Raw genomic sequence first — 57,531 nt, 5'->3', positions numbered from 1 at the left:
GGAGGCGGACAGGCCGTATTCCGTGTCGTTGGCGACCGCGATCGCCTCGTCCTCGTCCTTTACCCTGATCACCGGTTTCACCGGGCCGAAGCTTTCCTCGTCATAGACGCGCATGCCGGGCCTGACGTCGTCGAGCACGGTGGCGGCAACGACGCTGCCGGCCCTGGTTCCCCCCGCGGACACTTTCGCACCCTTGTCCCGGGCGTCGCGAATGATGCCTTCCATCTTCTCCGCAGCCTCGGGGCTGACGAGGGAGCCGAGGACGACGTGGCCGCGCGGGTCGCCGGCGGGAAGCCTGTCGGCACGAGCGGCAAGCTTTGCGACGAACTCGTCCGCGACCTTCTCATGCACGATCAGCCGTTCGGTCGACATGCAGATCTGGCCCATATTGGCAAAGGCACCGAAGATCGCGCCATTGACGGCGGCATCGATATCGGCGTCGTCGAGCACGATCATCGGCGCTTTCCCGCCGAGTTCCAGCAGTGCCGGCTTCAGGTGCCGGCCGGCAAGTTCGCCGATGATCCGGCCGACCTTGGTCGAGCCGGTAAAGTTCACGCGCCGGACCTCAGGCGCAGAAATCAAGGCCTCGACCACGCCTGCGGCGTCTTCCGGCGCGTTGGTGATGACGTTGACGACGCCGTCCGGGAAGCCGGCTTCGACAAACACCTTGCCGATGGTGACGTGGATGCCCGGGCAGGCCTCCGAAGCCTTGAGGATGACGGTGTTGCCGCAGGCAAGCGCCATGGCGATCGCCCGCACCCCGAGGATGACGGGTGCGTTCCAGGGCGCGATCCCAAGGCAGACGCCGGCGGGCTGGCGAATGCCCATGGACAGCGTTCCGGGTTTGTCGGAGGGAATGATCTCACCCTGGATCTGGGTCGTCATGCTGGCCGCTTCGCGCAGGATGTTTGCCGAAAGCATGGTGTTGAAGCCGGCCCATGGGGCGGTGCCGCCCGTCTCCGTCATCATCAGTTCCGTGAACTCGCCGGCCCTTGCGGCAAGCACGTCGGCGGCCTTGTTCAACAGCGCCCGACGTTCGCCGGGGCCGGTCTTCGACCAAGCGGGAAAAGCGCCGTGCGCGGCAGCAATTGCGGCGGCCACGTCGTCGAGGCCTGAGGCCGGCGACCGGGTCGCTACCTGTCCGGTAAAGGGATCGCGCCGGTCGAAAGTCCTGCCGGATCTCGCGCCGACGAACCTGCCGCCGATGATCTGTTGAATATCCAAGGTCATTGCTTTCTCCTAGAATTCGAGCACGTCGGCATTGATCGACGCTTCGAGGCCGCCATCGGCGGCAAGGTTCGTGCCGTTGATCCAGCGTGCCGCGTCTGAGGCTGCAAACAGGATCACCGGGGCAATATCGGAGGCGGTTGCCGCCCGTCCGGTTCTGTTGATGTCGGAATCGACCTTGGCGTCGCCGAGCACCGCACGGAACTGCGTGAGGATCGGCGTTTCGACGGGTCCCGGGCTGACGGCGTTGACCCGGATCCCGCGCGCCTTGAACAGGGGTTGATGCGCGGCCATCTGGGTCCAGAGCAACAACAGTTCCTTCGACAGCGGATAGCCGATCTCGTTCGGTACGTCGTTGTCGGCGAGGACCTTGGCGATATCGGGGAACCCGGCCATGCCGACCAGCGCCTTGGCGCGTGCCAGGTTGGCGCGCCATCCGTAGCCGGCGACGGAAGCCACATTGACGACAGCGCCACCTTCGCGGATGCGCGGCGCAAGGCTCTCGCTCAAGAGCCGCAGCCCATAGAAATTGATCGCCAGCGTGATCGATGCACCCCCCGTGCCGGACACACCGGCGACGTTCAGCAGTGCGTCGAGACGCTGCGGCAGCTGCCGGACGATGGCCGCGATGCCATCGGGGTTGGAGATGTCGCCCTTGAGGAAGGCTCCACGGACAGCCGGAGGCTCGCTGACGTCGATGCCGATGACATCGGCCCCTTGAGCGATGGCCAGTTCCGCGGTGCGGGCGCCGATGCCGGATGATACGCCTGTGATGACGATGGTCTTGCCGTCGAGCATGCCTATTCCTTTCTGGACGGGGAAGGGAGTTCCAGCCGGTAGCCGACCGGCATCAGGGAAATCCCGAAACGGGTTTCGATCGCGCCCCACAGGCCAAGCGGCATGAAGAGCGAGAAGAGAAGCGCGACGGCGCCGAGACCGATCAGATACCAGACACCGAGCGCGCCGAACCAGGTCTCGATGACGAAGAAGATCACCGCGCCGAGGATCGCACCCTCGAAGCGGCCGATGCCGCCGACCAGCACCATGAAGATCATGTAGGCGGTCCATTGCACCGAGAAGTAGGTCTTGGGCTGGAAGGTGGTGGCGCTGGCGAGCCACAGTGCACCCGCCACGCCGATGCCGAAGGCGGCGAGCACGAAGAGGAGCCGCTTGGTACGGGTGACGTCGATACCGAGCGAACTTGCCGCCTCCTCGTTGTCGCGGATCGCCTGGATCGATGCGCCGGTGCGGCTGCGCAAGAGGGCGAACAGCCCGCCGAGAAGGCCGGCCATGGCGAGAAGCGCTAGCCAGTAGATGATGTCGCGACGGGCATCCGCCGCATAGGCATTGAGCGAAATCAGCGAGCGTCCGGTCTCGCCCTGGATCAGTCCGTCGAGGTTGACCAGGAGATGGGTGAGCGCCGAGACGACCCACATGCCGATGGCGAATTCGCCCCCTTTCAGCCGCAGCATCACGAGCGACAGGGGGAAGGAGACCGCGGCGACGAGCAGGCTCGCGATGCCCATCGCCAGAAAGGGATCGAACCCCGTCTCGGCAAGGCGCACGGTAAAATAGGCGCCGAGGCCGAAGAACACTTGCTGGCCAACGGAAACCAGGCCGCCGTAACCGGCGAGCGCATTCCACATCGCCGCCATGATCACATAGATGAACAGCGCGGTCAGCCGATCGATCGCTCCGGCGCCAAGGACGGCCGGCAGGGCGGCAAGGCCGAGAAGCACGATCACCGACGCTGCGGCGGCATGCCGGGAAGAACGGGTCCAGCGGTGGACCATATCAGGAGAGACGACGGTGCTCATGCGACACTTCCCCGGCCGATCAATCGGGCCGGCATCGATGCCAGATCCGGAACCATCAGCCGCGCAAACAGGATGATGAGGAAAACGGCGTGCCCCGCAATGAGGAAGCCGAGCGGATGAATGGCTGCTCCGAAGGTCTGGGCAAGGCCGAGGATGATGCCGCCGGCAAGCGTGCCCCAGAGCGAGCCCGCGCCGCCGATGACGGACGCCTCGAAGGCGAAGAGCAGCTGCGGTGCGCCGGAATAGGGCTCAAAGGTGGCGCGCATGCCAAGAACCATGCCGGCGACCGTCACGGTGACAAGGGCAATCGCCGCGGCTGCCGCATTGACCCGGCGCGCATCGATGCCGACGAGCCCCGCGGTATCGGGATCTTCGGCCGTTGCGCGGATGGCCCTTCCGATGCGGGTGTAGCTGAGCATCAGCTGCAGGCCGGCGAGCATCACGACAGCGGTGACGAAGATCAGCACCGGCAGCTTGCCGACATAGAGCCCGCTGATCGGCTCCCAGCTGTCCCAGGACAGATCTCCGATCGCATTGGCCAGAGACCGCGTATCGGCGCCGAACTGCTCGAACAGCGCGTTTTCGATGACCATAGACAGCCCGAAGGTGGAGAGAATCGGCAGCAAGTGTCCGCCGCGCGCGGCGCGGACAAGGATCAGCCGCTGGATCAGCCAGCCGGCTGCGGCCATGACCGCCATCGCGATCAGGAAACAGGCCCAAAGCGGCAACTGCGCCCGCTCGGAAAGCACGAAGATGAGATAGGCGGCCGACACCGCCAGGCTGCCATGCGCGAGATTGATGATGCGCATGACCGAAAACATGAAGGAGAGGCCGCACGCGATCAGCGCGTAATAGCCGCCGAGCAGGATCCCCTGAATGATCTGGTTCGTCATGCCGGCACCTTTTCGGTTCTGGTTCGATTGAGGCCGAAATAGGCTTCCGTCACCTGTTCGCGCGTCAGTTCGTCGACCCGGCCTTCGAGCACCGCCTTGCCCTCGAGCATGCAGATGACCCGGTCGGCAACGGCCATGGCGCGTGAGAGGTCCTGCTCGACCAGGATGATGGTGGTGCCGGATGTCATCAGTCCGTCGAGCGAGGCGTAGACCCGGTCGATGATCAGCGGCGAGAGGCCGAGCGAGACCTCGTCGAGGAGCAGGATTTCGGGGTTGCTCATCAGCGCGCGGCCGATGGCCGTCGCCTGCTGCTCGCCGCCGGAGAGGTGCCCCGTCTTGTGGTGGAGCCGCTTTTCGAGATTGGGAAAGATGCCGATGATGCGCTCGATCGACCATTCTCCCTTTCGCCCCGCCATCGCGCCGAGCTTCAGGTTTTCAGCGACCGTCATCGTGGCGAACATCTTGCGCCCCTCCGGCACCAGCGCGATGCCGCGCCGGACACGCTGATGGGAGGCAAGGCGCGTCACGTCCTCGCCATTGACGGCGATCGAGCCGCCATGGACGGGATGAGCGCCGGCGAGCGTGCGCAAAAGCGTCGTCTTGCCGGCGCCGTTGGCGCCGACCAAAGCCAGCGTCTCGCCTTTCGCAACGCTGAAGGTCAGGCCGCGAACCGCCTCGAGCAGGCCATGGCGCGCCGTCAGGGTTTCGATTGAAAGCGCGGTCATTGCACACTTCCTCCGAGGTAGGCACGAACCACGTCGGGGTCGGACATGACCGCCTGCGGCTCGCCATCGGCGATGATGCGACCGGAATCCATGCAGATCAGCCTTTCCACCACCTGCAAGAGCACGTGGACGATGTGCTCGATCCAGACGATGCCGATGCCGCGCCGACGCAGTTCCTGGATCGTGAGCACCAAGTCCTGGGCTTCGGAATCCGTCAGGCCGCCCCCGATTTCGTCGAGCAGGATGACTTTCGGTCCGGTCGCAAGGGCACGGGCAAGCTCGAGACGCTTGCGATCGAGAAGCCCGAGCGTTTCGGCGCGCCGGTTGGCAACCGCAAGCATGCCGCAGAGTTCAAGGGAATCGATCACCCGTTCATAGGCCTCGTCGCGGCTGCCAACGTCGCTATGGGCGGCCGCAACGTAGACGTTTTCAAACGTGGTCATGCCCGAGAACGGCTTCGGCACCTGGTGCGTGCGCACCAGGCCGAGGCGGCAGCGTGACGCGGCGGGAAGCCGCGTCACGTCCTGCCCGCCGAAGGACACCGTGCCGGCAGTTGGGGTATAGGCGCCCGAAAGCGTCGCCATCAGCGTGGTCTTGCCGGCGCCGTTCGGCCCGACGATGCCCACCGCCTCGCCCATGCCCATGGAGAAATCGACATTCTCCAGAACGGCAAGGGTGCCGAACCGCTTGGTGAGGCCGTTTCCGGAGAACCGGCCTGCACCCACTGCTGGATTCATCAACATCGAGCTCATCCGCCGTAAGGCTGCAGCCGTGCGCCGACCGGAACGTTCGGATCGGTCGCGTTTTCCGTAACCACGTAATCGAGCGGGAATTTCGAGCCGTCCTGGGCCTTCACCCATTGCGTGCCGATGATCGGGCCGGGGGAAACGTTCGGGACCGGACCGGAGGTGAAATCGACCTTCCCGGCGATGGTCACGGTGTTGAGCGTTGAAAGGGACTTTGCGACGGCATCCTTGCTCTTCGGATCGGACGCCTTCTTCAGGGCATCGAAGCCGGCGTCGAACAGCGACAGCGTCGCGCCGAGCTGCTGCGTCCACTGCTTGCCGGACGCCGCCTCATAGCCGTCGGCCAGTTCCGGGCCGCTGACGCCTGCCACCGAGGACTTGTAGGGAAACGCCTTGTGCCAATAGGCGGCGCTGCCGAGATTGACGCCGAGATTGCCGAGCGCTTCGACGCCCGACGGGAAGAGGCCGGTCTTGGCGACCTGGATGATCTTGACCTGCCGGTGCAACCCCTGCTGCGCCGCCTGGCGCCAGAAGGTGGCGAAGTCCGGGGGGATCGGGAAGGTGTTGATGATCTCGACGCCTTGCTCTTTGAAGAACGCGATCTGGCTGGAAAAATCCGTGGTGCCGGTCTCGTAGGCGCCGGGGTCGACGATCGTGAAGCCATCCTTTTCCAGGAGCGGCGCGAGATTGGCGCGGATGGCGTTGCCGTCGGCATCGTTCGGATACATGACGCCGACCTTGCGGTTGGTCTCGATCAGCTTCCATTGCGACACATAGGTCTTGTGGAATTCGCCGACGCCGAAGCCGAAATGATAGGTCCATTTGAAGGGCGACGGCTCCCCGGGCTTTGCGCCGCGGCCGAAGTACCAGGCCTCCCACGGCATGACGGTCGAAAGGCAGGGAACGCCGGCGGCTTCGCACGCGTCGGCGACTGGATTGATCGTCTCCGGCGTCGATATCGCCAGCATCAGGTCGATCGCCTGATTGTTGATCAGATCCTTGGCAAGCTGTCCGGCGCGCGAGGGGTCGGATTGCGTGTCCTGGTCGAAGATTTCGACCGCGTAGGCCTTGCCGCCGATTTCGATGCCGCTGGCGAGCGCCTTGCGCACCACCTCCAGAACATAGCCGTCGGTTTCGCCGAAGCCGGCGAGCGGACCGGTTCGCGGGCTGATGAAACCCACCTTGAGCGTGTCGGCCGCGGTGGCCGGCCTGATGCCGATCGTGACCGCTGCTGCCGTCGCACCTGCCGCCGCCAGCAGTTCGCGCCGGGTCAATCCGGCAGGCTTTTGTTTCGTCGTCATTGTTATCCTCCCTTGGTGAACGCCTCCGATCCGTCTCTCCCTGACTAGATCGGATACTCCTCTTGGCCGCCGGATATCGTGATCCAGCGCAGTTCCGTGAATTCGTCGAGTGCGGCCGGGCCGCCGAACTTGCCGTAGCCGCTCGCCTTGACGCCGCCGAACGGGATCTGCGGCTCGTCGCACACGGTCGCCGAATTGATGTGGCAGATGCCGGATTCGATCTGCCGGGCGACGTCGAGCGCCCGGCCGATGTCGCGGCTGAAGACTGCGGCCGAAAGTCCGTATTCGCAGTCGTTGGCGACGGTTATGGCCTCCTCGAGCGAGCCGACCCGGATGATCGCCGCGACCGGCCCGAAGCTTTCCTCGTGATAAAGGCGCATTGCGCGCGTGACATGGTCGATCACGGTCGCATCCATGAAGGCGTCGTGGTTGTCGCCGCCCGAAAGCACGACCGCTCCCTTGGCAACGGCATCGTCGACGAGGCCGCGGACGCGGCGCGCCGATTCCGCCGTCACCAGGCCCCCGAGCGGCAAGTCACCCAGCGCCGGATCGCCGGCGCGCAACGACCTGGCCTTGGCGAGGAACCTTTCGACGAAAGCGTCCGCGATCCCGTCGAGCACGATGATGCGCTCGGTCGACATGCAGATCTGGCCCTGGTTGAAAAAGGCGCCGAAGGCGGCAGCAGCGACGGCCTCGTCAAGGTCGGCATCATCAAGGACGATGAACGCTGCCTTGCCGCCGAGTTCCAGCAGGCAGCGCTTGAGGTGTCTGGCGGCGCTCTGGGCGATGATCCGGCCGACACGGGTCGATCCGGTAAAGTTGATACGACGCACGACAGGATGGGCGATCAATGTCTCGACGATCGCGGAGGCATCGGCCGGCGCGTTCGAAACGATGTTGAGGACGCCCGCTGGAAGCCCGGCCTCGGCGAGCACGTCGCCGATCAGCCTGTGGGTCGCGGGGCAAAGCTCCGACGATTTGAGCACCACGGTGTTGCCGCAGGCAAGCGCCATCGCGATCGAACGCACGCCGAGCAGGACGGGCGCATTCCAGGGAGCGATTGCAAAGCAGACGCCCGCCGGCTGGCGAAAGGCCATCGATGTCCTGCCGGCGCAATCAGTCGGGATGACCTGTCCGCCGATCTGCGTCGTCATCGCCGCAGTCTCCAGGAAGATCTTTGCCGAAATCGCCACGTTGAAGGCACACCACTCGCGGGTCGCGCCGGTCTCGGCCGTCATTGCTGCCGCGAGTTCCTCCTCGCGGGCAAGGACGAGCTGTGCTGCCCGTTCCAGAAGCGTGCGGCGAACACCGGGGTTCGTTTTTGACCATTCGGGAAAGGCTGCAGCGGCCGCATCGGCGGCCGCCGCGGCATCGGCAACGGTTGCGGCGGCCGCCACCGTCACGAGCATGCCGCTGACCGGGCTATGGCGTTCGAAGGTCGCCGCGTTCGCGGCCTCGACATCGCGTCCGCCGACGAGCATCGGCACACGGCGAACCGGCGCGGGCGCGCCACTGTCCGGCCTGTCGAAAACGCGGTCGCTTCCAACGTGAGGATTGCTCAAAGCCGTCATATTTGCCTCCTCCCAAAGGCTCATTGGAAAATGCTACGCGTTGCACCGGAAATGAGAATGTGATTTTCTGGCCAATACTTGTTGTTTTTTGGTGTCTACGTCCATGGTTGCCGATCCAGCCATCCACCATGATGCACACGGCGAAGCGATCGAGCCCGCCATCCAATCCCGTGTTCTGCGCATCGGGCGGCCGGCGCAGCGCTGGTTCCATCACGCACTGCTGCTCACGGGTGGCAATCTCCACCTTGCGCGCAGCGAAGGCCCCGCGACGGTGACCGCTCCGGCCGTCGCCTTTTTTCCGCCGAGCGCGGAAGACACGATCACGGTTGCGGCCGGCAGCCGAGGTTACCTCATCGGCGTATCGCCCGAGATCATCGGCGAGGCGATCGGCGAGCATGCGGAGTCGACCGCACTCAGGGTGTTTTCCGCCGGTTTCTCAGTGACGGAGGCGCTGGAACCCACAAGCCTGCGCGAGATGATCCCGCTGTTTGAAGGGGCGCTCGCTGAATTGGCGATGGAAACGCGCACCTCGCGCATGGTCGTTTCTGCCTATATGCGGCTGATCCTGATGACGGTCTGGCGGCTGCAGCGCTCGCCAGCCGCCGAGGAGCGCCAGGCGAGCGCCGGCGCCATCCTGCAGCGGTTCCGACAGTCCGTGGAGATCGGCTTTAGGCGCCACCGCAGCATCGCCGACTATGCAGCCGAACTCGGCATAACCACCGATCGGCTGCACGCGATCTGCCAGCGCACGCTGTCGCGCTCGCCGATTGAACTCGTGCACGACCGGCTTGTTCAGGAGGCCAAGCAAAGGCTGGAGCGATCTGCGCGCGACGTGCAGGAGATATCCTACAGCCTCGGCTTTCGCGACCCCGGCAATTTCAGCCATTTCTTCAAGCGCAAGACCGGCCTATCGCCAGCGCGATACCGGGCGCTCGCCATCAAGAGGACGAGCGATGCGGCGATCCAGACGTCGTCTGACTATCACGATTGGCCCTGACGGCGTGGCAATTACTGTGTGCGGCTTTGCCGCTTGATCTCGTCGGCGACGGCCGCCGCTTCCCGGCCGATCTCCCTGAGCAGGCCGGTGACCGGGTTGTGGAAGCCGACGAGATAAAGGCCGAGCCTGGATGCCTCGCGGGTGAGGCCGCTCTTGCCGGGGCTAAGTTCAGCCGGCAGGAATGTCTCGAAATCGGGCCGGTAGCCGGTGGCGAGGATGATGCTGTCGAACTCCGCCTGCCTGCCGGAAACGAAGATTGCACCGCGCTCGGTAAAGCGCCTGATGTCAGGGGCCACCGTGATGCCGCCGGACTTGATCGCGTCCAGCGTGCCGACGTCGATGACCGGGATCCGTCCCGTATCGATCTGCTCGAGAATACCCTCTTTCGGCCTGACGATGCCGTAGTCTTCGGTCTTGCCGAGCGCAAGGTTGAGGATAGCGGGGAACACCCTGTCGTTCAGCGCGCGCGGCAGCGGCCGGGTGACTATGCCGACGACCTGGATCGGCACGCCGAACAACTGGCGCGGCACGATGTGGACGCCCTTGCGCACCGAAAGGGTCGGGCGGGCGCCGTGCTCGGCAAGGTCGAGAGCGATCTCCGCGCCGGTGTTGCCCATGCCGACAACCAGCACCGACTGGCCGGCAAACGGCGTCGCTTCTCGGTAGTCGGCGCTGTGCAATCGCCTGCCCGTGAAGGTCTCGATCTCCGGCAGATCGGGAACGACGGGCTCGGCATTGTTGCCGCTGGCGATCACGACATGACGCGCGCGGAACGTGCTGGTCGCGGTCGAAACCTGGTAGCCGCTCGCGTCGCGGCGGATCGCGCTGACCGCCTCGCCGAAGTGCGGTCGAAGCCCGAACCGCTCGGCATAGGCGTCAAGATAGGCGACCATCATTTCGCGTGGCACGTAACGTGGGTAGTCCTTCGGGAAGGGCATGTAAGGCAGCGATGAGAGCGTGTTGACCGTATGCAGATGCAGCCGACGGTAATGGCGTCGCCAAGCCGGCGCGATCTCGTGCGCCTTTTCAAGGATGACGAAGTCGAGCCCCGCCTGTCTGAGGCAGGCGCCAACCGCGAGGCCCGCCGGTCCGGCGCCGACAATGACGACATTGGTATCCACGTGGATGGTCGCTCCCTGCCATGGAGGGTATTTCGAGCTTGGCGGAAGGACAAGTGGGCACCACACGTCACCGCCTCCCGACCCGCCTGCGGCCCCTCGATCATTTCCTTGCGTCAAAATGAACCGCGGGGTGCGAGGGACGAGCGGATCCGTGGGCGGCAAACTTGACGAACATAACATGAACATATACCCTGCTGACCATGACGAAACTGACACTTCGCGAGAAGCTGGCGATCCTGTCGGACGCGGCCAAGTATGACGCTTCATGTGCCTCGAGCGGCGGCGAAAAACGCGATTCTCGACAGGGCGGGATTGGATCTTCGGGTGGTAGCGGCATTTGCCACGCCTACACGCCGGACGGACGATGCATTTCGCTCCTGAAGATCCTGATGACCAATTTCTGCATCTTCGACTGCGCCTATTGCATCAATCGCGTCAGCTCGAATGTGGAGCGCGCGCGGTTCAGCGTCGAGGAGGTGGTGACGCTGACGCTGGAGTTCTATCGCCGCAACTATATCGAGGGATTGTTCCTGTCGTCCGGCATCATCCGCTCGCCCGATCAGACCATGGCCGACATGGTCCGCATCGCCCGCACGCTCCGTCAAGTCCACGGCTTCAAAGGCTACATCCACCTCAAGACCATTCCCGACGCTCAGGCCGAACTGATCCGCGAAGCAGGTCTCTGGGCCGACCGGCTGTCGATCAATGTCGAGCTTCCCAAGGATGCGAGCGTGCGCAAGCTGGCGCCGGAAAAGCGCCCGGAAACCATTCGCGCGGCCATGGCGCAGGTCCGGCTCGAGGGTGAGGCTGCGCAGGACCGGACCCATACGGGGCGAAAGCCTCGACGCTTCGCGCCCGCCGGGCAGAGCACGCAGATGATCGTTGGCGCCGACGGCGCCGACGACACGGCCATACTGGCTTGCGCAACCCGTCTTTACAGCGGCTACAATCTGCGTCGCGTCTACTACTCGGCCTTCTCGCCGATCCCGGATACGTCGGCGGCCCTACCGCTGATCCGGCCGCCGCTTCTGCGCGAGCATCGCCTCTACCAGGCGGACTGGCTGTTGCGACATTACGGTTTCACCGCCGAGGAAATCGCGACAGGGACGGAAGACGGCTTTCTCGACCTGGAGGTGGATCCCAAAACAGCCTGGGCGTTGAAAAACCGCGGTCTGTTCCCGGTCGACGTGAATGTCGCTCCCCGCGACATGCTGTTGCGCGTGCCCGGTTTCGGCGTGCGCGTGGTCGATCGCATCGTCGCCGCGCGCAGACATCGAGCCTTGCGGGTGGAGGATCTCGCCCGCATCGGCGCGTTGACGCGCAAGGCGCGCCCCTTCGTGGCGCTTCCGGGCTGGAGCCCCGGAGGCTTGACGGATAGCCGGGATCTGCGTGCGCGCTTTGCGCCGCCGGCACAGCAGCTGCAACTGCTGTGAGCTATGCCGTCTCCCTTCCTGAAAGCGGGATCTTCGACGCCTGGCGAGACGCTGCCCGGCGCGCCATCAGTCACCGGATTGCGCCCGAACACATCGTCTGGAACGGTCCTGGCGGACTGTTTGATGCGGCGCCGCTTCCAGACGTCGCGGGCTCGCATGCGGCGCGCGTGCCCAAGGCCTTCGTCGAACTCGCCCGCTCGGTGATCTGGCATTCGGTGCCGGATCGGCTGGCGCTGCTTTATCGCGCCCTGTGGCGTCTCGACAGCTGCGAGGGCGAGCCGCTTTCACCGGTCGATCCGCTCGGGCGCACGTTGATGCTGATGCAAAAATCCGTCCGCCGCGATATTCACAAGATGCATGCCTTCGTGCGCTTTCGGGAGGTGTCGGCGGCGGGTCCGCGCCGGCGCTTCGCCGCCTGGTTCGAACCGTCGCACAACACCCTGGAGCCGGGAAGCACCTTCTTCGCGGATCGCTTTGCCGACATGGACTGGATGATCGTGACGCCCCGGTCGACCGCCCGCTTCGTCGATGGCGCGCTTGCCTTCGGCCCCGGAGGCAGCAAGCCCGAGCTTCCAGACGATGCTACTGAAGAACTCTGGGCGGCCTACTTCACCCATATTTTCAATCCGGCCCGCATCAAGCTCAACGCGATGCGGTCGGAGATGCCGAAGAAATACTGGAGCAATCTACCCGAAACCCGCCTGATCCCGCAGATGCTTGCCGACGCAGAGGCGCGGGTCAAACGGATGCATGATGCGGGTGTCTCTGCTCCGCGAGCGGGTGCTTCGATCGTTTCTGATCGCTACCGCGCCTCACTGCCGCAACCGGCAGTGCATATTGCGACATTGGAAGTGGCGCGCGAGGCAGCGCTGCAATGCCGGCGGTGCGGGCTTTGCGAGGCGGCGACGCAGACGGTCTGGGGCGAAGGTGCGAGAGACGCGTCCCTGATGATCGTGGGCGAACAGCCGGGTGATCGCGAAGATCTCGAGGGACGCCCGTTCACGGGACCAGCCGGACAGGTGTTGAGGGAGTTGATTGCTGCCGCCGGTGTCGACGCGAAGGCGTTGTGGCTGACGAATGCGGTGAAGCACTTCAAGTTCAGCCCGCGCGGCAAGAAAAGGCTGCATCGCAACCCCGACCGCGGTGAAATCGCCCATTGCCGCTGGTGGCTGGGGCTGGAGCTTGCCCTCGTCAAACCGCGCATCACGCTCGCCCTTGGCGCATCCGCGGCCTTCGCTCTGACGGGGGACAGCCGGCCGATGGCGGAGCGTCGAGGCGGGGTCGAGACAGGCCTCCATGGCGGGCCCGTGCTCGTCTCCTGGCACCCATCGTACATTCTTCGCCTTCGAGATCCGGGCGAAAGCAAAGCGGCCCGAGACGACCTTGCCAAAGATCTGGAAACGGCCTTGCTGAAGAGCAGGGTGGGCGAGTAGGCGGCCGGGCGAACACGCCCGAGGCTGAGCGAACGCAGCAATGCACCGGATCGTGATGCGTCAACGATCGGCGCGGCGGGAACCTTTGGTTTCGGGCCTCATTTAGCACTTTATCATGGAAGGAGCGAATGATGGCACGCCGCTCAAATGCAACTTGCATCGGACACGTTGCCAGATTTCGCGCACGGTGTAGGGATGGCAGATAAGCGAGATGCGACCGTCAGGTGCCTGCGTTGGCTGGCGATTACGGTGCTTTGCACCTGCTGTGCTGCCGCGCATTCGGCAGCCATGAGCGAGAGCCAGGCCTCTTCTTTCGAAAATGTACGACGTGTCCATGCCGAAGGGGCATCCGGCAAAAGGCCGGCTATCAAGCGCGCTGGCCAATATGTCGTCGGCAAGCCCTATTCGATGAAGGGCAAACGCTACTATCCGAAGGAAGAGCCGAGCTACGATCGACGCGGAGTCGCCTCCTGGTACGGGTCGGCATTTCAGGGGCGCCGGACTGCCAATGGGGAAACCTATGATGCGGATTATCTTTCCGCAGCCCACCCCACTCTTCCCTTGCCAAGCTATGTGCGGGTGACGAACCTCGAAAGCGGTGCGTCACTGATTGTGCGCGTCAACGATCGTGGTCCTTATCACGACGGCCGCCTGATCGACCTTTCCGGGAAGGCAGCGGAGATGCTGGATCTGAAGCGTCGGGGAACGGCCACCGTCCGGGTGCAATATGTGGGTCGGCCCGGCATGGGCGGAGACGACCGCGCCTTCCTCATGGCGTCGCATGTGCGAAAGGGCCGTAACCTGGCGGACGTAAATTCGGGTTCGGGCCAGCTGGCATACGACAATTGGCGACGCAAGGAACGGCCTATCGGGTCGCAACGCTGGAAAATGGCTGAATATGAAAAGCGGGGAGTTCACCACGCACGGCGGGATCTCTCGTATGACATCGGAAAATTCGTGCGATCGCCGGTGCCTCAAGCCGCCATGACGGGCCTTGATGTCGCGCTCGCCTATCCCTCTATGATCCCGAAAAACCTGCCCGCCCATGGAAGCGGTTTTCCCCGCGGGCTCGTCGACCGCACTGCGATGTTTGCAGCCAGCTTGGTAAGCGCACGGGGCGGGGTGTTTGCGGATCTTGGTCCATGCCCGGACGAGGGCAGATGCGATCGGAAGCGTAGCCGCCAGGCGGTCCTCGATCCCGAAAGACGCGCGGCGGGGATCGGAGGATGCTGCCGTCGACAGGCCGGTCGGAAACGGGGGGCGTAAGCGCCGCGCCCGCTTTCCGGATACCGCCGTCGCCTGACGCGCCAGCGGACGCTGATCATAATGGAGAATTTTCTGGGAAGGGGCGGCCTCGAAGTTTCAACCTGCCGAACCGTTGTGTCTGCCAGCGGCGCTCTGCTGCGCGCCAGCGCGTAGAGGATGATGTGGGCGCCATGCCGGCACGGCCCCATGACGGGGCCGTGCCGGAACTTCAGGGCCGATCGGCCGACGTCCGGCCTGACACGATCGAGTTAGAGTCGATAGCGTCTGCGTTCCCTTTCGACTTCGTCGGTCGTGTAGGGGTCGAGCGTATCATCGAAGTGCGTCCAGCCCTGCTCGGCGTAGGACGCGCGACGCTGAACGGGATCGACCCAGCTGCCGCGGCGAAGAACGGCTTCGGCATCGGCCTGGAGCGCGTCGTCGACACGGGCGGTCACGACCGCACCGCCGCGCCGCACGCCCTCGGCGTAGACATTGGCATGTTCTTCGGGGACCCCCGATGCGGTCATTGCGCCGATGATGCCGCCGGCAGCGCCACCTGCCGCCGCACCCGCCGCGACGCCGGCAGCCGTGGCGGCCAGCCAACCGGCCGCCACCACTGGCCCGACGCCCGGAATGGCCATGACGCCAAGCCCGGTCAAAAGTCCGCCAATGCCGCCGACGGCGGCGCCGAGACCGGCGCCGGTGCCCGCACCTTCGGCGGCGTTGCTTTCATGATCGCTCCCATAGCGATCGCCAACATTGTTGGAGACGATGCTAATGTCGTCCGACGACACGCCCCTGTCTTCGAGCGCGCTCACCGCAGCGCGGGCGTCGGCATAATCATCGAAAAGTCCGGAAATGGTTTTCATCAGGGGTCTCCTTGAGGAGTCAAGTTGGGAGAAAGTCAGTTGGCGACGATGTTGCCCTGGTAGTCGAGCGCGACCGCAACGGGCTTGCCGTCCTTCGACGCGGTGGCGCGCCAGACGCCCTTGTCGTCGAGCTTGAGGCCCGTCACTTCGGTGTAACCGGCCTCGGTGATGCGATCCTTGGCCTGCGCCTCGGTAAAGCTGTTGGCGCCGGCGACCGGCGCCGTGGGGTTGGTCGTATCCGGCGTTGCAACTGCCGGCGTATCGCCATCCGTCGTAGCCGGAGGCGTTGCGGTCTGCGCAAGCGCGCCAAGGGTCGATGCGCCGAGGAAAACCGCGGCGAGCAGCACATTTTTCATGGTATTTGGTTCCTTGTTCTCAGGCCATCTCAGGCACGGTTCAAACCCGGCCGGAGATTATTGGTTCCTGATTTCGGTATTGATCAGAAACCGGTTCCATCGGGTTTGTTTCGACGCTCCGTTTGACGATGCAGATCATCGCACCGGGCTTTGCATCGTCGCGCCACCCTGGAAGGCCAGAGCCGAGGCCTGGCCGTTCCCATCCCGGTTCGAAGGGAAGCCCTTCGGGCTCCCGATGTGCGTCACATGGCGTCTGCACCCTTGATGGCGTTATCGAGATGAGACGTGCATTTCTCCATGTCGTTGGCCATCATGGCGTCCTTGGCCATGGTCAGTTCCTTGGTCGACTCGATCTTTTTCGCGCCGTCGGAAATCTGCGCGACCTGCTGTTCGGCCTTGGCGATGGAGGCTTCGTCACAGACGACCTTCGTCTGCGCGAGGGCCGGGCTGGCGAAGGCTGCGATGAGGGCGAAAGTGGCGATTGATTTCAACATCGTGATCGTTCTCCATTGGCCGGTACGACACCGGCTTCCACGGTAATTGAACGACACAGACACGGATCAGTTCCGCTTTTTTCGACGCCGAAAAGAGAAGTTTTTTCAAGGAACTTCCGCAGGTTTTCAGCGTTTGGTGCACGCGCACGCCTGCTCATGCGAACGCTTGAGGTCTGAGGGTCGGAAACCCATTTCACCGTCGTCTGATGGGCGCGCGAAACGGACATCGTTGATGCCGGCGGCAGGCCTGCCGGCATCCAATGAGGGAGGGTTGGGGCATGCAGACACGGGCTGGCAAAAAGCGATGGATCCGAGATCAGGAGAGCGAGAATTCGAAGGCCAGTTTTCCGGAGCTGTTCTTCGATCTCGTCTTCGTATTCGGGCTCATTCAGCTCTCCCACACGCTGGCTGCCGATTTCACCTCGGCAACGGTCGGAGAGGCATTCTTGCTGATCCTTGCGATCTGGTGGCTCTGGATCAACACGACATGGGTCACCAACCTCCTGGATCCGGACAGCATCCCCGTTCGCTACATGCTCTTTGCGCTGATGTTCGCGAGCATTCTCATGGCAATCGCGCTTCCGGAAGCGTTTGGCGAGCACGCCCTTGCCTTTGCCGGCGTCTACGCCGCCGTCCAGGTCGGTCGGTCTGTTTTCGCCTGGCTGGCGTTCCGGGGCGAGGACGATGAGACCGCAAGGACGTTTCTGCGCGTCATGCTGTGGTCAGCAGTCTCCGGTGGCCTCTGGGTTGCCGGAGCGCTGCTGAATTTCGAGGGTCGGATCATCGCCTGGGTCGCAGCCGTCGCGGTTGAATACGCCGGTCCGCTGGTCCGCTACAGGTTTCCCGGACTCGGGCCGGCGCCAAGGGAGACACTCATTCTGTCCGGCGAGCACATGGCTGAGCGCTGCGCCCTTTTCGTGATCATCTGTCTTGGCGAAACCGTTCTGACAACGGGCCGCAACACCGCAGAGCACATGGACGCAGATCTCACGATCCTCGTCTTTTGCAGTGCCTTCGTGAGCACCGTCGCCATGTGGTGGATCTATTTCCACAAGGGCCAGGAGGCCGCCGCGGAAAAGGCGGAAAAGACCTCGCGGCCGGAGGCGGTCGCCCACAATCTGTTCACCTACGGGCACGTTCCGATCGTCGCCGGGATCATCCTGACGGCCGTCGGCCAGGACTTCTCCCTGTCGCACGCGCAAGAGCCCGCTACGTTGAAAACGGCGTCGGTCGTGGTGGGCGGTCCCGTTCTCTTTCTTTGCGGCAACATATGGGTGAAACTCGCTGCGGCGAGCCGGTTGCCGCTGTCGCACGTGGCCGGCCTCGTCGCGCTGGCGCTGCTCCCGGCGGTGGGCTCGTCGCTTCAAAACTATGCGCTCAGCCTCGGCGCGACAGCCTGTCTGCTGATCGCTTCAACGTGGGATTACGCGGTTCTCCGCTGGCCGCTCAGCCGAAACGCCAGCAGCACCTGACATCGCCGAACCGCGGGTTCTGCCAAAGCCCGGCCGCTTGGCCGGGCTCTTCGAGCTGCTCTTCAATCCAGGTGCTCAATCCAGTTGTTCAATCCAGGTGCTCTGGCATTTCCTTGAGCTGGTCCTTCGTCCAGGTGGTGACGGCATGAACATCGCCGTCGTCGTCACGCATGAAGTCAAGATCGGAAAGCGGCACGGCAACCGGCTTGGCACCGATGCCGAGGAAACCGCCGACATCGATGACAACCGTGCCGCTCGCGTCATGGATGTGATCGACGGTGCCGACCTTGTCATCGTCGGCGCCATAGACGGTTGCTCCCTGCAGGACTGCTGGCGTCAACTCGGAAGGGGTAAGGCGAACATGACTGCTATGATCCATCTCGAGGTCTCCTTTTCAACATGGACCTGAACAACCGGATCACGTGCGATCTGTTCCCGCCGAATGTCATTATTTCCGGCAATATCGCGCGGATTTCGGAGGCCATGGTCGCCGGGCAGGGGGACGAAGCGAGTCACCGACGTACGTTTCACTCCATCGAAACGCGATCGAAGAATTCGGAACAAGTGGCCGATTGCGTCGTTGTGGAGGTGTACCTGAAACAACGATTGGGAGAAACCGCGATGGATTGGAACCGCGTCGAAGGTAACTGGAAACAGATCAAGGGCAAGGTCAAGGAACAGTGGGGCAAGCTCACGGATGACGACCTCGATCAGATCAACGGCAAGCGCGAGCAGCTCGAAGGCAAGATCCAGGAGCGCTACGGCTATGCCAAGGACCAGGCCCGAAAGGACATCGACGACTGGTACGGAAACCAGCGTTTCCACTGATCAGTTTTAACTGATTGTCCGACCCGCCTCTCGCTCCCAGTCGCCATTCGACGGCTGCGGAGCGAGAGGCACGTTTCTTTCATAGTCTGTGCAGCGCGACGCCAGTGGGGGCATCTCCGGTATGAGGCTCTATCGATGCAACGTCAGTGGGCTTCCGCTCTATTTCGACAATCATTTCAGCGTCGGTGCTGCCAACGCGCCGGTCGGCTTTGTTGCCGATACGCTGACGTTGCACACGCTGTCGCCGTCGGGCAACGGCTTGTGGACCATCCCTTCCCGGCCCGGCGAAACCTGGCGCTTCTGCGCCAATGCGGCAATCGACGGCAGCAACTGGCTCGTCCGGTCCGATGACACCAATCTCCTTGCGATACCCGCACGCTACAATCGGCTTATTCCGAACACCGACACGGCCGAGGGCCTGGAAAGGTTCCACCGGATCGGCGCCGCACAGCGTCATCTCTTCTATTCGATCTTGCGGTTTGACCTTCCATGTCCGGGGCGAGAGGTCGATCCGGAAGGTGGCCTGGTCTTCGACTTTCTCGAGGACGCAGTCGAAGGCAGTGGTGGCGTGAGCCCTGCTATGACCGGCCACCAGGATGGGCTGATCACGTTGCGCGCGGCCGAGGCCGACGACGCGATACGCGAAGCTGTGCGTGTGTCCATGGGCGAACCCTATCGCACGCTGCTCGGTCACTTCCGTCACGAGATCGGCCACTTCTATTTCCAGCAGCTGGTCAGATATGGACCTGTCCTCGACGAGGCGCGCGCGCTTTTCGGCGACGAGCGCGTGGACTATCAGGCGGCGCTTCAGAGATATTACAGTGACGGTCCACCAGTGGACTGGCAGGACGGCTTCATCTCGCCCTATGCCGCAAGCCACCCCTCGGAAGATTTTGCCGAGTGCTGGGCGCACCTGTTCCACATCGTCGACACGCTGGAAACGACGCGGTCGTTCGGCCTGTCGATCGACCCCTTTCGTCACCTTGATCTGCAGGCGGAGGTCGATTTCGACCCCTACCGCGCAGAAAGCGCCCAGCAACTGGTCGACGCCTGGGTGCCGATCAGCCTCGCGCTCAACAGCTTCCAGCGATCGATGGGCGAGCGCGATATCTATCCCTTCGTCCTTTCTCCGCCTGTTGTCGCGAAGCTGGACTTCATCAACCGGCTGATCGCGGCGGCGCGCCGGGATCGATCATCGCAGCGCGCCTGATGATTGCGTGGAACGATAACGACGGCAGCGCATTGTCTGCGGTAAGTGAACGTTCCGGGTGACCGATGGATATTGGACTGAAGACAAAGCTGAATGAACACGCCTGGTGGAGCACCCGCCGCGGCGCCTCTGCGGTCATCGGCACGGCGATCCACGACGGAGGCCTGGTGCGGGACGACATCGCCCGGCAAATGCGCATCAGGCAAGAAGATCGATTGCGCGAGGAAGATCCCTTCACGGCCGAGATGATCGGCGACCTCGCGAACCAGGTCGTCGTCCATCGGTCCCGTTTCGAAGTCGACCTGAACCGCCCGCGGGAGGGCGCGATCTATGTGCGGCCCGAACAGGCCTGGGGAATGCGGATCTGGCGCGAACCACCCTCCGACCGTTCGATCGAAGAAGGCCTGCGACTGCACGATTCCTACTATGCAATGCTGGAAGGCTATCTGCGCGGCATCGAGGCGGACTACGGCCGTTTTGTCGTTCTTGACATTCACAGCTACAACCACCGGCGGAGCGGGCCGGACGCCGAACCCAGCCCGCCGGCCGACGCGCCCGAGGTGAACATCGGGACGTTTTCCATGGACCGTGACCGGTGGAGTAAGGTCGTCGACGCCTTTTCAAGCTACGTCAAGCAGTTCGATTTTCTCGGTCGGCGTCTGGATGTCGGCGAGAACGTCGCGTTTCAAGGACGCGGGGAACAGACACGTTTCATTCACGAGCGCTTTCCCGAGACCGGTTGCGCGCTCGCGATCGAGTTCAAGAAATTCTTCATGGACGAATGGACCGGCGCTCCCGACCCTGCAGCGGTCGCGGCGCTCCGCGGCCTGATCCGCGGAGCGGTTCCGTTGCTGGAAAAGGTGCTGAAGGGGGCGCCATGAGCGTCTTCTCTTCGGTGCACATGGCCAGTCCGGCTGTTGATGACATCCTTGCCCTTCTTGAGACGGGCAAGCGCATGCGCCTCGAATTCGATGGCGGGCGACTGCACATCGACAGGCCTCTGCCTTATCTCTGCATCCATATAGGGACTGCCGAGACCCATCCTGTCGCCCGCGAGCTCGCGGCGTCCCAGGCCTCCTACCTGCTTGCCGATGACCTCTCGGCCGTGACCGGCCTGATCAAGGCGATCGCCACCGCGATGCGCGCGAAGTTTGGCGCATTCGTCCTGCTCGACGTCGATGAACTTCAGCGCGACCGGCTGCTGTCCGAAGACGCACCCTACCTTCAACCGTTCGAGGTCACGCTTTCGGCGACAGGAGAGCCGTCGGCGAAAAAGGGCGTGAAAGCCTTTGTCGCCGCCGTCGAGGCGTTCGAGTATCGCTTTCGCAAGCCACGGGTCGAAGTCTCACGGGCTTTGGATGACGCCTGCGTGCGGCCGGAGTTGCTGTCGCTCGACGTACCGCTCCTCACCTTGCGCTTTGCGCCCATTTACCGGGTGCCTGCATCGGACGACATCTACCCGGAACTGAAGGAAAGGCTTGTCGGCAATCTGCTTGACGCGTCTCTTCACGCCGTCGCCGGGTTTGTCGCAGCCGAGGGCCTCCCGGCGCCGCCGACGCATCGCGCGCTGGGACGCAAGGCCTTCATCGACGCCGTCGAGCGCGCCGACCGCAGCATGGATGAGATCGCCTCCAGCTTCGACTTCCTCATGGCCGTCACGCCGATCAATGCGAGTGCGGCCTGGCTCGAGTTCAAGGAGCATCGCTACCAGCGACAGCCGAGCTTCCTTTATCGCCCGTTGTCGCTGATGGTCGAGCGGGAAAAGCGGCGGCTCTACTCGATCCCGCTGGACCGGCTGGAAGACCCGGTGCTGCACCAGCTCTACCGCGAGAAGCGACAGGAGCTGGATATCCAGCTGTCGCTGATCGCGGAGCGCGAAGGCGATCGGTTCATGGATCTTTCCCGAACGCTTTATGGCTCTGTCGAGAAGCCGTTGCTTGCCGCTGCCCATGAACTGCTTGACGGCACGGCCAAGGCAAGCCCGTCGATCGCCGGCACAGGCCCCACCGTCGGCTGGGCATTTGTCGAGCAGCACGCGCGCGACATGATCGGACGCTATCGCCACCGCAGCGAGGAATTCGATGCGGTCGTCGAAGTTCGCGACGACGTTCCCCCCGGCCTGATGGTGTCCGGACGCCGGCTGCTGATCTCGCGGCGCACGGAAATGACGTTACATCGCGTCGAAGCTCTCTTGAGCCATGAGGTCGGGGTTCATCTGCTCACCTACTTCAACGGGTCTTCGCAAGGGCTGCGTGTCTTTCGCACCGGACTTGCCGGTTACGAGGGCATGCAGGAGGGGCTCGCGGTCTTTGCCGAATATCTGGTCGGCGGATTTACGCGCGACCGATTGCGGCAGCTGGCACTAAGGGTGGTCGGATGCCACCTGATGCTGGGTGGCGCGTCGTTCGTCGAAGCGTTCCGCACCATGACCGGGACCTACGGGTTCGGTGCGGAGCCGTCGTTCGGGCTGCTCCTGCGGATCTATCGGGGCGGTGGATTTGCCAAGGACGCAATCTATCTGCGCGGGTTGCTCTCTCTTCTGGCGCACCTGGCATCCGGCCAGGCGCTCGATCCGTTCTGGATGGGAAAGATATCGGCGGCGCACTTCAAGGTCATGCAAGAACTCGGGGCCCGAGGATTGCTGAAGGCGCCGATCCTGCGGCCGATCTGCCTTGAGCACGACGAAGGGCGGTTGCGGCTGGAGCGCGCCCGCGCCGGACTGACGCCGCTTGGTATGCTGGAACCCTAAAGGAGAAATAGATGCGCATAGGATTCTTCGTCAACTCGATCGAGGCGGAGACGCCGACATTCACGACGACGGGATTGGCCTTCGCGGCGGTCGGCCGTGGGCACGAGGTGTGCTACGTCACGCCCGGGGACTTCGTGCTTCGACCGGACGATCACCTTTTCGTCCGCAGCAATGCGCTTCCGTCGAAGCGGTTCCGCAAGGCCGAGAGCCTGCATGCGGCCCTGCAATCGGAAGCCGAGGTGAAGGTCGTCGATGTCGGCGAGATCGACGTGCTGTTCCTTCGCAACGATCCGTCCCTCGACGCGGCCGATCGACCTTGGGCGGCCAATATCGGCGCGATGTTCGGGCGCCTCGCGGCAGAGCGCGGCGTGATCGTGGTCAACGATCCCGATGGCCTCGCCCGCGCCCAGAACAAACTCTACTTCCAGGATTTTCCAAGAGCGGTTCGACCTGAGACCCTCATTTCAAAAAGCATCGAAGAAATACGCACGTTCATCGACGATCACCCCGCCGGCGTCATTCTCAAGCCGCTGCAGGGGTCCGGCGGAAAGCATGTGTTCAAGATCAATTCACCGCAGGAAGCCAACCTCAACCAGATTTTCGAAGCGGTGAGCGGCGAAGGTTATCTCATTGCGCAGGGCTACCTCCCGGCGGCGACGGAAGGCGATATCCGGCTGTTCCTGATGAACGGTCGTCCGTTGGAGAAGGACGGCGCCTATGCCGCCATGCGCCGGGTACCGGCCAAGGGCGAGGTGCGGTCCAACATTCACGCGAGCGGCAAGCCGGCGCGTGTCGAAATCACCCCGCAAATCCTCAAGATTGCCGAGATGGTTCGACCGAAGCTGATCGAGGATGGCATGTTTCTCGTCGGGCTCGACATCGTCGGAGACCAGATCCTCGAGATCAACGTCTTCACGCCTGGGGGGCTCACCACCATGCACGACCTGTACAAGGTGGACTTCGCCGCCGTCGTGATCGAAGCGCTCGAACGAAAGGTCGAGCACAGAGGCAATTCCAATGGCCAGATCGCAAACAGCATCCTGGCCACCCTCTAGTTCGTTCCGTTGCACCGGCAAGTCTTCGGTATGTGCCGGACGTAGACGGCCGCCCGGCATATCGGTTCATCCAGGGGTCAGGATGGATCGACGGGGGCGGAAAGCATGACCGTACCCATCTCATCGCCGTCCCAATAGCTCAGCTGCGATGCGCGCACCTTGATCAAAAGGAGGCCCGGAGTGTCCACCCCTTGCGGGAACCATCGCTCAAGGTCGCTCCTCCAATGCTGCGAGAATGCCTGCCTGTCGTCGACGAGGGAGGCGATGCCCTGAATTGCAATGAAGATGCCGGGCTTGCCGAGCAGGCTCGGAGCGGCCGTGTAGGTCAGGCCGACCTTCGGGTCGGAGTTTATGTCGTCGATCTTGCGCGACCGGTCGTAGCAGAAGAACCAGGTGTCCCCGTCATAGTCCACATCGCCGTTGTTGCTCATCGGCCGGCTGCTGATCGTGCCGTCAGCCCCCTGCGTCGAGAGCATTCCAAAGTCGATGGTCTTCAATTCTTTTGAGATTTCACTCAGCGTCAAGGTCATGATCCTGGCTCCGATTGGTGATCGGATCCAACCGCGTTCGTTCAAAGGGGTTCCATTACGGTGGCTTTCCGACCCCGTGCTACGGTTCGCTGAAACCGGTGGCGGCCAGGCGAGATCGCCCCTCGGGATCGTTGCGGAAAATCAATCCGCCGCGCGCGCTCGACTGCATCGGCACATAGTCGAGCGTGGTCTCCACCGTTTCGACGACGGCATCTCCGTCCATGATCTCGCCACGCACGACGACGCCGGCCGCCGTTCGGTCGGCGGTGTTTTCGGCGTCGAACATCACCAGATAGCCGCCGGCGCGTTTTTCAATGCTGATGACAGTCACTGCGAGGTCGGGAGGTGCTGTGCTCTGTGTCAGGGCCTCGAAAGTGATCCAGCCGATGAGCGCCACGATGACGAGGGCTGAGACCGAACCGGTCAGCCACTCGACCCAGTGGGCCTTGCGACGTTCGACGGATCTTGATTTCGACGGTCTCGCCATGGTGGTTCCCTAGAGGATGAGGCGTGCGGCCGCGGCGCCGATCGCGCTCGGGAACCCGAGGACCACGGTGACCATGATTGCCTGGGTCAGATCGAGCCCGTCGAGGCGATGAAACGTCCACAGACAGTAAAGACTGATTGCCAGGGCGATGATGTAGCCGGGGCAGGTGAAGCGGATGAGGGCGTGCCAGCCGGGCGTTCCCTCTTCGAGTTCGTGCCCGCCGACGAAGGACAGAACATAGACGAAGCCATGCATGAGCAGGATCGACGCCAGGACAAGGGCAAGGGCGTGCCAGAGCGACATCTTGAAGGATACCAGGATCATCTCTTCGGTCGGGGCGACGTTCAGGCCGAGAAACAGGGCGCCGACGGCCATCATGAAGAGTTCGCCGCCGTAACCGTCATCCTGGTTTTCGTCGACCGGATCCGTATCGTCGGCGCTGTGTTCGTCTTGGACCCCGAGTTCGCTACGCCCGAGCAGCGCACCGATACTGGCGGGGACCGCCTGAATGGCGATCATGCCGAGCGCTTCCGGCACCGTCTGGTTGATACTGAGGACGCCGATGATCAAGAGGACGAACGCGCTCGCCACCACGCCCAGGAGGTACGCAATGCTCGCATCCCTGAGCGCCTCGCGCCAGGTCGAGACATCTTCAAACCCGATCCGACGTGCAAGCAGGATCAGCAGTGGAATGTTGACCAATAACAGGAGCAGCAGCCGGGAGCGGTCGATGTAGAGCCCGAGTTCCCACATCTCCATCGTCAGGAACATCGGCAACGCGAAAAGAAGGGCGCCGGCGAAGCCTCGGGCCAGGCCCTTGCTGAACCTGCCGTGATCGAAATCTTCCCGCGTTCCGGTGGTTGCCGCCCTGTGCGCCCCCAATGTCCACCCCTTTTCCCTGCTGCCGGCCGATGCGTCACGCACGCTCCGGCGTCTTTTGTTGCCGTGAATAACGTTGTGACGGAACGCAAGTTCCTGATGGCCGCGTCTGCTGATTTCGAAAAGCTCGGAACAACATTCGTCGCAGCGAATTTGGAGCGGGAAATGGAGTGTGGCGATGATCTTGATATTACCGGAATTTGGTTGCCGCAGCGGCGAAGGGGCTGAGTTCGCTGGGCTGATCGCATCGATCAAATGCGCGTTGGCGTCGGAGGCACGGTTCGAGACGCGAAAGCTGACCTTCAGGGTGCTCGGCAATTGCCTTGTCATCGAGGGCGCGGTTGATGTCACCGGCGCAGCCGATCATGTGCGGCGTCTTGCCGAGGACGTTGCCGGCGCAGGCCGCGTCATCGTCCGTATCAGTTGTCCTCGCGATTGACCGTTTTCCGCAAGGCGACGTTCGCTGAGACCTGCAGCCCGTCCGGTCTTCGGCTCCGTCGGCATGTTCGAAGAGCCTCCAGCGAACGAAAAGCGTCATTCCGGCCAAACCTTTGCACCGAGCAGATCTTTTGGGAACAATCGCGAAGCCAGCGTCTTAGTCACCAGGAAAGTCAATGTTTAAGAAGTTCGCTTGGAGCGGTAGCCGATGCCATTGGATGTGTTCGACAAGGAGGCGACCGACGATATCCTGCGGGCAAGGCTTGCAGCGATCGTGGAGTCCTCGTTCGACGCGATCGTCAGCAAGGATCTGAACGGTATCGTGCAAACCTGGAACGGCGCTGCCGAGCGCCTGTTCGGGTACACCGCCGACGAGATGATCGGACGATCCATCCTCACCATCATACCGTCCCATCTGCACGGCGAAGAGGCGGATTTCCTGCAGCGCCTGCGCAAGGGTGGGAGGGTCGAGTCCTTCGAGACGGTGCGGCAACGCAAGGACGGCAGCTACGTGTCGATCTCACTGACCATCTCGCCGATACGCAATGCAGAAGGGCGTATCGTCGGAGCATCGAAGGTGGCGCGCGACATCACGGCGACGAAGGATCGGGAAAGGCGCATCCGCATGCTGCTGCGTGAAGTCAACCATCGCGTCAAGAACCAGTACGCCATCATTCTCTCGATGATCCGTCAGGCCGGCAGCGAGGCGCCGGATGCGGCGACCTTGCAGAAGAACCTCGAAGAACGGATCTGGGCCCTTTCGGCGTCCCATGATCTGATTGCTTCGGCCGATTGGAAGGGGACGGACCTGAAGTGGTTGATCGAGACGCAGATCGCGCCGTTTGACGCGGGCGAGCACTGCGCGCTTGCCGGGCCGGACCTAGCACTTGCGCCGGCCGCCATCGAGAATCTCGGCATGGCGATCCATGAACTCGCGATGAATTCGTCGAGGGGAGGGGTGTTGATGTCAGGCGAAGGCACAATATCGATTGCCTGGGCTCTTGATACGCAAGAGCCGAGTTCGCGCTTCTCGATCATTTGGGAGGAGCGATTTGCTTCCAGCGGCAACCTTCATGATTTCCCTCGCTCGGGCTTTGGTGCGGTTGTCCTCAGGAGGATCGTGCCGCAGGCGCTGAACGCAAAGGTGGAGATTACCCAAGGCGACGGGTATCTTTGCTGGCGACTGGCCGGGCCAGCGGATCGTTTCCTCGATTTGCCGCACCTTGACCTTTGAAGACCCGCGTGGGTGTTGCGCCGCGCGGGTCTAACAGGTCGGGTCTCGCACCCTCCTGCATGTCTCCTTGAACAAGAGCGCTTCAGTTGGCGATGCGGATGCTTCGCTCGCGCATGTAGCGATCGAGAGCGCTGCGCGCCGGACCGACATCCTCCAGGATACGGCGCGCTTCCATGGGAGCGAGCCCGTAGCGCGCAATGAATTCGGCCAGGTCGTAATGTCCGTTAAAGACGGCCTCGGCGGGATCTATAACCCTGGCGCGACCGCGCCTTGCAGCAGCGGTGCGTGGGCCTGCCCGAACCGCTCCGGACACCATCTCGATCTCTTTCATGCTTGCCTCCCGTGTTCTTTGGCTGCGCTGGCCGAAGACGTGTCTCGGTCACGCGTCTGACAATCCAAGTGTGCGAGACGACTTTTTGTTCCCTTTCGGAACCATTGCTGTCCGACAAGGTTGGAGGCTCCGCATCAGCTCACGAAAAGGAAGATTGTTATGGCCGAAAAGACACTCGAAACGCTGTTTCACGATGCCTTGAAGGACATCTATTACGCGGAGAGGCAGATACTGAAGGCTCTGCCCAAAATGGCGCGCGCCGCACAACTGCCCGAAAGCAAGGCGGCGTTTGAAAAGCATCGGGACGAGACCGAGGTTCATGTCGAACGGCTACAGCAAGTGTTCGACATTCTTGGCAAGCGCGCCCAGGGAAAGACATGCGAAGCCATTCAGGGCATCCTTGCCGAGGGCGAAGAGATCATCGAGGATTTCAAGGGCAGTCCGGCGCTCGATGCCGGTCTCATTTCCACGGCGCAGGCCGTCGAACACTACGAGATTTCCCGCTACGGCACGCTGAAGACCTGGGCCAAGCAGCTCGGCCTCGGGGAGGCCGTGTCACTGCTTGACCAAACACTCCAGGAAGAGGGCGCGACCGACAAGGCACTGAGCAAGCTTGCCGTGACGGCGGCCAACACCAAGGCGCTCGCGGCATGACATGCGGCCATCGCGCTTGAAGGACGCCATGCCAACTTCAGGCGCGGTGGGCGAGAGCCCTGTGGTGATGTCTGCATGGCTATGTGGGCTCAGGGAGAGCGGGGTGCGCGCTTTGCGTTCCGTTCAAGAAATCTCAGCAGCTGCAGCTCATCGGCGCGTAATCCCGCAACGGGTTTGTTGTTTTTCCGCCTCCTCGAGGACAGAGCGTCGTTTCCGTTTGCGAGGGCAAGGACGTCCGGGTGGATGTAGCTTTTCCGGCACACCGCCTTGGTGTTGTGCAGAACGTCTGCCGCTGCCTCGCACATCTCCTTGATGGTGGGCCGCACGCCCTCGTCGAGCGCTCGCCGGGCGACGGCAAAGGCGGCGAGGCTTCCTGCCCATGTGCGGAATGTCTTTGCGGAAATCGCCGCTCCGGACATATCGGCAAGATAGCGGTTGAAGCGGCCGGAATCGATCGGCTGGGTCTTGCCGTCGGAACTGGCGAAAACGAACAGCTGCCGTCCCGGAAGGTCGGCGATCTCCTCAAGAACACGCTGCAGGCGGAGATTTCGAAGCCGCCTTCTGATCCGGCGTCCGCCCTTTCCCTTGAAGCTCAACTCGATGAATTCGCCTTGCATCTTCAGATGACGCTTCAGAAGCGTTGCTGCGCCGTAGGTGCCGTTCTCCTCGACATAGGTGGCGTTCCCGATCCTGAGCGGCGCCTGGTCGAGCAGGGCGGCAAGGGCACCAAGCACCGTTGTGGCGTCTTCGATCGGTCCTTCCATGTGACGCCTGATCTGCCGGCGGATGCGCGGCAGGCTGCGTGCAAATGTCGAGAGCTGATCGAATTTCTCCCGGCTGCGCATCTGTTGCCAGGCGTCGTGGTAGCGATACTGTTTGCGCCCTCGCACATCGTAGCCGGTTGCCTGCAGATGCCCGCACGCATCCAGGCAGATCCAGACCCGCTCATAGGCCGGCGGCAAGCCGAGCGCCTCGATGCGGCCGATGATCTTGGGGTCCTTGACCACGCTCCCGTCGGGCCGGCGGTAACGAAAGCCGCTGACGAGCCGACTGCGGCTGAACCCCGGATCCTTGTCGGAGACATAGATGAGTTCAAAGCCATCGGATGGCAGGAGCGTATCCACTCAAATGTGTCCTCGTGGTTCGTTTTTCCTCAAAGCAGCGCGTTGTAAAACAACGATGCAAACCAACGATGGCCAGGACGATTGGTTCCCGGTTTCGCGGCCGGTTGCAATGATGGCCAGGGCCATCGCCGACTGCGCATCGCCCGTCGTCTGGCGGGGGAACAAATTGCCCCGCTGCGCGGTTGAAGCGGCGAGAGCAACGAGGGTTCAGTGCCATGGAAGACAGGGAAGAACGCATTCGTCGCCGCGCTTACGCCATCTGGGAGAAAGAAGGCCAACCGGTCGGCGAGGAGATGCGCCATTGGGAGCAGGCGCGCCGCGAGATTGAAGCCGAAGATCCATCTGAAAACGGGGCGGAGGAAGAAGGGCCGGGAACGATCGTGGCTCCGTCGACTGCCCCCCGCCAGTCGGCTCCAGGCGAAACCGACGAAGGCTAATCAATGTTTCGTCTGATCCCCGCGGATCAAGGGAAAAAAGACATGGTGCACTGTGCGACAGCGTCCCTGGCGTGTCCGCCAGGCGCGTGACGACTGTAGGATATCGGCTCCGGCCGGGCCTACCGCTCCGTTTCTTTCAGCCGGTCTTTCGGCACGATCAGCCGGATCACCAGCCCCTCGGGTTGCCAGTTCCGCCTGATCTCACCGCCGAACTGCTTTTCGACGGTGAGCTTTGCAAGCTTGGTTCCGAAGCCTTCCGTCACCGACGGTTCGACGGCGGGACCGCCGCGCTCGGTCCAGACAAATTCGAGCGTTTCTCCACGATCGATCGCCTCGAGATCGAGACGACCGGCGTCCGTCGACAGCGCGCCGTATTTGGCGGCGTTGGTCGCAAGTTCATGCACGACGAGCGCGAAACCGGTGATCGCCGAAGCCGAGACGGTAAAATCGTAACCGTGCGTGGTCACCCGGCGCGCGCCGTGCTCCAGGTCGCCGTCATAGGGCGACAGCAGCGTCAGGAGCAACGCCTGGAGGTTGGCGCGTCCTTCGACGGCGCCGTTGCCGTGGGGAGCCGGAAGGGTCAGCGCATGCGCCCGGGCCAGCGCGCCCAACCGCGCGGTGACGGCAGACGCCAACCCCGAGGGACTTTCCGCCGACCGGGCGCTCAAGGTCACGACACTGCTCGACACCATGAAGAGGTTCTTGACCCGGTGAGCCATCTCCTGGATGAGCAGGTCCTTCTGCTGTTCCGCCTGCTTGCGCTCGCTGATGTCGCGCGCGATCTTCGAAGCACCGACGACCGCGCCGGCGCTGTCGCGGATCGGAGAAATCCGCAGCGAGATCGGAACGAGCTTGCCGTCCTTTCGCTGGCGCAAGGTCTCGAAGTGGTCGACCCGGTGTCCGGCGCGGATCTGTGCCAAAATCTCCGACTCTTCACCAAGCCGGTCCGCCGGGATGAGAAGCGTGACCGGACTGCCGACCGCTTCTTCCGCCGTATATCCGTAGAGCCGCTCGGCACTTGCGTTCCAGCTCGCGATCGTGCCGTCGAGAGCGATGGACAGGATGGCGTCTTCCGACGATTCGACGATGGCGGCGAGTTGCTGCACGGCCCGCTCGGCATCGCGGCGGATGACGACTTCGCGCTCAGCCGCCTTCAGCAATTGGGCGTTGTCGATTGCAATTGCCGCATGCGCGGCGATCGAAGCGACGGCCGCCTCCGACTCGGGCGTGAAAATGCCGGGCTGATCATGGCCGAAGAAAAGCCCGCCATGGACCTCGCCGGATCGTGACACCACGGGAACGGCAAGATAGCTGACGACGGGCAGATGGCCTTTCGGCATTCCGAAATGCGGGGCCGACTTGCCGTAGCGCGGGTCGGCGCGGATATCGTCCGACCGGACGGTGCCCATGCCGCGAAAGGTCGGTTCGAACACGGCCGTGTTGCGCGGCAACGCGAAATTCTCGAATGCCGAACGGGCGACGCCCGACAGCGTGTAGAGGGTGTACCGCTCCCCTTGAGGATCGACGAGGTTGTAAAAGAATGCGCCGAATTGTGCTCCGGCGAGTTCCGTTGCGGCATCGGTGACGGTCTGGACGATGCGATCGAGATCGAGATTGCCGGCGATCGCCTTGGCGATCCGGTCGACGGCCTCAAGCCGGCGCTCTGCCGCCTTGCGCTTGGAGATATCGAGGATGCTGACATAGGCGCGCTCGCAGCGCGGGCCCTCGAAGGCGATGGTGAAAACCACGTCGAGCCGCTGCCCGCGCAGCGTGCGCACGACGGCGTCGCTGCCGAACCGTCGACGGCCCTCCCACAGCGCCACCAGCTCCTCGACGAAGATCGGCATGGTTTCTGGCAGAAACACATCGGCGAGCGATCGGAGCAGCTCGCTTTTTTCGGTCGCTTCGAACAACTCCACGGTGAACGGATTGACGTCGGTGACGCGCACCCTCGAAATCGCCTCGAGCAGCCGGTCGGGATGCGTGTCGAGGTAGCCGCGCAGGTCGCGGACCCCTTCGGCTCGCAACGTGTCGAGCAGGTCGACGACGCCGCTGAAATCCTGTTCCCAGACTGCAACCCCGGCATTCTCGAAGATCTCGCGAAACCGCTCGCTGCCCTTCGCCAGGCCTCGGTCGGACGCCTTTGGATCATTGATGTCGGCAAGCATGTGAAAGCTCCTGCAAACTCCAGTCGAACAGCTTACAGAAAGGCGTCTTGGCGGCAGGCCATCGCAGAGCGTTTGAAAAGCGTAGCGTAAGGCTGCCGAAATGCAATGTTCATCGCTCGCATCCGCTCAATGGCGAAAACGGTGGACCGGCTTCGGTCGCGCCACAAGAAGGGTCGCTGCCGCAAGCAGTTGCTCGGGATTGAATGGCTTGGCCAGCATCGTCGAACCGGTAAATCCGGCGGGCAGGGCCTCCCGACCATACCCGGTCACGAACACGAACGGGATCTGTTTCTGCGTCAGCGCGGCCGCGATCTCGCCGACCGGCTGGCCCCGAAGGTTGGCGTCCACCAGAGCGGCGTCCAGCTCCTCCTCATCGATAATGCGCAGGGCGTCGTCGATCGTCGAGGCGGGCCCTGCGACCTTCACGTCCTCATGCTCCAGGATCGACGCGATCTCAAAGGCGATCAGCGCTTCGTCTTCGATGACCACGAACCTCTTGCCCTTGAGGCTGGGCGGTTGCGCCTTCGTTGGGTCGGATGGGTCCCGAACCGGGGGATTGTTCGTATCGGACGGACTGCTTTGCACGGCGTCAGCCTCCAGTGACATGACGATCTTCCAGTTCACGCCGAGCGGATCGGTCGTCCTTTGAGCGCTTCCGCCCGCGCCGGCCGCGATCTGCTCGATCAGCTTCGTTCCGAAACCGCGATTGCGCGGTTCCCCGGCAGACGGCCCGCCTTGCTCGCTCCAGGAAAGCGAAAACAATCCGTTGCTGAGGCCCCAGCCGATCGTGACCGTGCCGTCCCGCGTCGAGAGCGCACCGTGGCTCGCAGCGTTGGTGGCGAGTTCGTGCAGCATCATCGCCATATGGGTCGATGTTTGCGCATCGAAGCGCGTGTTGGGACCGGATGTGGCGACCCGGCCGTCTGCAACAGTGCCCGCGGGAAGCTGGTCGCGGAGAATATCTTCGATATCCGCTCCCTCCCAGCCGGTGCGGCTGAGCAGTGTGTGCATGCGCGACATCGACTGCAGGCGTCCGCTGAAGCTCTCGGCAAACGCTGCGGGATCCTTGGCCGATCGCAGTGTCTGGTTGGCAATGGCCTGGACGGTGGCAAGCATGTTCTTGACCCGGTGGCTGAGCTCGCTCAGCAGCAGTTTTTGCGTCTCCTCGGAGCGCTTGCGGGCGGTTATGTCTCGGGCAGCCCCGAACCATTCGACAATTTCGTCCTTTGACCCGAGTACAGGTATGGCGCGGGAATGGGCCCATCCCAGGCTGCCATCGAGACGAATGACCCGATGTTCCATTTCGAAGATCGCCTTGTCGCGTATGGCCTTGCCAATCCGATCGAGCACCGGGGCCTGGTCGTCGACCGGAACGTATTTCGCCAGCCAGCCCTCGCTCGGGTCCTCGGTATCGGCGACGAAGTCCTTTCCCTGGAGGAAGCGCATCTCGTGCCAGTCCGGACCCATTCGGTAGACGACATCGGACGTGGCGGTCACGAAGGCGCGGAAGCGTGTCTCGCTTTCGCGCAACCTTTCGGCGGTTCGTGTTCGATACCGCGCGATCTTGAGATGCGCTTCGACGCGCGCCAGCAGTTCGCGCGCGCTGAAGGGCTTGATCATGTAGTCGTCGGCGCCGGCCTTCATCCCCTCGATGCGGCTTTCCTCGCCCGCGCGTGCCGACAGAAGAATGATCGGCACCGTGTTGGTCCGCGGGTTGGAGCGCAGCCGCCGCACGAGTTCCTGCCCATCGATCCCCGGGATCATGATGTCGGTCAGGACCAGATCCGGCTTCCGGGCGGAAGCGGCAGCAAGCGCCGCATCGCCGCGCCCGACGATCTCCACCTCGTAGAGGGCGCCAAACAGTCGTCTCAGATAGTCACGCATGTCCGCGTTGTCATCGACCACCAACAGGTGGTCGCGTGTGCCGCCTTTCGGCTCCGTCGCCGATGCAACGGGGTCGATTTCGGGCAGCTCGGGGTGGTGCGCCTGGCTGTCGTCCGGAAGCCACCGCAACGCCTCTTCGACGAACGGTGTCGCGCCGATTGCGGCCGCGCTGCGGCTTTCGGCGTTGCCCGCCGGTCTGGAGGCGAGATGGGCGTCGCCTCTGGGAACGGACACCCTCAAGGTCGTGCCTTCCCCGACCCGGCTTTCCGCCGATACGGTGCCCCCATGAAGCCTGGCCAGTTCCTGGACGAAGGCAAGGCCGATGCCGCTTCCTTCCTGGGTGCGCCCCTCGGCGCCCTCCACCCGATGAAACCGCTCGAAGAGCCGCGGCAGTTCATCCGTGGGAACGCCGATGCCGGTGTCGCGCACCGTCAGGACGAAGTCGGAGCCGTCGATCGCAAGCCTGACTTCGATTTCGCCTTCCAATGTGAACTTGAAGGCGTTGGAGACGAGATTGAGGACGATCTTCTCCCACATCTGGCGATCGACATAGGCCGGTTCGGGAAGTGCCGGCGTATCGACAATCAGCCGCAAGCCTGCCTTTTCGGTGGCCGAGCGAAACGCGCTTGCAAGCTCGGCCGTCGCCGATGCCAGGTCCGTCGGCACGAACTGCGCCTGCAGCCGGCCCGCTTCGATGCGTGAGAATTCGAGCAGCGTGTTGACCAATTTGAGCAGCCGCAATGAATTGCGGTGAGCGATCAGCAGCCGCTCCTTGTCGTTTGCGGGCCCAGACCCGCCGGACAGCAGGTCCTCGATGTGTCCGATCATCAGCGTGAGCGGCGTCCGGAATTCGTGGCTGACATTGGAGAAGAACACGGTCTTCGCCCGGTCGATTTCGGCAAGCGCCTCGGAACGCTTGCGCTCGTCCTCGCGCGATTGCGCATTCGCAATGGCGCTTACGATCTGGACCTTCAACAGTTCCAGGAAGTCGCGATAGCGGGCGTCGAGTTTCAGGCGCGAATTGACCCCGGTGACAAGGAAGCCGACCGGCTCGCGGGAACCGGAGGCCGAGAGGGGGAGGACCATGGCAGTGTCGGACAGATCGGGCAGCCTGCCGGTACAATCGAACCGCGTACCCGGGTCCGGGACGAGCGTTGGCGCCTGACGCGCCTGAAAGTGCCAGCCCGTGCCGCTGTCCTCGGATGTCAAGGTTACAATTTCGCAGGCCAGCGGATGCCCCGTCTCCAGGCCGGCCTTTCCGGCCAGCCGCGCGCATCGGCAATCGGGGTCGAGCAGGTAGAAGAGAGCGTAGGGAACGTCTCGGGCATGCCTGGCCAGCGTTTCGGCCGCAATCCTGCATGCGTCTGCCGGATCCTGCGCCTCTCCCGAGCCGGACGCGAGATCTCTCAAGGCGAGGATCCGACGTTCTCCGATCACCTTGTCGGTGATCTCGGTTACGGTCGCAAGAACCCCGCCGATGCCGTTGAGGGCCGCATCATCCGGAACCGGACTGTAGGCGATGGTGAAATGCGTCTCCTCGAGGAAACCGTTCCTGTTGATCTCCAGCTCGATGTCGTCGTTCCAGGTCGCCGGCCCGCCATGGAACGGCACGTCGATGAGCGGCCGCAGGACGTCCCAGATCTCGCTCCAACATTCACTGACGGGCCTGCCGAGCGCCCATGGATGCTTTGCACCGAGCACGGGAGCATAGGCGTCGTTGTAGAGGGAAACATAGTTCGGCCCCCACCACAGGAGCAGGGGAAAGCGGTTGACGAGCAGGAACGAGACCATGATCCGCAGGGTCGGCGACCAGGTCTCCATCGGTCCGAGCGCCGTCTGCGACCAGTCAAAGCCTCGAATGAGCGCGCCCATCTCTCCGTTGTCGCTCGGCCGAACGGTCTGTAAGGCCGGCGTTACGGTTTCGGACGTGATTTTGCCGCCTGACATGGCGCCGATCCCCGATAGAAATGCGTCCAAGCCCTCTAAACGCCCGGTTTCGCAAACGGTTCCGCGTTTGCGAAACCGGACTGTCGCCAACCACGATCGCGTGGTGTCGCAGAAATGTGACAGGCGATGCCTGTCGCACGGGACATTGCCCTGGCGGCATGGAAAACGAAGCTGAGAGCGATAGATAGCCGCGTCGGAACGCGCGTCTTCAATCCGGGACGTGTTCGGCGGGAGGTATCTGGGGAAATGTGGGTACGGGCGTGTTGTTTCAAATGGTTTGTAACGTATCCGCAGTCTGATCTGATACGGTCCGCTTGAAAGGCGTCGAATCCCTGTGGGCCAACCCGACGGGTGTCCCGACACGCGTCGTCGGTCCCGGAACGGTTCCAGCCCTCAATCTTTTTTCCGGCCGCGAACGTTCGTTCAATCCGTCGGATCCTTCAATAGTCATCGCCTTACCGGAGTTCTGATGTCAGCGACAAAAACAAAGAGACTGGGACGGAACGCGCGATCGTTGCGGACAGTGCTGGGTCTCGAACCGGGCGTGGCGATCGGCCTTACCGCTACTCTCTTCTTCTTTGTCGTCAGCAGCGCCGTCGCCTATCTCAATCTGGAGGCCCTGCGGCGCGGCAACGAGAGGATCGTGCAGACGCATGTCGCCATCGTTTCTCTCGACGAACTTTTGTCGCACGTTCAGGACGCCGAGACCGGTCAGCGCGGTTTTCTGTTGACGAACAATGGCAGCTACCTTGCCCCCTACAACGCGGCTGTTCGCGCCATCCCGGCAAAACTCGATCAGATCGGCCAGCTGACTGCCGCCAATCCAGGGCAGGGCCAACGGATGTTGACCCTGCGGCAGCATGTGGATGCAAAACTCGCCGAGCTCAGCGAGACCATTGACCGAAGGCGAACCGATGGTCTCGAGGCGGCGATCGCGATGGTGAACTCCGATCGCGGCAAGATCGAAATGGATGCGGTTCGGGCCCAGGTTGCGGCGATGTCCGGCGCCGAGCTCGAGGTTCGCCTCGACCGGCTGGCCGAGATGGAGAGCGCCCAGAAGACGGCGCGCCTCAGCACTCTGTTGTCCGCCCTCCTCGGACTTGCCCTGACCGTGGCGATCGCCATCCTCATTCGCCGCGCAACGATCGCCCGGCGGAGGGATGAGTGGCTTCAGGCCGGTCAGGTGGGGTTGGCATCGGCCATGATGGGCGATCAGTCCATCGAGCAGCTGGGCAACAGCATTCTCGACTTTCTCGCGCCCTATGTCGGCGCGGTCGCAGGCGCGATCTTCATCGGCAGCGGCGGCTCGCTTCAGCGCGCGGCCGTCCGTGGCGTTCCGGGCGACGCCAACCTGCCGATGGTGGTGCGGCCGCGCGAAGGCCTGCTGGGGCAGGCGGTCACCCAGGGTGCCTCGCTCGTTGTCGACGATGTGCCGGACGGCTATCTCGCCTTCGGTTCTGCGCTCGGCACGGACAAGCCGCGGCATCTCGCCATTCAGCCCGGAAAGGTCGACGGAACAGTGAATTCGGTGATCGAACTCGGCTTTCTGATATCGGTCGACGAAACGGTGGTCACCCTTCTCGACCGTGCGTCCGAGGCGATCGCAATCGCCGTCCGGTCTGCGACCTATCGCGGACAGCTCCACAACCTGCTTGAAGAAACGCAAAGGCAATCCGAGGAATTGCAGACGCAAAGCGAGGAACTGCGTGTTTCCAACGAGGAGCTTGAGGAGCAGGGAAGGGCGCTCAAGGAATCCCAGGCCCATCTCGAGCAGCAGCAGGTCGAACTTGAGCAGAACAACTCCCAGCTCGAGACGCAGGCCCAGCGGCTTGAGGCGCAACGGGACGACCTGGAGCGGGCCAACGCGTCCGTTTCGGCCAAGGCCCGGGAGCTGGAGAAGGCGAGCCGGTACAAGTCCGATTTCCTCGCCAACATGTCGCACGAATTGCGCACGCCGCTCAACTCTTCGCTGATCCTTGCCAAGCTTCTTGCCGATAATCCCGATGACAACCTGAGCGAAGAGCAGGTCAAGTATGCCAAGACGATCCAGTCGTCCGGCAACGATCTCCTGAACCTGATCAACGATATTCTCGACCTCTCGAAGATCGAGGCCGGGCATGTGGAGATCCGGCCCGAAACGATGTCGCTGGAGCGACTGGCGAGCAATCTGCGCCAGGTCTTTCTGCCGCTTGCGAGCGAGAAGAAGCTCGGCTTTTCGGTCGAGATTGCTGAAGGTTCGCCGACGGCCATCGAAACCGACCCGCTGCGGCTTGAGCAGGTCCTCAAGAACCTCTTGTCGAACGCGATCAAGTTCACGGAGACCGGCAAGGTCAGCCTGGCAATCGGCCTTGCGGGTGACGGCAAGGTCGCCTTCTCGGTGAGCGACACCGGCATCGGCATCGCGCCCGAGCACCAGCAGGCGATCTTCGAAGCCTTTCACCAGGCCGACGGCACGATCAGCCGCAGATATGGCGGTACCGGTCTCGGCCTTTCCATTTCGCGACAGCTGGTGCGGCTTCTCGGCGGGACGATCGCGCTGAAAAGCCAGGCGGGGCAGGGGAGCACGTTTACCGTCACGATCGCGGATGTCTACGACGGGCAGAAACAGGTCGCGCGCGACGAGCGCCCGGCGCCTTCCAATGTCGCGGTCACGGCGCCGGACGCCGAGGCGCGATCGGCAACGCCAAGAGCGGTCCGCAGGATCGAGGATGATCGCGAGGTGCTGACCGACGCGAGGCGGGTCCTCCTGGTCATCGAAGACGACGACAGTTTCGCCGCCATCGTTCGCGACCTTTCGCGGGAAATGGGCTTCCAGGCGATCGTCGCGGCGACAGCCGGAGAGGCGCTTTCGCTTGCCAAGGACGTGATGCCGAGCGCCATCGTGCTCGATATCGGCTTGCCGGATCAGTCTGGCCTGGCGGTGCTTGACCGGCTGAAGCACGACGTCCTGACCCGCCATATCCCGATCCATGTCGTTTCGGGAAGCGACTACACCGAAAGCGCCTATTCTCTCGGGGCTGCCGGTTACGCGATCAAGCCGGTCACCCGGGAGGAGCTGGTGAAGGTCCTGCAGAAGCTCGAGGCACGGTTGTCGAAGAGCGTGCACCGCGTCCTGATCGTCGAGGACGATCCGGTGCAGCGTGAGGCGGTCGCAAGGCTGATCGGCACCCAGGATGTCGAGACCGTTACCGCCAGCACCGCCGCCGAATGCCTCGATCTCCTCAAGCACCAGACATTCGATTGCATGGTGCTCGATCTGTCGCTGCCTGACGCATCCGGTTATTCCCTGCTCGAGACGCTGAGCTCCGAAAGCGCCTACGCGTTCCCGCCTGTCATCGTCTATACCGGGCGCGAGCTCTCGGCCGATGACGAGCAGAAACTGAGGCGCTATTCGAAGTCGATCATCATCAAGGGAGCGAAATCGCCCGAACGCCTGCTCGACGAGGTCAGCCTCTTCCTGCATCAGGTGATATCGGAACTGCCCGACGAACAGCAGAAGATGATCCGCAAGGCGCGCAACCGCGACGCGCTTCTGGAAGGGCGTCGCATTCTCGTGGTCGAGGACGACATCCGCAATGTCTACGCTCTGACCAATATTCTCGAACCCCGTGGGGCGATCGTCGAGATCGCGCGCAACGGCCGCGAGGCGCTCGATGCGCTTGAAAGGGCGTCGGCTGACAAGGGCCGTCCGATCGACCTCGTGCTCATGGACGTCATGATGCCTGTCATGGACGGTCTTGCGGCAGCGGGCGAGATCCGCCGAAACCCGGCGTGGAAGAAGCTGCCGATCATTGCGCTCACCGCCAAGGCGATGCCGGACGACCAGCAGCGCTGCATCGAAGCGGGGGCCAACGACTACATGGCCAAGCCGCTGGACGTCGACAAGCTCCTGTCGCTGGTGCGCGTATGGATGCCCAAATGACCGAGCTTGCCGCGGTTCAGAAGATCGAGGACATCGAGATCCGGCTGCTGCTGGAGGCGCTGTTCCTGAAGTATCACTACGACTTCCGCAACTATGCGATGGCCTCGGTCAAGCGCCGGGTGAAAAAGGCGCGCGAGCAGCTCGGCTTTGACACCATCTCGGCCATGCAGGAAGGCCTTCTGCACGATCCGTCGATGTTGCCGCAATTGCTGCGCTTCCTGACGGTCCAGGTGAGCGAGATGTTCCGCGACCCGAGCTACTTCAAGGCGATCCGCGAAAAGGTCATCCCGCATCTGAAAACCTATCCGTCGCTCAAGGTCTGGATCGCCGGTTGCAGCGCAGGCGAGGAATTGTACTCGCTGGTGATCCTTTTTCGCGAGGAAGGCCTGGAGGATCGCACGATCTTCTATGCGACCGACATCAATCATGAGGCGTTGGAGGCCGCCGAAGCCGGCGTCTACGCGCTCGACAGGTTGCAGCTTTTCACCGAGAACCACCGTAAATCCGGCGGCAAGTCGTCCCTGTCCGACTACTTCCAGGCGGGCTACGGCAAGGCGCTGTTCGACAAGTCCCTGCGCCGCAACGTCGTGTTTTCAGACCACAGCCTGGTGACCGACGCCGTCTTCGCCGAGATGCACCTCATCTCCTGCCGCAACGTCATGATCTATTTCGACCGCGCGCTGCAGGACCGAGCGGTTGGCCTGTTCAAGGATTCACTCGCCCGCAAGGGCTTCCTCGGCCTCGGTTCGAAGGAGAGCCTGCGGTTCTCCCTGCACGCAGACGCGTTCACGGATTTCGTGCGCGACGAGAAGATCTATCAGAGGCGCGTCGAATGACGGCCGGTCGAGCTCAAGCCGTGGTCATTGGCGCTTCGGCCGGTGCTGTCGAGGCGCTTTCGGTCATCCTGCCGGCGCTGCCTGAGGCGTTCCCGCTGCCGGTGATCGTGGTCGTCCATGTTCCGCCCGACAGGCCGAGCCTGATGGTCGACCTGTTCAGGGCGAAATGCCGGCTCCGCGTCGGGGAGGCCGAAGACAAGGAGCCACTTGCAGCCGGCACGGTCTATTTCGCGCCGCCGGACTATCATGTCCTCGTCGAAGCTGACAAAACCTTGTCGTTGTCCAACGACGAGCCTGTGCTTTTTTCCCGTCCGGCGATAGATGTCCTTTTTGAAAGCGCTGCGGATGCATTCGGGACCGCACTGGTCGCGATCGTCTTGACCGGCGCAAATCACGATGGCGCGCGCGGCCTCAAGGCCGTATGCGACGCTGGAGGGATTGCGATCGTTCAGAGGCCTGAAGGCGCGCTCGCCCCCGCCATGCCCGAAGCCGCAATCCGAACCTGTCCGGACGCCCTGGTGTTGTCGCTCGATGCCATTGCCGAATACTTGAAAGAGGTCTGAGAATATCCATGGAGCCCGTCCCGTTTCTGCTGGTCGATGACCTTGAGGAAAACCTTCTGTCGCTCGAAGCATTGCTTCGCCGCGACGACCGCCTTCTTCTGAAGGCGCGCTCCGGCGATCAGGCGCTCGAGATCCTGCTGCAGCACGAAGTGGCGCTGGCGCTCGTCGACGTGCAGATGCCCGGGCTGGATGGCTTCGAGCTCGCCGAGCTGATGCGCGGCAACGAGCGGACGCGACGCATCCCGATCATCTTCGTGACGGCCGGGACGGCCGATGGCCAGCGCCGCTTCCGTGGCTACGAAGCCGGAGCGGTCGATTTCATTCAAAAGCCGATCGAGCCGGATGTGCTGTGCAGCAAGGTGGAGGTGTTCTTCGAGCTTTATCGCCAGAGGCAACAGCTTGCGAGCCAAAGGGACGAACTCGCCGCCCAGGCGCAGGCGCTGAAGCTCGCCGCCGAGCACAAGGACATCCTGCTTCGGGAAATCAACCATCGCATCAAGAACCTCTTCAGCCTGACGGCTGGGCTGATTTCGGTGAGCGCAAGGCAGGCCACGACCATTTCCAGTCTCGAGGCCGATTTGCGCTCGCGGCTGCACGCCTTGTCCCGCGCCCATGAACTCACCCTGCCCGACCTCGTCAGGGAGGATCATCGCGCCGAGATTGCGACCACGGTCACAGCATTGTTGAGGGCGATCGTTGCGCCGCACGACCACGCCGAGGGTTCTCGCATCGTGATCTCGGGATCGGATGCGCCGCTCGGTGACAAGGCGCTCACGTCGCTGGCGCTGCTGCTACACGAGTTGACCACCAATGCTGCCAAGTATGGTGCGCTTTCAACGCCCGACGGCCAGTTGACCATCGACGTGTCGACGGGCGACGAGGCGCTTCACCTGCGATGGAGCGAACGGGCTTCAAAGGACCTTTCGGAAGTCTCCGATCGGGAGGGCTTCGGAACCACGCTGGAACGGGTGGCGCTGCAGGGCCTGAACGGCACGTTGGTCAGAGACTGGCGGACAGACGGTCTCTGTCTCTCGCTGCGCATCCCGCTGCGCGATCTGGCAGCCTGATGCTTGCCGTTGCGATGGGACAGCGTTGCACGGGGTGGACGGAATAAGTTTCGCCCCGTCGCGTTCTTCCAGGGGTATCAACCTGGAGGCTTCCCGATGCTATCGCTGATCCGTCGGCCCGCGCGCACCATCTCATTTACCTGCCAACCTCAGGACTACGGCGTAATCGCAGCGCCGCAACCGGCAAAATCCGTTCTGCCCGACTGGTACCGCAAGCTGCCGCCCGTCGACAGGCAGCACCTGACGGTTACCAACAACGGGCTGACGATAAAGCGCTGCATGCCTTTCCTCGACGCGATGACGACGGGCTGGATCCTGCCGCTCGCTGCCACTGTTCGCCTTGAGGTCAAGGATGAAGGCCGGACCGTCACTGCCGGCTGGGAGTTCGACCGCGTGATGGTCAGCAACCACGGAGCCCACCAGGTCGCAGGCAATCCGAAAGAGCCGAGCCCGCCGTGCAAGTTCCACAATTACTGGTCGCTCCGCACGCCGCCCGGCTGGAGCTGCCTGTTCGTGCCGCCGCTCAATCGCTCGGGACAACCCTTCGAATGCGTCGCGGGTGTCGTCGACACCGACACTTATTCGGCCCACATCCATTTTCCGTTCTTTGCGACACGGTCGGACGGCATCTATGTCGTCGAGAAGGGAACGCCGCTCGTGCAGGTCATCCCCTTCCGCCGCGAGGATGCGGCCATTGCGGCGGAGGTCCGCCCGGAGACCGGCAGGGAAGCGGTTGCGCGCGAAAGGGTCAACAGAAACACCATTGCCGGCGAGGGCTGGTATCGCAAATGGGCGCGCGCCGCCCGTTGACATTCGGCAGGTCGGAAAACGGAGCGGGGGCCGGATGATCCGGCCCCCGCTTTTCTTGAGGAGATGTCAGCGTCGGGCGCGCCAGCCTATGCCCTTGTAGTACGACCGGTCGGAGCCGTTCGAACTCGAGTTGGAGGAGCTGTTCGACGAGGAGTTGGAGCTCGAGTTGTTCGACGAATTCGAACTTGAATTCGAGGAACTGTTCGACGACGAGTTCGAACTTGAGTTGCTCGACGAATTCGAACTCGAATTGGACGAGCTGTTTCCGGCGACGATGATGAGGCCGTCATCACTTGTCGATGTCGAATGCGATGGCCGATCGATGTCGGTCGTCGCAATCGGATGTTGCCTGGCCTCAACCGCGGTACCCACGAGTGCGGCCATGCCTGCGACGAGAGCCGATGTCAGTCTCCAGTGTCTTGTCATGGTGTTACTCCTTTTTTGCAGATTGGACCGGCTGTCCCGATCCGGGGGAGTAACGGGCGGCACCAGGCTTTATTCCGCGACGCGCGCACGGATTTCGCCCGGCTGTGCGTGTTTCCGTCCGACCATGCGCCGCCGCAGGCGAGATGTTCCGCTATTTCACCCCGCCATGCGCAAGTCCGCTGATCAGGTAACGCTGCATGAACAGCGCGATGAGATAGACTGGCGCGATGCCGGCGAGCGAGGCTGCCGCCATCTGGCCAAAATTCACCAGCCTGTCGCCCTGGAAAAGCGAGATGCCAACCGGCAGTGTCCGCGTCGCATCGGAAAAGGTGAAGGCCGATGCGAAGAGGAATTCGTTATAGGACAGCACCGTGACGATGATGAAGGTCGCCACGATCCCCGGCGCGATGATCGGCGCGACGATCTCAATCAGCGTGCGAAGCGGTCCGGCCCCGTCCATGGCCGCTGCCTGCTCGATCTCGATCGGCATGCGGCGCAGGAACGGGGTCAGCAGCCAGAAGGCGACGGGCACGTTGGCAAAGCCGTAGATCAGCACCAGGCCGGCGCGCGTGTCGAGGAGCCCGGTTGTTTTCAGCAGGAAGAAGAGCGGAATGAGCGCCACGATCGGTGGCGCCATGTAGCTCGAGAGCGTGACATCCGAAAGCCATTTGCCGCCGATCTTCAGGCGCAGGACGGCATAGGCCGAAGGCAGGGACAGTGCGATCGTAAGGAGGCCTGCAAGAAGGGAGACGAGGGTGGAGTTCACTATGAAGCCGAGGACGTTCGCCGCTTCGAAGGCGGCCGGCCAATTGGCAAGGGTCGGTGTCGTCGGCCAGAAATGTCCGTTGAGCACATCGTCTTTCGATTTCAGGGAAACGGCGACGAGATAGACGAAGGGCAAGGCAAAGAAGCCGACGATCGGTGCGGCCGCCAGGCCAAGCCAGAGATGGCGCCCGAAAGTTCTCACGTATCCCGCCTTTCAAGGCGCTGGTGGAGACGCACGACCGGCAAGGTCGCAAGGCCGATCACGATCGCGTAGATCATGGTCTCGGCGGCCGCCCGGCCGACGTCGAACTGTTCGATCGCCCGTCTATAGATGGAAAAACCGGCCGACGTCGTTGCGAAACCCGGTCCGCCGAAGGTCAGGATGTAGACAAGGTCGAACAGCTTGAACGAGAGGATCAGCTTCAGGAGATAGATCGACGAGAGCGGCGCTGCGACCAGGGGCAGCGTGATGTGCCAGAATCGCTGCCAGCCATTGGCCCCGTCGACGAGCGCCGCCTCCTGGACGCCTTCCGGGATGGTCGAAAGGGCTGCAAAGCACAGGATGACGATAAAGGGCGTCCACTGCCAGAGATCGGCGACGCCGATCGCAAGCCAGGCGAGCGTCGGATGGCCGAGGAACGAGATCGGCTCGGAAATCACACCTGCGTTGAGCAAGGTGCCGTTGATGAGCCCGCCTGCCGGGGCGAAGATGAGTTTCCAGGCGATGCCCACCATGACGGGTGGTGTCATCAGCGGCAACAGCACCAGGCTCATCAGGAAACGGCCCGCCTTCAGCAGCGAGGTGAAAATGAGGGCGATCAGGAAACCGAACGCAAGCTGTATCAGCGAGGTTGAAAGCGCATAGGCGACGCTCCTGCCGATGGCCGAAAGGAAGATCGGATCCTGCAGGGCCGCTGCAAAGTGCCTGACGCCGACCAAGCCCCGGAAGGGTTTTCCGAGCGTGCTCTTGCTGAAAGCGAGCGCCAGCAGGAACAGGGTCGGGTAGACCGTCGTGACGACGAGTGCGACAAGGACGGGCGCGATCCAGATCAAACGTGCAAGACGCGCCGGCAGAAGGCTTTCTTGCACTGAAACGCGCGCCGCTCCCCGCCCATCGGTTGCAAACGCAAAGGTGGTCATGCGGCCTCTTTAAGGTCCGGACGCGTCGGCCCGGTGCCGGCCCGGGTCGCCCACAACATGTCTTCGATGTCGTCAAGGTCGCGCGGGGTGAGTGAGACGGTTGCCGCAGCGATCCAGCCGTCGATATGCGCCGGCTCGCGCGCGCCGATAATCGCCCCGGTGACGCCGGGCCAGGAAATCGCCCAGGCAGCTGCGATTGCTGCAACTGTGACCTCGTGCCGGGCGGCAATCGGCCTCAAGCCCTCGGCGAAGGCCAGGTTGCGGTGAAGCGCTTCGCCCGAAAACTCCTCGTCGCGCGAGCGCCAGTCGTTTTCAGGAAGCGCGCGGGCGCGTGCAGGCGTAAAGGCGCCGGTGAGAAGCCCCGATTGCAGCGGGCTATAGGCAATGACGCCACTCCCATGGGCGCGCACCCACGGCAGGTCATCACCGGCAAACTGACGTTTGATGGCAGAAAAGGGAGGCTGGACCACATCGACGGGCGCAACGGTCGCGGCGCGCTGCAACAGCGCGCGATCATGGTTCGAAAGCCCGATGGCGCGCACTTTGCCTTCGGCCTTGAGCGCAGCGAACGTCGCCCAATATTCCTCAACGGGCGTGCCGTCATTGGTCGGCCAGTGCATTTGGTAGAGGTCGATGACCTCGACGCCGAGCCGCTTCAGCGACGCCTCCACTTCGCTGCGCAGGGATTTGGCGCTGCCGATGCGCGCGGGAAGGGCGTTGCGATTGTCGGGATCCCAGACGAGCCCGGCCTTGGTGAAGATCAGCGGGCGTTCGGATCTGGGAATGACCGAGAGCGCCTCGCGGACGATTTCTTCGGAATGTCCGAGGCCGTAGACCGGCGCGGTGTCGATCCAGTTGATGCCGCGCTCGACGGCATGGCGGATGGCAGCGATCGACTGGCTGTCGTCCTGGCGTCCCCAACCCCAACCCCAGTCGGGGCCGCCGATCGCCCAGGCGCCGAAGCCGACGGGGGTGATGTCGAAATCGGTGCGGCCGAGCCTGCGCTTCGGCAAGGATTTCATGCTCATGATCGTTCGCCTCGTTGAGAAAAATGGCGGGGCGCCGCCGGGAGGAAGCGAGCGCCCCGCAAGCAATCAGCCGTTGGTCTCGATGATCTCGGTCCAGGCCTGGTGGGCATCGGCGATCGCCTGTTCCGCGGTCTTGCTGCCGGCAAGCGCCAGGGCGAGTTCGTCGGTCAGCGCGTTTTCGAGCTTTGGCGCATAGACGGCCGTCGGCCATGCCAGGCTGTTTTCGAGCGCGCCGTCGTCGAGCAGCGGCTGGACCTGCGGCTGGAAGGCCCTGAACTTCTCCGACTTCAGGCCGGACTGGCGGTCCGGATCGATGCCCGAGCCGGTCAGCGCAAGCAGTTGCTCGTGATAGTCCTTGCTGGTGGCAAGCTTGATCAGCTCCCAGGCGACATCCTTGTTCTTGGATCCGCTCGTGACGGCAAAGCCGAAGCCCGCATTGAAGGCGAGGCGCGGCGTCTTGTTGTTGCCGCCGACGGGGATGCGGGCGACGCCCCATTTGTCGACGATCTTCGAACCTTTCGGATCCTGGGCGTAGCCGCCGAGATCGGTCCAGAAGTCGATCTGCGCCGCTTTGCCGTTCAGGAAGGCGGGAAGGCCTTCCTCGAACCGTGTTTCAAGCGGGGTCGGCAGCGCATGCGGGGCGGAGTCGAGCAGGGATTTCAGCGCCTCGACCGCCTCGCCACTGTCGAGTGCGGACGTGCCGTCCGCCTTCAGGAAGTTGCCGCCGAAGCCGGTCAGGCGGTTGGCATAGGTGGACAGGATGATGACCGGGATCTTGGCGCCGAGAACCGCTGCGCCATAGATGCCGTTCTTCTTTTCCGCCTCGGTGATGACCTTGGCGTTCTCGTTGTATTCGTCCCAGGTCGCCGGGGCCTTCAGGCCATAACGGTCGAAGAGTTCGCGGTTGTAAAACAACAGATGGCTGTCGCCGTCATAAGGCAGGCCGTAGCGTCGGCCGTCATGCAGGGTGTACTGATCGTAGATGGTCTGGATGAAATCGTCCGGCTGGATCTCGGCCTTGTCGCGCTCGATGAGATCCGTCACGTCCTCGATCACGCCATCTTCGGCCAGCTGACCCTTGTAGGTATAAAAATAGTCGATCACGTCGAACTGGTTGGCGCCGGACTGGACGTCAAGCGTCGCCTTGACGCTGACCTGGTCGTAGGGCACCGCGGTGACGTTGACCTTGGCGCCGGTGAGCTTTTCGAAGTCCTCGGCGATCTTCCTGCCGGTGACGACATGCGGCTGGATGATCAGCAGGTTGATCGTGCGGCCCGCGAATTTGTCGCCGGCGGCAAGGGCGCTTGGCGCGGAAACCGGCGCCAGCAGGGGCAGGGTCCCCAGGGCCGCGAGCGATTTCAGCACGCTGCGGCGGCGATAGGACTGGCCGAGAATGGAACTGGACATGGAACCCTCCGTCAAAGTCGGCCTGGCGCTTTTTTGCTGCGCCGAGCCTTGCCCGGTGCACCCGCCCACGAGCTTGTCGTCAGCATCATGCGCCGGAAGTTCGCCGAGATACACATATCGTCCATATATTTTATGGACTATATGGAGACGATTTTCCTGCTCGAACCCGTCGAGCGAGGTACGAATTTTCTCAAGAGCGAAGGTTGCGTCCCGGATCATTCACCGAGCTGGCACCGGGCTCTGGCACACCCGGTACGATCTCGGTGTGATGACGTCGCTTGAACAAGGCCCTGCGGCTGCCTTGCCATGATTGCGTGCATCTGGTAGCTGCGCAACCGTAGAGAATTATTCATCATCGAGGGGCTCCCCACCACTTTCCAGCGAAAATGCACCGATGAAACGACAGGAAGCGCCGCTGTCCAAAGGGAAGGCGGGGGCTCTGTCGCATGAACCCCATGCGCGTCGATGCGATCGTGCTTTGGGGCGGCTCCATGACGGCCCGGTTGCGAACGGGGGGGCGACGGTAGGGGGAGTGAAGTCGATTGAAGAGGGGTTACGAATGTTCGGCTATGTTGTAGGGCTGCCCGCCTTTCTCGCCTATTTCGCCATCGGCTTGGCGGCCTATGCAGTCTTTGCCGGGGTTTACACCCTGCTCACGCCCCATGATGAGGTCAGGCTTATCCGATCGGGGAACTCTGCCGCAGCAACAGCTTTCCTCGGGGCGTTGCTCGGGTTCAGTTTGCCGCTCGCCTCGGCTGCGGCAAATTCGGTGAGCATCGTTGACTACATCATCTGGGCGATCATCGGCACAGTGATACAGGTGCTGGCGTTTTTCATCGCGCGAGCAACGATGCCCGGCCTCCACGAGAAGATCACGCGGAGCGATATGGCCGCTGGTCTCTGGGGTGGAGGCATAGCCCTGGCGATCGGCATCCTGAATGCCGCATGCATGACCTATTGAGTTGGTGTATCGATGCGCAGACGTCTGAGTGGTCGCACCCCTCCGGTCCTCGCCCTCGGCACGATTGCGGTGTCGGGCCTTGTCTTATCGAGCTGCGGCGACAAGCCGCCAGCCGAAGATGTCATGTTCAAATCCGTGGACCAGTGCGTGCAGGCCGGCATGGATGAGCAAGTCTGCCGGGCCGGCTATCAAGACGCCATGGGCACCCATCTGGCGCATGCACCCCGGTTCGATCGTCTGGCAGCATGCGAAGCAGAATATGGGTGGACGCAATGCACCCAGGCGCGCGCGGCCGACGGCAACGGCAGTTACTTCATCCCTTTCATGGCGGGATACCTGTTGTCGACCGGGATCGAGAGGATCGACGACTACTACAAATATCGTCGCCGCGAGGATGAAAACGGAAGTAGCGGCGGCAGTGGCGGAGGTGGAGGCGGAGGCGGAGGCGGAGGATACGTTGGCTCCTCTCCAATCTACAAAACGCGTCTCGACCAGACGGTCACGCTCGAGCCAACCCGCGTCAACGGCTCGCAGAGCGCTCACGCGGCCTCGCCTCAATACGCAGTGAAACCCATCAACGTCAGCACGCGAACTGTGGTGCGCCGCGGGTTTGGCGGACGGTCAATGTCGTTCGGGTTTGGCGGCTGACATGCAACGGGTGAGATTGCCAGCCCGCCCGGACTGGCGTGACAAGGCGCGCGGGGCCGGGTTTGGTTTCCACGAAATGTATGGCGAGCCCTATTGGCTCGACGATGCTGCCTACGTGTTCACGCTTGAGGAGATCGAAACTCAGATCGAGGGCCCGAGCGAGGAACTCCACGCCATGTGCATGGAGCTCGTCGACGATATCGTGACGAGCGATGAAAAGCTTGATCGACTTGCTATCCCGGAAGAGTTCCGTGACCTCGTCAGCCGTTCCTGGCACTCTGGCGAGCAGCATCTCTATGGCCGCTTTGACCTGGCCTATGATGGGAACGGACCCGCCAAGCTTCTCGAATACAATGCGGACACCCCGACTTCCGTCTTTGAAACGGCCTTCTTTCAATACAACTGGTTGACGGATCAGGTGGCGCTCGGTGTCTTGCCTGACGAAGCCGATCAGTTCAATTCCCTGCAGGAGAGCCTGGTCGACGCTTTCCGGCAGTTCGACAGGGAGTCGATTTTTCATTTCGCCGCCATCACGGAGAATGACGAGGACCGCGGCGCCACTGTCTATCTCATGGACTGCGCCCTGCAGGCAGGGCACCAGGTCGACTTGCTCGACGTGCGCGACATCGGCGTGGATAGCAGCGGGCGATTTACAGACTTGAAGGATCGCGTCATCGATCGTTGCTTCAAGCTCTACCCTTGGGAGTTCATGGTACGGGAACCGTTCGGGGCCTATCTCAGGCATTCGGGAACCGCTTTCATCGAGCCTGCCTGGAAGGCCGTTCTGTCCAACAAGGGTCTCCTTCCCTTGCTGTGGGAACGCTATCCGAACCATCCCAATCTGTTGCCGAGCTATTTCGGTGACGATCCCCGCGGTCCGGCGCTTTCGGACTACGTCCGCAAGCCATTGCTTTCCCGTGAAGGCGAAAACGTCACTGTCTATCGCGACGGCAACGAGTTCCTGACGCTGGAGGGCGGCTACGGCGGGGAAGGGTTCGTCGTCCAAGCCTATGCACCGCTTTTTCACAGCGACGCAGGCTATGCGGTGCTTGGAAGCTGGATGGTCGGCAATCGGGCCTGCGGCCTCGGCATTCGCGAGGATCGGACCTGCATCACCGCGAACCTGTCGCGGTTCGTGCCTCACGTCATCCTGGATTGACATCAACGGGAATGCGTTTGTGCGTGGACGCGGCGGCGGCGGCCGCAACAGAAACGAATGCCCTGGGCGTCGAACGCGTGAAGGTGACCGACGTCACCTCACAGCGTCTTCAGATAGGCGATCAGCTGCGCCCGCTGTTCGGCGTCAAAACCGGGTCCGATAACGCCCGCAGGCAGCGCCTTGCCGTCTCCTTCAAAGGAATGGCCGAGATTGGAGTTGCCGCGCACGGTGACGTCGAAGAGCGTCTGTCCGGGTTCACAGACGACATTGCCATCTTTGACCACGGAGGGCGTGAGGCCAACGCGTTTCGTGTCGAATTGCATGGGCCCCACGCAGAAGGCCCGCGGACGGTCGCGCTGCGGTGACAGCAGATCGTCGAGGGTCGGAACGGAGCCGTTGTGCAGGTAAGGGGCCGTTGCCCAGATGCCGTCGAGCGGACGCACTCGATAGTGGGGCTTGGCGACATAGATGGGCGCGGCGGCGGTGTCGGCGACTTGGCGCGTTTTTACGTCGATCCCGGCGACGGGCACGAACACCCCTGGGTTTGGACAGTTGGGCCTCGTGCCGAGGATCGCCGTTCTTTCTTCGCTGGTCAGGACTCGGCCGAGGCGCTTTTCGGTGTCGAGGATATGCTGGTTTCGCACCCTCGCAACGATGTCCATCAGGTTGAGCGCGTAGGATTTTTCGAACGCCGGATCCCTCAGCATCTTGCAGCTTTCCAGCAGCGCGCCGGTATCAAGGCCGAGAGAGGGGGGCACCTTGACCGTCCTTTCCGTCAGCACTCGCGCCTGCTGCGGATCCGTGCCCATGGCTGCGACAGACTTCTGCTTGTTGTCGAAAATCAGTTCGTTCGTGCCCTCGCGCCAATTCGCCTTGTCCCAGAACGAACCGGGGTCGCCGGGCGTTATGGTCGTGTCGCGGGGTGGGCTGCCGTGGCATTCCACACAGTGCGCGGCGTAGAGCTTGCGCCCTTCGTTGATCGCGTCCCCGTTGATCGTCCAGTTTTCGTCACCGGGGAAATTCGAGGCAGCGTCGTCCCAGCGCGGCGCCTGCAGGCCCTTGAAGCCAACTTCGCCGTCAAACGGACCATCCTTGCCCCGCAGCAGGGCCTCGATCTCCTCGATCGCGTCGAACTCGACAGACGAGGCAAACAGCGGCTGCGGCGAGTTCTTGTCGCCCATATTCACCCGGGCCGAGACCCCCAGAGCCTCGCCGATGTTGCGAATGCCCGGATCGAGGATCGAGGCGTCGTACTGGGCCCAGACGAAATGCGGGACGTCCCAGATCGCCGGAAAGCTGACGGGGGCGGAATGCGCTGCAAAATTCGAATCCAGCGCCCGGATGGCCCGATCCACGTCCGCGCGCTTCGCGTCCGCCGCTGCCGCCTCCATGTTCTTCAGTTCGGCTTCGTCCGGCAGGTCCGGCAGCAGGTTTTCGTGAAAGACCTGATTTCCGATGCGGTTGAGTGCGTCAAGCCGCCCGAAACCCTCTTCGGTATGCTGCTCGCCGCGTCGGCCGAGCACCTCCCTCTCAAGCATCACTTTGTTTTGGATCTTCTGTTTGCAAATGGCGCTCAGCTGTTCTTCCGTTCGCTCCCGCAGGGCGTCACGGACGTCGGCCGGAGCATCGGCATGATCTCCAACAACAGAACGGACGAGGCGATGCGCACGCCAGGGCATGAGGTCGGTGTAGCAAACGGACAGCCCGATGATGCGCTCGAGATTGCCGATGTCGATCATCGCCGGCGCGCCGTCGATGCGAAGCTCGGTGTCCTTGTAAAAGACCCGCCCCGTGTGACAGGCCGCACATGTCAGCCCAAGCCCGTCCTCCATCTCCCGGCCGGTCGCCGGATCCAAGCCGCCTTTCAGCACGGCGAAGCCGACCGGGAGCACGCCGTATCCGTTGGGTCGCGTCGGGACGATGGCCGGATCGCATCCCGTATTGGGCGGAATGAAGCCGAGCCGATCCAGATAGGCGGGATCACTGAGCCGCGCACCCGGGATCGCCACGTCGAGGGCGGTCAGCTCCGGGCGTTCGAGGTGCTGGAACCAGGCATAGGGCATGGGGAAGGTCGCCGTTCCCTGGGAGACGTTGTGAAACCATGCGCGGTCATCATCGGACCAGTTCTGTTTCAGCCACACGCACTTCGTGCTCTGGCGCTCGGCGATCAACGGCGGCGGCACGATTGCCGACGCCTTTTCCCATGCGTCCCCGAGCCTGGCCAGGGCCGAGCGGATTTGCTTCGGCGCGCTGCTTAGGACCACCCCGGTGGCAAGGGCGAACCCGACAAGCGCGATCAGAACCTTCAAAACCAGCCACAGCGGCCGCGAATGCGCATCGTCTTTCATGAACCTTCTCCGCAAGAGCCTCTAGAGGATTTGACTGCAAGTCGTTCGCCGCTGCCGTTTGTTTCTCTCGATCCCGGTTGGGAACTCTACTTTTTCAAGGTGGTCTGGCTGAGGTCCGGGGACGGCAGGAACGTTCCGTCGCCGTTGATCCGTGCGATCAGTTTTGGCGTCTGGGCATGGCCGGCGCCCGGGAACACGATTTCCAGTGTGCCGTCTCCATCGAGGTCGTCGACGAGAATGGGTGTCTGCCTGATGAGGTCGGGATGTCTTTGTTTCTGCTTCTCCTTCCAGGATGCCTGCTGATCCGTCGGCAGGAAGTGGCCCTCGTCGTCATCGGTCACGCTCGCGATCAATTCTGCCGTCGGAATTGACTTGCCGCCGGGAAGGGTCGGCGCGCAGCCACCATCCTTGTCGAACTTGAACGCAGCCAACTCCAGCGCGTAGTCGCCCTGCGGACCTTTCGCCTTCACCGCGCGTGAGAGGACCACGAGGGTTTCACCCGATCGAACAGCGATCGCGATCGGCGGTCTCGCCAGCCATGTTCCATCGAAGTGCGGATTGCACACCGACATGTTTGCCTCGATCGAAGGTAGGTCCCCGGTGTCGTCGTTTCTGAGCGCGGGCATGCGCCATTGGCGAACGTCGACGCGATCCGCCCCCGCGGGGCCCGTCCGCCTGAGCGCCACCAGGGCCTGGCTCTCGCCTGTCCGGCCGAGGGCGAAGAGCGGTTCGTCCAGTTCCTCGATGTCGGCCAGCCACAGGGAGCCACGCGGCCAGCCCGCGTCGCTGTGGGGCCTCGCCGTCTTGCGCGCGATACCGATCCGCCGCAGGAACGCCTTCGTCTGATAGTCTTCGTCCCGTCGCACCCAGGTCAAGAGAGGGTCGCGTTCAAGTGGCGGCTGGAACACCACTGGCGAAGCGACATAGTTGCGATAGACGTTGTATTCGTCCTGCTTCTGCCCGATCAGTGCCGCCGGCCGCAGATCCGTCAGCCGCAACGGCGCTTGCGGCTGTTGCTTGCGCCGGAAAGCGGTGCTGACGAGAATATCGCGAAAGCACGGCACATTTGCCCCTTTCGAGAGGCAGGCGTTGGTTTGCAGCGCCATCAGGTGAAGCGTATCGGGTGGCGGGTTGATGCCGTGCGCGGCAATGACCTGAGAGAACCCGGCATCGTCCGAACCATTGAGCCCAACTTCCGCAACGGCGATGGCGTTGCGTGACGCGCAGGGGGCTTTTGCACCGAGCATCTCGTCGCTCATGCCGGCCTCGTACAGGCACTTCCAGTCGTCGTCCGTTGCCCTTGCTGCGGCGATGGCGAGAATGCGTCCGCCGGTTTCGTTCAGCCCGCGCCTTTGCCACCAGACGAACCAGTCTTCCGGCCTGTCGTTGTGCGTCGTGGCGACGACGATGGGGGCGTTGACGAGATAGGAGGGGTCACCCGGAATTTTCGCACGAAGCGCAAACTTGGCAGGTTCCGTGCCCCCGAAGGCCGCGACTTCGACAAACATGCCCGATTGGCGCATGGCGAACTTGTAGAGCGCCTTGAGGCCGTTCAGCCGTCCCTCGGGATCGGGCGCATCGGCAATGCGGTAGACCACATAGGACGCCGAGCGCACCGGATAGGGATCGTATTCGAAGTAGGTCGAGGCTCTTTCGTCCAGGCCTGTCTCCTGGCTGGCGCTCTCCTGCGTGGCGTCGGCGTCCGGATTGGACGGTCGAAAGGAATCGCTGCCACCGGCACGAACACCGAGCGTCACAAGTCGGGCGTCGCGCCTGCATTTTTTCTGTTTGGCCTCGATGACCTCCTTGTCGCTTCCCGGATGGGGCCGTTCGATGAAATAACACAGGCGAAACGCGTGCTCCTGAAGCAGGAAGTCGCAATCGGCCTGGGTATAGGCATAGGTCGCCGCGCCGTGCCTGTAGCAATAGTCGTGCGAGGCGCAGGCCTGGCGCATCTGAAGCCCGATCGGCGCGCGCCCGTCCTCCGGCGGAAAAGCAAGGTCGGCCAGTGTCGCCGGCAGGCTGCAGCTCAAGCCTTCGCCACGCCCGCCGACGACCTGGACATCGGCGGAGGAAAACGGCACCTGACCGGATGTCGGCGGCATCGCTTCCGTCGGGATGGCCGCGTTGGCGAGGATCCTGTCGGCGAGCAAGCGTCCGAAAATATCCAGGCGCGCAAAGACGGCCCCGGCGCAGACCAGGACCAGAAAACCGATGATCGCCATGAGCATGTAAACGCGGCGCATCGACACGTACCTTCTCTTCGGCGGGCTCTTCAGCAGCGCTTTTCAGGGCGCTGGCACTTCGGCTGCCCGGAGTTCCGGACGACCTCCGTGCGCCGTTCTGTCAGGCGATCAGTAGCCGCTGGCGTTTTCGATCGTCACCTCGGCAGTCCCCTTGTTGTTCAGATAGAAAAAGTCGCGTAGCCCTGGGATGCCGAGGACGGCGTCGTTCAGATAGAGATAGAGCCTGCCGGTCTCGCGCGGCGTGAACAGGAACGACACGTGCTGCGCATTCGGGTCGGCCAATCGGATCGGCGTCGCCGGCTGTTCATCCGCGCCGTGACTGCCGATGCGCGCGATCAATTGGAAATAGGGTTGTCCCCACCAACGGCGCAGCGGCACGGCTGCGACTTGGAGCATAGCGGCGGTGTCGAATTCCGCCAGTGGCTTCCAGATGTTCAGCCCCGCTGCCCCGGACGGGACGCTGGCATCCTTCAAATCATGACTGTCGATCGTGATTTTGTAGCGTTCGCCTTTGAGGAGAATCCATTGCGTATCCCAGCACATTGACGTCGGATCGAGCGTCCCCTTCAACGGGACCTTCACCTGCTCCACTCTTTCGTTCGGCGGATCGTCCTTTGAGCAGAATGCGCCTGAGGCGCTCGCAACCTCAAACGACGACTTATTGAGTAGGACGACCGCAGCCAGACCCGTTACGGTCAAAGCCGCTGCCGGCAACCAGCGCTCCCGCAGGGCATTGTAAAGTGCAATCATTCTGGGACTGGTGCGCACGGCGCGGGCAAACCTCAGAAGCGGTGAACTCGTCAGCATGCGGTTTTCCTTCGCGAGGCCGATGCTGATGAAGAAACATGCCAAGGTCGTCACTCCGAAGAGCAGGGCGGCCTGCGATGTACCTGTTAGAAAAGCGACCAGGCAGGCCACGAGAGCCATCAGGGTGGCCGACGTAGCGATGCGCTTGTGGCTTTCGCTCCTCTCTTTTGAGAATTGCGTCTGGTCGCGCTGCCAGCGGCCGCTCGCCCAGGCGATGCGGGCGCGGTCGGCGATCCGGGTGCGCAGAAAGGCGCTGAACCACATGAACAAGGCGATGCCGGCGGCAAGAATTGCGGCCTTGGCTGGACCATATGCGATGGCGTCCACCCACGGCTTGGCAAACCCAGGCATGAAAAGCGCGATCGGACCCGTGAGCAGTCCGAGCAGCGGCCTTGCTCCGTACTCGGCCCTGGCCAGCGGACCGGAGGTCACGAAGCTTGACCAGAGAGGGTAACAGGCGGCGACGAGGACGAGGAAGAGAAGCACGTAATAGACCGCGCGCCGCCACCACACCGTATCCTGGACCACCTCGAAACGTTCGGAGCGACCGTCTGCACCGGCCTGCTGGCGCCGGCGCATCTCGTCGAGCGCCGCCTCCGCATTGGACTGGTCGGGCGCGGAGGCCAAAGTTGCCACTTGCGCCGGCGGAGCAATGAAAGGCACATCGCTGCCGTCAGGCAAACGGACGCGGAATTGCAAGGGCAATGAAACCGGCGCATAGCCATCGGGACCGCCTGCCATTCGCGCGATGACGCTCCAGTCCACGAGCGGCTCCACCGGGTTCAATGGTGGCGCCTCATCCTTGGGCCGTTCGTTCATGATCCATTGCGCGTCGCGCGGATGGTAGCGATAGAAGAAGCCAAGATTGGAGCGGCTGTCGTAGATCCGGCCGTCCTCCGAGGCGATCGCCGCGTAGCGTGCCACGGTGTCGGCGCAAAAATTCAACCCGGCCTGTTTTGCTTCCTCGATCATCCAGCAGAGCGGAACGTGTGCAAGGCGGTCGTCCGGATAGCCGCCGCCGACATTCGAGTGCACCCCCGCGAACCAGACCTGGCGCAGGCGTTCGGGGCCGATTTCCCGACCCTGTTCATCCGTCGGGTGCCAGGGGATCGGGAAAAACGTCCGCCGCTCGTCATCGAGGCTGAGCGCGTGGCGCGCCTGCTCGACGCATGGCAGAAGATGGCGCTTTTCGAAGATCATCGGCCACACCCATTGGTTGACCGCCCGTGTCAGTTCGTCGATCGGCAGGCCGTAGGCCGCAACCGTGTCCCATACCCCGAGGAAGGCAACCTTGATCTCCTGCGACGAGCGTGGTCCCGAGAGCGGCTTTTGATAGGCGGGGCTTCCGGTCAGCGAATTTGAAAGTTTGACGGCGCCGTCGCGCAGGTTCCGGGTGAGCACGACCCATGGCAGCCTGGTCTTGAACGCCTCCTTGCGAAATGCCCGGTAGGCCGCAAGCGCAAAGCGGTCGAGCTCCTCGTGGGACTGGAATTCCACCAGCCCTTCCTTCGCCACGAGCCCCACCAGCAGTCGGGCTGTGAAGGCGCCGCGGCTGAAGCCGAACACGAAGATCCGGTCGCCCGGCTGGTAGTTGAGGCACAGGAATTTGTAGAGGTTGACGACGCGGCGCTTGACGCCGAAGCCGAGTGCCAGGCCAATCACCTCGAACGGTTTGAACGAGGAAGTCCCGACGCCGTCGGCGAAGGTCGCGACCTGGTCCTGCTCGTTGAGGTTGAGCGCCTC

49 protein-coding genes (2 of these 49 only partly in view) are annotated in these 57,531 nt (G+C 63.0%); 22 read left to right on the top strand and 27 right to left on the bottom strand.

The genetic code is table 11. From position 1 onward, the window contains the following. The 8 genes in view from VGO12_RS29490 to VGO12_RS29455 are tightly spaced (at most 44 nt apart) and all read right to left on the bottom strand, a layout consistent with a single transcriptional unit that may run on beyond the window. Positions 1–1,230: the 5' portion of an aldehyde dehydrogenase gene (locus tag VGO12_RS29490; RefSeq protein ID WP_327516284.1), read on the bottom strand. Its footprint begins 222 nt before the window's first position; only the first 1,230 of its 1,452 coding nucleotides appear in the window; its start codon is at positions 1,228–1,230; the stop codon falls past the left edge of the window. Positions 1,231–1,239: 9 nt separating this feature from the next. Then, complete coding sequence (locus tag VGO12_RS29485) at positions 1,240–2,025, bottom strand: coniferyl-alcohol dehydrogenase (protein WP_327516283.1); 786 nt, start codon at positions 2,023–2,025, stop codon at positions 1,240–1,242. 2 nt (positions 2,026–2,027) lie between these two features. After that, positions 2,028–3,044 (bottom strand): branched-chain amino acid ABC transporter permease, encoded by a 1,017-nt coding sequence (locus VGO12_RS29480; RefSeq protein WP_327516282.1) that lies wholly within the window; start codon positions 3,042–3,044, stop codon positions 2,028–2,030. Further along, positions 3,041–3,937 carry a branched-chain amino acid ABC transporter permease gene (locus tag VGO12_RS29475; protein WP_327516281.1) on the bottom strand — a complete coding sequence of 299 codons (897 nt, stop codon included), beginning with the start codon at positions 3,935–3,937 and terminating at the stop codon, positions 3,041–3,043. Before VGO12_RS29475 ends, VGO12_RS29480 begins: the two co-directional genes overlap by 4 nt. Continuing rightward, the gene (locus VGO12_RS29470; RefSeq protein WP_327516280.1) at positions 3,934–4,662 is read right to left on the bottom strand and encodes an ABC transporter ATP-binding protein; all 729 of its coding nucleotides are present in this window, start codon (positions 4,660–4,662) and stop codon (positions 3,934–3,936) included. Before VGO12_RS29470 ends, VGO12_RS29475 begins: the two co-directional genes overlap by 4 nt. Next, positions 4,659–5,405 carry an ABC transporter ATP-binding protein gene (locus tag VGO12_RS29465; RefSeq protein ID WP_327516279.1) on the bottom strand — a complete coding sequence of 249 codons (747 nt, stop codon included), beginning with the start codon at positions 5,403–5,405 and terminating at the stop codon, positions 4,659–4,661. Before VGO12_RS29465 ends, VGO12_RS29470 begins: the two co-directional genes overlap by 4 nt. A gap of 5 nt (positions 5,406–5,410) precedes the next feature. Continuing rightward, a complete protein-coding gene (locus tag VGO12_RS29460) occupies positions 5,411–6,709 on the bottom strand; it encodes an ABC transporter substrate-binding protein (protein ID WP_327516278.1) in 1,299 nt (432 codons plus the stop codon). Between the two features lie 44 nt (positions 6,710–6,753). Continuing rightward, positions 6,754–8,190 carry an aldehyde dehydrogenase gene (locus tag VGO12_RS29455; RefSeq protein ID WP_327516320.1) on the bottom strand — a complete coding sequence of 479 codons (1,437 nt, stop codon included), beginning with the start codon at positions 8,188–8,190 and terminating at the stop codon, positions 6,754–6,756. 193 nt (positions 8,191–8,383) lie between these two features. Here VGO12_RS29455 and VGO12_RS29450 point away from each other — a divergent pair, with 193 nt between their 5' ends. Further along, entirely contained in the window at positions 8,384–9,277 is an 894-nt protein-coding gene (locus tag VGO12_RS29450) for a helix-turn-helix transcriptional regulator (RefSeq protein ID WP_327516277.1), read from the top strand. 11 nt (positions 9,278–9,288) lie between these two features. Here VGO12_RS29450 and VGO12_RS29445 read toward each other — a convergent pair whose 3' ends face one another. Then, complete coding sequence (locus VGO12_RS29445; protein ID WP_327516276.1) at positions 9,289–10,398, bottom strand: NAD(P)/FAD-dependent oxidoreductase; 1,110 nt, start codon at positions 10,396–10,398, stop codon at positions 9,289–9,291. Positions 10,399–10,598: 200 nt separating this feature from the next. Here VGO12_RS29445 and VGO12_RS29440 point away from each other — a divergent pair, with 200 nt between their 5' ends. The 3 genes from VGO12_RS29440 (at position 10,599) to VGO12_RS29430 (ending at position 14,530) form a co-directional block, all read left to right on the top strand. Continuing rightward, a complete protein-coding gene (locus VGO12_RS29440) occupies positions 10,599–11,831 on the top strand; it encodes a putative DNA modification/repair radical SAM protein (RefSeq protein ID WP_327516275.1) in 1,233 nt (410 codons plus the stop codon). After that, a complete protein-coding gene (locus VGO12_RS29435) occupies positions 11,828–13,264 on the top strand; it encodes a UdgX family uracil-DNA binding protein (protein WP_327516274.1) in 1,437 nt (478 codons plus the stop codon). Before VGO12_RS29440 ends, VGO12_RS29435 begins: the two co-directional genes overlap by 4 nt. Positions 13,265–13,552: 288 nt before the next feature. Further along, complete coding sequence (locus tag VGO12_RS29430) at positions 13,553–14,530, top strand: septal ring lytic transglycosylase RlpA family protein (RefSeq protein ID WP_327516273.1); 978 nt, start codon at positions 13,553–13,555, stop codon at positions 14,528–14,530. A gap of 248 nt (positions 14,531–14,778) precedes the next feature. Here the strand turns inward: VGO12_RS29430 and VGO12_RS29425 are convergent, their stop codons facing one another. From VGO12_RS29425 to VGO12_RS29415, 3 genes are all read right to left on the bottom strand, one after another. Beyond that, positions 14,779–15,378 carry a general stress protein gene (locus VGO12_RS29425; RefSeq protein WP_327516272.1) on the bottom strand — a complete coding sequence of 200 codons (600 nt, stop codon included), beginning with the start codon at positions 15,376–15,378 and terminating at the stop codon, positions 14,779–14,781. A gap of 35 nt (positions 15,379–15,413) precedes the next feature. Beyond that, entirely contained in the window at positions 15,414–15,734 is a 321-nt protein-coding gene (locus tag VGO12_RS29420; RefSeq protein ID WP_327516271.1) for a PepSY domain-containing protein, read from the bottom strand. A 242-nt stretch (positions 15,735–15,976) separates the two neighbouring features. Further along, a complete protein-coding gene (locus tag VGO12_RS29415) occupies positions 15,977–16,228 on the bottom strand; it encodes a hypothetical protein (protein ID WP_327516270.1) in 252 nt (83 codons plus the stop codon). Positions 16,229–16,506: 278 nt separating this feature from the next. On the opposite strand from VGO12_RS29415, the gene VGO12_RS29410 reads away from it, so the two are divergent. Next, complete coding sequence (locus tag VGO12_RS29410) at positions 16,507–17,700, top strand: low temperature requirement protein A (protein ID WP_327516269.1); 1,194 nt, start codon at positions 16,507–16,509, stop codon at positions 17,698–17,700. A gap of 88 nt (positions 17,701–17,788) precedes the next feature. Here the strand turns inward: VGO12_RS29410 and VGO12_RS29405 are convergent, their stop codons facing one another. Next, positions 17,789–18,079, bottom strand: a complete 291-nt coding sequence (locus VGO12_RS29405) for a PRC-barrel domain-containing protein (protein ID WP_327516268.1) — start codon at positions 18,077–18,079, stop codon at positions 17,789–17,791. Positions 18,080–18,321: 242 nt separating this feature from the next. On the opposite strand from VGO12_RS29405, the gene VGO12_RS29400 reads away from it, so the two are divergent. From VGO12_RS29400 to VGO12_RS29380, 5 genes are all read left to right on the top strand, one after another. Next, on the top strand, positions 18,322–18,528 hold the full coding sequence (locus VGO12_RS29400) for a CsbD family protein (RefSeq protein WP_327516319.1): 207 nt from the start codon (positions 18,322–18,324) through the stop codon (positions 18,526–18,528). A 121-nt stretch (positions 18,529–18,649) separates the two neighbouring features. Continuing rightward, positions 18,650–19,738: a zinc-binding metallopeptidase family protein gene (locus tag VGO12_RS29395; protein ID WP_327516267.1), complete on the top strand. Its 1,089-nt coding sequence runs from the start codon at positions 18,650–18,652 to the stop codon at positions 19,736–19,738. A 65-nt stretch (positions 19,739–19,803) separates the two neighbouring features. Beyond that, positions 19,804–20,619 carry an N-formylglutamate amidohydrolase gene (locus tag VGO12_RS29390; RefSeq protein WP_327516266.1) on the top strand — a complete coding sequence of 272 codons (816 nt, stop codon included), beginning with the start codon at positions 19,804–19,806 and terminating at the stop codon, positions 20,617–20,619. Continuing rightward, positions 20,616–22,487 (top strand): flavohemoglobin expression-modulating QEGLA motif protein, encoded by a 1,872-nt coding sequence (locus VGO12_RS29385; protein WP_327516265.1) that lies wholly within the window; start codon positions 20,616–20,618, stop codon positions 22,485–22,487. Before VGO12_RS29390 ends, VGO12_RS29385 begins: the two co-directional genes overlap by 4 nt. An 11-nt stretch (positions 22,488–22,498) precedes the next feature. Continuing rightward, positions 22,499–23,542: a glutathione synthetase gene (locus VGO12_RS29380; protein WP_327516264.1), complete on the top strand. Its 1,044-nt coding sequence runs from the start codon at positions 22,499–22,501 to the stop codon at positions 23,540–23,542. Between the two features lie 77 nt (positions 23,543–23,619). Here VGO12_RS29380 and VGO12_RS29375 read toward each other — a convergent pair whose 3' ends face one another. The 3 genes from VGO12_RS29375 to VGO12_RS29365 form a co-directional block, all read right to left on the bottom strand. Beyond that, positions 23,620–24,075 (bottom strand): pyridoxamine 5'-phosphate oxidase family protein, encoded by a 456-nt coding sequence (locus tag VGO12_RS29375; protein ID WP_327516318.1) that lies wholly within the window; start codon positions 24,073–24,075, stop codon positions 23,620–23,622. A 76-nt stretch (positions 24,076–24,151) separates the two neighbouring features. Further along, positions 24,152–24,559, bottom strand: coding sequence for a TIGR02588 family protein (locus VGO12_RS29370; protein ID WP_327516263.1), 408 nt, complete (start codon positions 24,557–24,559; stop codon positions 24,152–24,154). A gap of 9 nt (positions 24,560–24,568) precedes the next feature. Beyond that, a complete protein-coding gene (locus VGO12_RS29365; protein ID WP_327516317.1) occupies positions 24,569–25,441 on the bottom strand; it encodes a TIGR02587 family membrane protein in 873 nt (290 codons plus the stop codon). Positions 25,442–25,610: 169 nt separating this feature from the next. Here VGO12_RS29365 and VGO12_RS29360 point away from each other — a divergent pair, with 169 nt between their 5' ends. Further along, positions 25,611–25,877, top strand: coding sequence for a hypothetical protein (locus VGO12_RS29360; protein WP_327516262.1), 267 nt, complete (start codon positions 25,611–25,613; stop codon positions 25,875–25,877). A 207-nt stretch (positions 25,878–26,084) separates the two neighbouring features. Continuing rightward, the gene (locus tag VGO12_RS29355; protein ID WP_327516261.1) at positions 26,085–27,110 is read left to right on the top strand and encodes a PAS domain S-box protein; all 1,026 of its coding nucleotides are present in this window, start codon (positions 26,085–26,087) and stop codon (positions 27,108–27,110) included. 82 nt (positions 27,111–27,192) lie between these two features. On the opposite strand, the gene VGO12_RS29350 is transcribed toward VGO12_RS29355, so the two are convergent. Further along, positions 27,193–27,441 carry a hypothetical protein gene (locus tag VGO12_RS29350; RefSeq protein ID WP_327516260.1) on the bottom strand — a complete coding sequence of 83 codons (249 nt, stop codon included), beginning with the start codon at positions 27,439–27,441 and terminating at the stop codon, positions 27,193–27,195. 159 nt (positions 27,442–27,600) lie between these two features. Here VGO12_RS29350 and VGO12_RS29345 point away from each other — a divergent pair, with 159 nt between their 5' ends. Then, on the top strand, positions 27,601–28,095 hold the full coding sequence (locus VGO12_RS29345) for a ferritin-like domain-containing protein (RefSeq protein WP_327516259.1): 495 nt from the start codon (positions 27,601–27,603) through the stop codon (positions 28,093–28,095). A gap of 89 nt (positions 28,096–28,184) precedes the next feature. Here VGO12_RS29345 and VGO12_RS29340 read toward each other — a convergent pair whose 3' ends face one another. Further along, the gene (locus VGO12_RS29340) at positions 28,185–29,219 is read right to left on the bottom strand and encodes a DNA topoisomerase IB (RefSeq protein ID WP_327516258.1); all 1,035 of its coding nucleotides are present in this window, start codon (positions 29,217–29,219) and stop codon (positions 28,185–28,187) included. Between the two features lie 215 nt (positions 29,220–29,434). On the opposite strand from VGO12_RS29340, the gene VGO12_RS29335 reads away from it, so the two are divergent. Continuing rightward, positions 29,435–29,656, top strand: coding sequence for a DUF2934 domain-containing protein (locus tag VGO12_RS29335; protein WP_327516257.1), 222 nt, complete (start codon positions 29,435–29,437; stop codon positions 29,654–29,656). A gap of 119 nt (positions 29,657–29,775) precedes the next feature. On the opposite strand, the gene VGO12_RS29330 is transcribed toward VGO12_RS29335, so the two are convergent. Then, the gene (locus VGO12_RS29330; RefSeq protein WP_327516256.1) at positions 29,776–31,824 is read right to left on the bottom strand and encodes a PAS domain S-box protein; all 2,049 of its coding nucleotides are present in this window, start codon (positions 31,822–31,824) and stop codon (positions 29,776–29,778) included. Between the two features lie 126 nt (positions 31,825–31,950). Then, positions 31,951–35,655 carry a response regulator gene (locus VGO12_RS29325; protein ID WP_327516255.1) on the bottom strand — a complete coding sequence of 1,235 codons (3,705 nt, stop codon included), beginning with the start codon at positions 35,653–35,655 and terminating at the stop codon, positions 31,951–31,953. Positions 35,656–36,124: 469 nt separating this feature from the next. Between VGO12_RS29325 and VGO12_RS29320 the strand changes: the two genes are divergently transcribed. The 5 genes from VGO12_RS29320 (at position 36,125) to VGO12_RS29300 (ending at position 42,853) form a co-directional block, all read left to right on the top strand. Continuing rightward, a complete protein-coding gene (locus VGO12_RS29320; protein WP_414650796.1) occupies positions 36,125–39,577 on the top strand; it encodes a response regulator in 3,453 nt (1,150 codons plus the stop codon). Next, a complete protein-coding gene (locus VGO12_RS29315) occupies positions 39,574–40,413 on the top strand; it encodes a CheR family methyltransferase (protein ID WP_327516254.1) in 840 nt (279 codons plus the stop codon). Before VGO12_RS29320 ends, VGO12_RS29315 begins: the two co-directional genes overlap by 4 nt. Beyond that, complete coding sequence (locus tag VGO12_RS29310; protein ID WP_327516253.1) at positions 40,410–40,976, top strand: chemotaxis protein CheB; 567 nt, start codon at positions 40,410–40,412, stop codon at positions 40,974–40,976. Before VGO12_RS29315 ends, VGO12_RS29310 begins: the two co-directional genes overlap by 4 nt. Before the next feature lie 8 nt (positions 40,977–40,984). Further along, complete coding sequence (locus VGO12_RS29305) at positions 40,985–42,043, top strand: response regulator (protein WP_327516252.1); 1,059 nt, start codon at positions 40,985–40,987, stop codon at positions 42,041–42,043. Positions 42,044–42,139: 96 nt separating this feature from the next. Beyond that, entirely contained in the window at positions 42,140–42,853 is a 714-nt protein-coding gene (locus VGO12_RS29300) for a DUF6065 family protein (RefSeq protein WP_327516251.1), read from the top strand. A gap of 577 nt (positions 42,854–43,430) precedes the next feature. Here VGO12_RS29300 and VGO12_RS29295 read toward each other — a convergent pair. The 4 genes from VGO12_RS29295 to VGO12_RS29280 form a co-directional block, all read right to left on the bottom strand. Then, positions 43,431–44,246 carry a carbohydrate ABC transporter permease gene (locus tag VGO12_RS29295; protein ID WP_327516250.1) on the bottom strand — a complete coding sequence of 272 codons (816 nt, stop codon included), beginning with the start codon at positions 44,244–44,246 and terminating at the stop codon, positions 43,431–43,433. Next, positions 44,243–45,184 carry a sugar ABC transporter permease gene (locus tag VGO12_RS29290; RefSeq protein ID WP_327516249.1) on the bottom strand — a complete coding sequence of 314 codons (942 nt, stop codon included), beginning with the start codon at positions 45,182–45,184 and terminating at the stop codon, positions 44,243–44,245. The genes VGO12_RS29295 and VGO12_RS29290 overlap by 4 nt, the downstream gene beginning before the upstream one ends. Continuing rightward, complete coding sequence (locus tag VGO12_RS29285) at positions 45,181–46,212, bottom strand: aldo/keto reductase (RefSeq protein WP_327516248.1); 1,032 nt, start codon at positions 46,210–46,212, stop codon at positions 45,181–45,183. Before VGO12_RS29285 ends, VGO12_RS29290 begins: the two co-directional genes overlap by 4 nt. Positions 46,213–46,278: 66 nt before the next feature. Continuing rightward, entirely contained in the window at positions 46,279–47,619 is a 1,341-nt protein-coding gene (locus VGO12_RS29280) for a sugar ABC transporter substrate-binding protein (protein WP_327516247.1), read from the bottom strand. Positions 47,620–48,178: 559 nt separating this feature from the next. On the opposite strand from VGO12_RS29280, the gene VGO12_RS29275 reads away from it, so the two are divergent. Genes VGO12_RS29275 through VGO12_RS29265 form a run of 3 tightly spaced genes read left to right on the top strand, consistent with a single transcriptional unit; the run spans position 48,179 to position 50,387 of the window. Then, the gene (locus tag VGO12_RS29275) at positions 48,179–48,580 is read left to right on the top strand and encodes a DUF350 domain-containing protein (RefSeq protein WP_327516246.1); all 402 of its coding nucleotides are present in this window, start codon (positions 48,179–48,181) and stop codon (positions 48,578–48,580) included. A 12-nt stretch (positions 48,581–48,592) separates the two neighbouring features. After that, positions 48,593–49,228: a DUF1190 domain-containing protein gene (locus VGO12_RS29270; protein ID WP_327516245.1), complete on the top strand. Its 636-nt coding sequence runs from the start codon at positions 48,593–48,595 to the stop codon at positions 49,226–49,228. 1 nt (position 49,229) lies between these two features. Beyond that, positions 49,230–50,387 carry a glutathionylspermidine synthase family protein gene (locus VGO12_RS29265; RefSeq protein ID WP_327516244.1) on the top strand — a complete coding sequence of 386 codons (1,158 nt, stop codon included), beginning with the start codon at positions 49,230–49,232 and terminating at the stop codon, positions 50,385–50,387. Between the two features lie 98 nt (positions 50,388–50,485). Here VGO12_RS29265 and VGO12_RS29260 read toward each other — a convergent pair whose 3' ends face one another. From VGO12_RS29260 to VGO12_RS29250, 3 genes are all read right to left on the bottom strand, one after another. Continuing rightward, positions 50,486–52,735 carry a di-heme-cytochrome C peroxidase gene (locus tag VGO12_RS29260; protein WP_327516243.1) on the bottom strand — a complete coding sequence of 750 codons (2,250 nt, stop codon included), beginning with the start codon at positions 52,733–52,735 and terminating at the stop codon, positions 50,486–50,488. A gap of 86 nt (positions 52,736–52,821) precedes the next feature. Further along, positions 52,822–54,981 (bottom strand): hypothetical protein, encoded by a 2,160-nt coding sequence (locus tag VGO12_RS29255; RefSeq protein ID WP_327516315.1) that lies wholly within the window; start codon positions 54,979–54,981, stop codon positions 52,822–52,824. A 108-nt stretch (positions 54,982–55,089) separates the two neighbouring features. After that, positions 55,090–57,531 carry the 3' portion of a DUF2235 domain-containing protein gene (locus tag VGO12_RS29250; protein ID WP_327516242.1) on the bottom strand. The gene runs 84 nt beyond the window's last position, so 2,442 of the gene's 2,526 nt are visible here — the last part of the coding sequence; its start codon lies off the right edge, out of view — the gene reads right to left on this strand; the stop codon is at positions 55,090–55,092.

The sequence above is a fragment of the Ensifer sp. genome (genome assembly GCF_035999135.1).
GTDB lineage: Bacteria > Pseudomonadota > Alphaproteobacteria > Rhizobiales > Rhizobiaceae > Ensifer.
This window is presented reverse-complemented; position numbering and strand designations above follow the sequence as displayed.

Excerpts from the sequence above, each read along its gene's own strand:
- VGO12_RS29485 (WP_327516283.1), bottom strand. The coding sequence starts at position 2,025 with ATGCTCGACGGCAAGACCATCGTCATCACAGGCGTATCATCCGGCATC.
- VGO12_RS29480 (WP_327516282.1), bottom strand. The coding sequence starts at position 3,044 with ATGAGCACCGTCGTCTCTCCTGATATGGTCCACCGCTGGACCCGTTCT.
- VGO12_RS29475 (WP_327516281.1), bottom strand. The coding sequence starts at position 3,937 with ATGACGAACCAGATCATTCAGGGGATCCTGCTCGGCGGCTATTACGCG.
- VGO12_RS29470 (WP_327516280.1), bottom strand. The coding sequence starts at position 4,662 with ATGACCGCGCTTTCAATCGAAACCCTGACGGCGCGCCATGGCCTGCTC.
- VGO12_RS29465 (WP_327516279.1), bottom strand. The coding sequence starts at position 5,405 with ATGTTGATGAATCCAGCAGTGGGTGCAGGCCGGTTCTCCGGAAACGGC.
- VGO12_RS29460 (WP_327516278.1), bottom strand. The coding sequence starts at position 6,709 with ATGACGACGAAACAAAAGCCTGCCGGATTGACCCGGCGCGAACTGCTG.
- VGO12_RS29455 (WP_327516320.1), bottom strand. The coding sequence starts at position 8,190 with ATGCTCGTCGGCGGACGCGATGTCGAGGCCGCGAACGCGGCGACCTTC.
- VGO12_RS29450 (WP_327516277.1), top strand. The coding sequence starts at position 8,384 with ATGGTTGCCGATCCAGCCATCCACCATGATGCACACGGCGAAGCGATC.
- VGO12_RS29440 (WP_327516275.1), top strand. The coding sequence starts at position 10,599 with ATGACGAAACTGACACTTCGCGAGAAGCTGGCGATCCTGTCGGACGCG.
- VGO12_RS29430 (WP_327516273.1), top strand. The coding sequence starts at position 13,553 with ATGAGCGAGAGCCAGGCCTCTTCTTTCGAAAATGTACGACGTGTCCAT.
- VGO12_RS29425 (WP_327516272.1), bottom strand. The coding sequence starts at position 15,378 with ATGAAAACCATTTCCGGACTTTTCGATGATTATGCCGACGCCCGCGCT.
- VGO12_RS29420 (WP_327516271.1), bottom strand. The coding sequence starts at position 15,734 with ATGAAAAATGTGCTGCTCGCCGCGGTTTTCCTCGGCGCATCGACCCTT.
- VGO12_RS29415 (WP_327516270.1), bottom strand. The coding sequence starts at position 16,228 with ATGTTGAAATCAATCGCCACTTTCGCCCTCATCGCAGCCTTCGCCAGC.
- VGO12_RS29410 (WP_327516269.1), top strand. The coding sequence starts at position 16,507 with ATGCAGACACGGGCTGGCAAAAAGCGATGGATCCGAGATCAGGAGAGC.
- VGO12_RS29405 (WP_327516268.1), bottom strand. The coding sequence starts at position 18,079 with ATGGATCATAGCAGTCATGTTCGCCTTACCCCTTCCGAGTTGACGCCA.
- VGO12_RS29400 (WP_327516319.1), top strand. The coding sequence starts at position 18,322 with ATGGATTGGAACCGCGTCGAAGGTAACTGGAAACAGATCAAGGGCAAG.
- VGO12_RS29395 (WP_327516267.1), top strand. The coding sequence starts at position 18,650 with ATGAGGCTCTATCGATGCAACGTCAGTGGGCTTCCGCTCTATTTCGAC.
- VGO12_RS29390 (WP_327516266.1), top strand. The coding sequence starts at position 19,804 with ATGGATATTGGACTGAAGACAAAGCTGAATGAACACGCCTGGTGGAGC.
- VGO12_RS29385 (WP_327516265.1), top strand. The coding sequence starts at position 20,616 with ATGAGCGTCTTCTCTTCGGTGCACATGGCCAGTCCGGCTGTTGATGAC.
- VGO12_RS29380 (WP_327516264.1), top strand. The coding sequence starts at position 22,499 with ATGCGCATAGGATTCTTCGTCAACTCGATCGAGGCGGAGACGCCGACA.
- VGO12_RS29370 (WP_327516263.1), bottom strand. The coding sequence starts at position 24,559 with ATGGCGAGACCGTCGAAATCAAGATCCGTCGAACGTCGCAAGGCCCAC.
- VGO12_RS29355 (WP_327516261.1), top strand. The coding sequence starts at position 26,085 with ATGCCATTGGATGTGTTCGACAAGGAGGCGACCGACGATATCCTGCGG.
- VGO12_RS29350 (WP_327516260.1), bottom strand. The coding sequence starts at position 27,441 with ATGAAAGAGATCGAGATGGTGTCCGGAGCGGTTCGGGCAGGCCCACGC.
- VGO12_RS29345 (WP_327516259.1), top strand. The coding sequence starts at position 27,601 with ATGGCCGAAAAGACACTCGAAACGCTGTTTCACGATGCCTTGAAGGAC.
- VGO12_RS29335 (WP_327516257.1), top strand. The coding sequence starts at position 29,435 with ATGGAAGACAGGGAAGAACGCATTCGTCGCCGCGCTTACGCCATCTGG.
- VGO12_RS29330 (WP_327516256.1), bottom strand. The coding sequence starts at position 31,824 with ATGCTTGCCGACATCAATGATCCAAAGGCGTCCGACCGAGGCCTGGCG.
- VGO12_RS29325 (WP_327516255.1), bottom strand. The coding sequence starts at position 35,655 with ATGTCAGGCGGCAAAATCACGTCCGAAACCGTAACGCCGGCCTTACAG.
- VGO12_RS29320 (WP_414650796.1), top strand. The coding sequence starts at position 36,125 with ATGTCAGCGACAAAAACAAAGAGACTGGGACGGAACGCGCGATCGTTG.
- VGO12_RS29315 (WP_327516254.1), top strand. The coding sequence starts at position 39,574 with ATGACCGAGCTTGCCGCGGTTCAGAAGATCGAGGACATCGAGATCCGG.
- VGO12_RS29310 (WP_327516253.1), top strand. The coding sequence starts at position 40,410 with ATGACGGCCGGTCGAGCTCAAGCCGTGGTCATTGGCGCTTCGGCCGGT.
- VGO12_RS29305 (WP_327516252.1), top strand. The coding sequence starts at position 40,985 with ATGGAGCCCGTCCCGTTTCTGCTGGTCGATGACCTTGAGGAAAACCTT.
- VGO12_RS29300 (WP_327516251.1), top strand. The coding sequence starts at position 42,140 with ATGCTATCGCTGATCCGTCGGCCCGCGCGCACCATCTCATTTACCTGC.
- VGO12_RS29290 (WP_327516249.1), bottom strand. The coding sequence starts at position 45,184 with ATGACCACCTTTGCGTTTGCAACCGATGGGCGGGGAGCGGCGCGCGTT.
- VGO12_RS29285 (WP_327516248.1), bottom strand. The coding sequence starts at position 46,212 with ATGAGCATGAAATCCTTGCCGAAGCGCAGGCTCGGCCGCACCGATTTC.
- VGO12_RS29280 (WP_327516247.1), bottom strand. The coding sequence starts at position 47,619 with ATGTCCAGTTCCATTCTCGGCCAGTCCTATCGCCGCCGCAGCGTGCTG.
- VGO12_RS29275 (WP_327516246.1), top strand. The coding sequence starts at position 48,179 with ATGTTCGGCTATGTTGTAGGGCTGCCCGCCTTTCTCGCCTATTTCGCC.
- VGO12_RS29270 (WP_327516245.1), top strand. The coding sequence starts at position 48,593 with ATGCGCAGACGTCTGAGTGGTCGCACCCCTCCGGTCCTCGCCCTCGGC.
- VGO12_RS29265 (WP_327516244.1), top strand. The coding sequence starts at position 49,230 with ATGCAACGGGTGAGATTGCCAGCCCGCCCGGACTGGCGTGACAAGGCG.
- VGO12_RS29260 (WP_327516243.1), bottom strand. The coding sequence starts at position 52,735 with ATGAAAGACGATGCGCATTCGCGGCCGCTGTGGCTGGTTTTGAAGGTT.
- VGO12_RS29255 (WP_327516315.1), bottom strand. The coding sequence starts at position 54,981 with ATGCGCCGCGTTTACATGCTCATGGCGATCATCGGTTTTCTGGTCCTG.